This is a genomic window from Mycobacterium sp. Root265 (assembly GCF_001428895.1).
Lineage (GTDB): Bacteria > Actinomycetota > Actinomycetes > Mycobacteriales > Mycobacteriaceae > Mycobacterium.
Map to the genome: position 1 here is coordinate 1 of NZ_LMJA01000032.1, position 57671 is coordinate 57671.

The 57671-nt window shown below is 68.9% G+C and carries 52 protein-coding genes and 1 tRNA gene (1 of these 53 running past the window's edge); 31 read left to right on the forward strand and 22 right to left on the reverse strand.

Going from position 1 to position 57671, the window contains the following annotated elements; genetic code table 11:
• Positions 1-131: 131 nt before the first annotated feature.
• Positions 132-806, reverse strand: coding sequence for a cAMP-activated global transcriptional regulator CRP (crp, locus tag ASE48_RS29430; protein WP_019510750.1), 675 nt, complete (start codon positions 804-806; stop codon positions 132-134).
• A 117-nt stretch (positions 807-923) separates the two neighbouring features.
• Entirely contained in the window at positions 924-1175 is a 252-nt protein-coding gene (locus ASE48_RS29435) for a hypothetical protein (protein WP_082614522.1), read from the reverse strand.
• Between the two features lie 210 nt (positions 1176-1385).
• Between ASE48_RS29435 and nth the strand changes: the two genes are divergently transcribed.
• Genes nth through marP form a run of 4 tightly spaced genes read left to right on the forward strand, consistent with a single transcriptional unit; the run spans position 1386 to position 4696 of the window.
• Entirely contained in the window at positions 1386-2066 is a 681-nt protein-coding gene (gene nth / locus ASE48_RS29440; protein ID WP_057170757.1) for an endonuclease III, read from the forward strand.
• Positions 2063-2713 (forward strand): TlpA family protein disulfide reductase, encoded by a 651-nt coding sequence (locus ASE48_RS29445; RefSeq protein ID WP_057170758.1) that lies wholly within the window; start codon positions 2063-2065, stop codon positions 2711-2713. The genes nth and ASE48_RS29445 overlap by 4 nt, the downstream gene beginning before the upstream one ends.
• On the forward strand, positions 2706-3509 hold the full coding sequence (locus tag ASE48_RS29450) for an NUDIX hydrolase (protein WP_057170759.1): 804 nt from the start codon (positions 2706-2708) through the stop codon (positions 3507-3509). The genes ASE48_RS29445 and ASE48_RS29450 overlap by 8 nt, the downstream gene beginning before the upstream one ends.
• On the forward strand, positions 3506-4696 hold the full coding sequence (marP, locus tag ASE48_RS29455) for an acid resistance serine protease MarP (RefSeq protein ID WP_057170760.1): 1191 nt from the start codon (positions 3506-3508) through the stop codon (positions 4694-4696). The genes ASE48_RS29450 and marP overlap by 4 nt, the downstream gene beginning before the upstream one ends.
• Here the strand turns inward: marP and ASE48_RS29460 are convergent.
• Positions 4684-5628, reverse strand: coding sequence for an alpha/beta fold hydrolase (locus tag ASE48_RS29460; protein ID WP_057170761.1), 945 nt, complete (start codon positions 5626-5628; stop codon positions 4684-4686). The genes marP and ASE48_RS29460 overlap by 13 nt on opposite strands.
• 11 nt (positions 5629-5639) lie before the next feature.
• Positions 5640-6146, reverse strand: a complete 507-nt coding sequence (locus tag ASE48_RS29465) for a phage holin family protein (protein WP_057170762.1) — start codon at positions 6144-6146, stop codon at positions 5640-5642.
• 161 nt (positions 6147-6307) lie between these two features.
• Here ASE48_RS29465 and ASE48_RS29470 point away from each other — a divergent pair, with 161 nt between their 5' ends.
• Complete coding sequence (locus ASE48_RS29470; protein WP_235571708.1) at positions 6308-6961, forward strand: S1 family peptidase; 654 nt, start codon at positions 6308-6310, stop codon at positions 6959-6961.
• Between the two features lie 14 nt (positions 6962-6975).
• Here ASE48_RS29470 and acs read toward each other — a convergent pair whose 3' ends face one another.
• The gene (gene acs, locus ASE48_RS29475) at positions 6976-8949 is read right to left on the reverse strand and encodes an acetate--CoA ligase (RefSeq protein ID WP_057170763.1); all 1974 of its coding nucleotides are present in this window, start codon (positions 8947-8949) and stop codon (positions 6976-6978) included.
• A gap of 124 nt (positions 8950-9073) precedes the next feature.
• On the opposite strand from acs, the gene ASE48_RS29480 reads away from it, so the two are divergent.
• Positions 9074-9814, forward strand: a complete 741-nt coding sequence (locus tag ASE48_RS29480) for a hypothetical protein (protein WP_057170764.1) — start codon at positions 9074-9076, stop codon at positions 9812-9814.
• Between the two features lie 402 nt (positions 9815-10216).
• Here ASE48_RS29480 and ASE48_RS29485 read toward each other — a convergent pair whose 3' ends face one another.
• Positions 10217-11092 (reverse strand): HAD-IB family hydrolase, encoded by an 876-nt coding sequence (locus ASE48_RS29485; RefSeq protein WP_442928783.1) that lies wholly within the window; start codon positions 11090-11092, stop codon positions 10217-10219.
• 424 nt (positions 11093-11516) lie between these two features.
• Here ASE48_RS29485 and ssd point away from each other — a divergent pair, with 424 nt between their 5' ends.
• Genes ssd through ASE48_RS32940 form a run of 7 tightly spaced genes read left to right on the forward strand, consistent with a single transcriptional unit; the run spans position 11517 to position 15923 of the window.
• Positions 11517-12557: a septum site-determining protein Ssd gene (gene ssd / locus ASE48_RS29490; RefSeq protein ID WP_057170766.1), complete on the forward strand. Its 1041-nt coding sequence runs from the start codon at positions 11517-11519 to the stop codon at positions 12555-12557.
• Positions 12554-13714 carry a TadA family conjugal transfer-associated ATPase gene (locus ASE48_RS29495; protein WP_057170767.1) on the forward strand — a complete coding sequence of 387 codons (1161 nt, stop codon included), beginning with the start codon at positions 12554-12556 and terminating at the stop codon, positions 13712-13714. Before ssd ends, ASE48_RS29495 begins: the two co-directional genes overlap by 4 nt.
• Positions 13711-14493 carry a type II secretion system F family protein gene (locus ASE48_RS32930; RefSeq protein ID WP_057170768.1) on the forward strand — a complete coding sequence of 261 codons (783 nt, stop codon included), beginning with the start codon at positions 13711-13713 and terminating at the stop codon, positions 14491-14493. The genes ASE48_RS29495 and ASE48_RS32930 overlap by 4 nt, the downstream gene beginning before the upstream one ends.
• Positions 14490-15050, forward strand: a complete 561-nt coding sequence (locus tag ASE48_RS29505; RefSeq protein ID WP_057170769.1) for a type II secretion system F family protein — start codon at positions 14490-14492, stop codon at positions 15048-15050. Before ASE48_RS32930 ends, ASE48_RS29505 begins: the two co-directional genes overlap by 4 nt.
• Positions 15051-15065: 15 nt before the next feature.
• Entirely contained in the window at positions 15066-15266 is a 201-nt protein-coding gene (locus ASE48_RS29510) for a DUF4244 domain-containing protein (RefSeq protein ID WP_057170770.1), read from the forward strand.
• Positions 15263-15586, forward strand: coding sequence for a TadE family type IV pilus minor pilin (locus ASE48_RS32935; RefSeq protein WP_156409446.1), 324 nt, complete (start codon positions 15263-15265; stop codon positions 15584-15586). Before ASE48_RS29510 ends, ASE48_RS32935 begins: the two co-directional genes overlap by 4 nt.
• Before the next feature lie 19 nt (positions 15587-15605).
• Positions 15606-15923, forward strand: coding sequence for an Rv3654c family TadE-like protein (locus ASE48_RS32940; protein WP_156409447.1), 318 nt, complete (start codon positions 15606-15608; stop codon positions 15921-15923).
• Here ASE48_RS32940 and ASE48_RS29525 read toward each other — a convergent pair.
• Complete coding sequence (locus ASE48_RS29525; protein ID WP_057170773.1) at positions 15920-17023, reverse strand: PAS domain-containing protein; 1104 nt, start codon at positions 17021-17023, stop codon at positions 15920-15922. The two genes, ASE48_RS32940 and ASE48_RS29525, sit on opposite strands and share 4 nt — an antisense overlap.
• Before the next feature lie 295 nt (positions 17024-17318).
• Positions 17319-19667 carry a DEAD/DEAH box helicase gene (locus ASE48_RS29530; protein ID WP_057170774.1) on the reverse strand — a complete coding sequence of 783 codons (2349 nt, stop codon included), beginning with the start codon at positions 19665-19667 and terminating at the stop codon, positions 17319-17321.
• Between the two features lie 285 nt (positions 19668-19952).
• Here ASE48_RS29530 and ASE48_RS29535 point away from each other — a divergent pair, with 285 nt between their 5' ends.
• From ASE48_RS29535 to topA, 3 genes are all read left to right on the forward strand, one after another.
• Positions 19953-20156: a cold-shock protein gene (locus ASE48_RS29535; protein ID WP_006243848.1), complete on the forward strand. Its 204-nt coding sequence runs from the start codon at positions 19953-19955 to the stop codon at positions 20154-20156.
• 73 nt (positions 20157-20229) lie between these two features.
• Positions 20230-20811 carry a hypothetical protein gene (locus tag ASE48_RS29540; protein WP_057170775.1) on the forward strand — a complete coding sequence of 194 codons (582 nt, stop codon included), beginning with the start codon at positions 20230-20232 and terminating at the stop codon, positions 20809-20811.
• Between the two features lie 111 nt (positions 20812-20922).
• Positions 20923-23745, forward strand: a complete 2823-nt coding sequence (gene topA / locus ASE48_RS29545) for a type I DNA topoisomerase (protein ID WP_057170776.1) — start codon at positions 20923-20925, stop codon at positions 23743-23745.
• On the opposite strand, the gene ASE48_RS29550 is transcribed toward topA, so the two are convergent.
• Positions 23742-25316 carry an adenylate/guanylate cyclase domain-containing protein gene (locus tag ASE48_RS29550; protein WP_057170777.1) on the reverse strand — a complete coding sequence of 525 codons (1575 nt, stop codon included), beginning with the start codon at positions 25314-25316 and terminating at the stop codon, positions 23742-23744. The two genes, topA and ASE48_RS29550, sit on opposite strands and share 4 nt — an antisense overlap.
• Before the next feature lie 80 nt (positions 25317-25396).
• Between ASE48_RS29550 and ASE48_RS29555 the strand changes: the two genes are divergently transcribed.
• Together ASE48_RS29555 and ASE48_RS29560 are read left to right on the forward strand one after the other, a co-directional pair.
• Positions 25397-26608, forward strand: coding sequence for a DNA polymerase III subunit delta' (locus ASE48_RS29555; RefSeq protein WP_057170778.1), 1212 nt, complete (start codon positions 25397-25399; stop codon positions 26606-26608).
• Positions 26609-26661: 53 nt separating this feature from the next.
• Positions 26662-26737: transfer RNA gene (locus ASE48_RS29560), tRNA-Thr, on the forward strand.
• A gap of 9 nt (positions 26738-26746) precedes the next feature.
• Here ASE48_RS29560 and ASE48_RS29565 read toward each other — a convergent pair.
• From ASE48_RS29565 to ASE48_RS29575, 3 genes are read right to left on the reverse strand one after another with little or no spacing between them, the layout of a single operon-like run.
• The gene (locus tag ASE48_RS29565) at positions 26747-27601 is read right to left on the reverse strand and encodes a lysophospholipid acyltransferase family protein (protein ID WP_057170779.1); all 855 of its coding nucleotides are present in this window, start codon (positions 27599-27601) and stop codon (positions 26747-26749) included.
• A gap of 42 nt (positions 27602-27643) precedes the next feature.
• A complete protein-coding gene (locus ASE48_RS29570; RefSeq protein WP_057170780.1) occupies positions 27644-28012 on the reverse strand; it encodes a hypothetical protein in 369 nt (122 codons plus the stop codon).
• 59 nt (positions 28013-28071) lie between these two features.
• Positions 28072-29832: a hypothetical protein gene (locus ASE48_RS29575; protein WP_057170781.1), complete on the reverse strand. Its 1761-nt coding sequence runs from the start codon at positions 29830-29832 to the stop codon at positions 28072-28074.
• Positions 29833-29887: 55 nt separating this feature from the next.
• Here ASE48_RS29575 and ASE48_RS29580 point away from each other — a divergent pair, with 55 nt between their 5' ends.
• From ASE48_RS29580 to ASE48_RS29590, 3 genes are all read left to right on the forward strand, one after another.
• Positions 29888-30826 carry an NAD-dependent epimerase/dehydratase family protein gene (locus tag ASE48_RS29580; protein WP_057170942.1) on the forward strand — a complete coding sequence of 313 codons (939 nt, stop codon included), beginning with the start codon at positions 29888-29890 and terminating at the stop codon, positions 30824-30826.
• A 62-nt stretch (positions 30827-30888) separates the two neighbouring features.
• The gene (locus tag ASE48_RS29585; protein WP_057170782.1) at positions 30889-32664 is read left to right on the forward strand and encodes an N-acyl-D-amino-acid deacylase family protein; all 1776 of its coding nucleotides are present in this window, start codon (positions 30889-30891) and stop codon (positions 32662-32664) included.
• Between the two features lie 2 nt (positions 32665-32666).
• Positions 32667-33251 (forward strand): TetR/AcrR family transcriptional regulator, encoded by a 585-nt coding sequence (locus ASE48_RS29590; protein WP_057170783.1) that lies wholly within the window; start codon positions 32667-32669, stop codon positions 33249-33251.
• Here the strand turns inward: ASE48_RS29590 and ASE48_RS29595 are convergent.
• From ASE48_RS29595 to ASE48_RS29615, 5 genes are read right to left on the reverse strand one after another with little or no spacing between them, the layout of a single operon-like run.
• Positions 33245-33589 carry a DUF2304 domain-containing protein gene (locus tag ASE48_RS29595; protein ID WP_057170784.1) on the reverse strand — a complete coding sequence of 115 codons (345 nt, stop codon included), beginning with the start codon at positions 33587-33589 and terminating at the stop codon, positions 33245-33247. The two genes, ASE48_RS29590 and ASE48_RS29595, sit on opposite strands and share 7 nt — an antisense overlap.
• Complete coding sequence (locus ASE48_RS29600; RefSeq protein WP_442928789.1) at positions 33586-34281, reverse strand: glycosyltransferase family 2 protein; 696 nt, start codon at positions 34279-34281, stop codon at positions 33586-33588. The genes ASE48_RS29595 and ASE48_RS29600 overlap by 4 nt, the downstream gene beginning before the upstream one ends.
• 10 nt (positions 34282-34291) lie before the next feature.
• Positions 34292-35545: a hypothetical protein gene (locus ASE48_RS29605; protein WP_057170786.1), complete on the reverse strand. Its 1254-nt coding sequence runs from the start codon at positions 35543-35545 to the stop codon at positions 34292-34294.
• On the reverse strand, positions 35542-36915 hold the full coding sequence (locus tag ASE48_RS29610) for a M1 family metallopeptidase (protein ID WP_057170787.1): 1374 nt from the start codon (positions 36913-36915) through the stop codon (positions 35542-35544). Before ASE48_RS29610 ends, ASE48_RS29605 begins: the two co-directional genes overlap by 4 nt.
• Positions 36879-40763, reverse strand: a complete 3885-nt coding sequence (locus tag ASE48_RS29615; protein WP_057170788.1) for a Pls/PosA family non-ribosomal peptide synthetase — start codon at positions 40761-40763, stop codon at positions 36879-36881. Before ASE48_RS29615 ends, ASE48_RS29610 begins: the two co-directional genes overlap by 37 nt.
• A 121-nt stretch (positions 40764-40884) precedes the next feature.
• Here ASE48_RS29615 and ASE48_RS29620 point away from each other — a divergent pair, with 121 nt between their 5' ends.
• Positions 40885-41274: a hypothetical protein gene (locus ASE48_RS29620; RefSeq protein WP_200962298.1), complete on the forward strand. Its 390-nt coding sequence runs from the start codon at positions 40885-40887 to the stop codon at positions 41272-41274.
• Here the strand turns inward: ASE48_RS29620 and ASE48_RS29625 are convergent.
• Entirely contained in the window at positions 41271-44264 is a 2994-nt protein-coding gene (locus ASE48_RS29625) for an ATP-binding protein (protein ID WP_057170789.1), read from the reverse strand. The two genes, ASE48_RS29620 and ASE48_RS29625, sit on opposite strands and share 4 nt — an antisense overlap.
• A gap of 189 nt (positions 44265-44453) precedes the next feature.
• Here ASE48_RS29625 and ASE48_RS29630 point away from each other — a divergent pair, with 189 nt between their 5' ends.
• Genes ASE48_RS29630 through ASE48_RS29645 form a run of 4 tightly spaced genes read left to right on the forward strand, consistent with a single transcriptional unit; the run spans position 44454 to position 48800 of the window.
• The gene (locus tag ASE48_RS29630; RefSeq protein ID WP_057170790.1) at positions 44454-46043 is read left to right on the forward strand and encodes an aldehyde dehydrogenase (NADP(+)); all 1590 of its coding nucleotides are present in this window, start codon (positions 44454-44456) and stop codon (positions 46041-46043) included.
• A 33-nt stretch (positions 46044-46076) separates the two neighbouring features.
• A complete protein-coding gene (locus ASE48_RS29635; protein WP_057170791.1) occupies positions 46077-47018 on the forward strand; it encodes a 5-dehydro-4-deoxyglucarate dehydratase in 942 nt (313 codons plus the stop codon).
• Positions 47019-47021: 3 nt separating this feature from the next.
• Positions 47022-48281 (forward strand): glucarate dehydratase family protein, encoded by a 1260-nt coding sequence (locus ASE48_RS29640; RefSeq protein ID WP_057170792.1) that lies wholly within the window; start codon positions 47022-47024, stop codon positions 48279-48281.
• Positions 48282-48329: 48 nt separating this feature from the next.
• Positions 48330-48800, forward strand: a complete 471-nt coding sequence (locus tag ASE48_RS29645) for a hypothetical protein (RefSeq protein WP_057170793.1) — start codon at positions 48330-48332, stop codon at positions 48798-48800.
• Here ASE48_RS29645 and ASE48_RS29650 read toward each other — a convergent pair.
• On the reverse strand, positions 48793-50295 hold the full coding sequence (locus ASE48_RS29650; protein ID WP_057170794.1) for an alkaline phosphatase D family protein: 1503 nt from the start codon (positions 50293-50295) through the stop codon (positions 48793-48795). The two genes, ASE48_RS29645 and ASE48_RS29650, sit on opposite strands and share 8 nt — an antisense overlap.
• 61 nt (positions 50296-50356) lie before the next feature.
• Positions 50357-51001, reverse strand: a complete 645-nt coding sequence (locus tag ASE48_RS29655) for a TetR/AcrR family transcriptional regulator (RefSeq protein ID WP_057170795.1) — start codon at positions 50999-51001, stop codon at positions 50357-50359.
• A gap of 82 nt (positions 51002-51083) precedes the next feature.
• Here ASE48_RS29655 and ASE48_RS29660 point away from each other — a divergent pair, with 82 nt between their 5' ends.
• Positions 51084-52013, forward strand: coding sequence for an oxygenase MpaB family protein (locus tag ASE48_RS29660; RefSeq protein WP_235571710.1), 930 nt, complete (start codon positions 51084-51086; stop codon positions 52011-52013).
• A gap of 53 nt (positions 52014-52066) precedes the next feature.
• Positions 52067-52993, forward strand: a complete 927-nt coding sequence (locus ASE48_RS29665) for a LysR substrate-binding domain-containing protein (protein WP_057170797.1) — start codon at positions 52067-52069, stop codon at positions 52991-52993.
• A 6-nt stretch (positions 52994-52999) separates the two neighbouring features.
• Here the strand turns inward: ASE48_RS29665 and ASE48_RS29670 are convergent, their stop codons facing one another.
• Together ASE48_RS29670 and ASE48_RS29675 are read right to left on the reverse strand one after the other, a co-directional pair.
• On the reverse strand, positions 53000-53413 hold the full coding sequence (locus ASE48_RS29670; RefSeq protein ID WP_156409435.1) for a hypothetical protein: 414 nt from the start codon (positions 53411-53413) through the stop codon (positions 53000-53002).
• A 104-nt stretch (positions 53414-53517) separates the two neighbouring features.
• Positions 53518-54504 carry a 2-hydroxyacid dehydrogenase gene (locus ASE48_RS29675; RefSeq protein WP_057170799.1) on the reverse strand — a complete coding sequence of 329 codons (987 nt, stop codon included), beginning with the start codon at positions 54502-54504 and terminating at the stop codon, positions 53518-53520.
• A 355-nt stretch (positions 54505-54859) separates the two neighbouring features.
• Between ASE48_RS29675 and ASE48_RS29680 the strand changes: the two genes are divergently transcribed.
• The 3 genes in view from ASE48_RS29680 to ASE48_RS29690 are tightly spaced (at most 35 nt apart) and all read left to right on the forward strand, a layout consistent with a single transcriptional unit that may run on beyond the window.
• Entirely contained in the window at positions 54860-56428 is a 1569-nt protein-coding gene (locus ASE48_RS29680; RefSeq protein WP_057170800.1) for an ABC transporter substrate-binding protein, read from the forward strand.
• Positions 56429-56463: 35 nt separating this feature from the next.
• Positions 56464-57393 carry an ABC transporter permease gene (locus ASE48_RS29685; RefSeq protein WP_057170801.1) on the forward strand — a complete coding sequence of 310 codons (930 nt, stop codon included), beginning with the start codon at positions 56464-56466 and terminating at the stop codon, positions 57391-57393.
• A 10-nt stretch (positions 57394-57403) separates the two neighbouring features.
• Positions 57404-57671 carry the beginning of an ABC transporter permease gene (locus ASE48_RS29690; RefSeq protein WP_057170802.1) on the forward strand. It continues 713 nt past the right edge of the window, so 268 of the gene's 981 nt are visible here — the first part of the coding sequence; it begins with the start codon at positions 57404-57406; its stop codon lies off the right edge, out of view.

Below are 57671 nucleotides of genomic sequence, written 5' to 3' on the forward strand. Positions count from 1 at the left end.
CAACCTGACCAGGCTCCACCACGCCACCGGATAGCCCCGAGTCAGCAGCCACAGACGGCCAGCACCAAGAAACCGCCCAACCAATTCGCAACAGCCACTCATTCCGACTCAGACTCCACAAATCGCAACGTTTAGCGAGCTCGGCGGGCCAGACGCTCGGAGTCGCTGATCAGCACGCTCTTGCCCTCGAGCCGGATCCAGCCGCGGTGCGCGAAGTCGGCCAGCGCCTTGTTCACGGTCTCGCGGGAGGCGCCGACGAGCTGGGCGATCTCTTCCTGCGTCAGGTCGTGGGTGACGCGCAGCGCGCCGCCCTCCTGCGTGCCGAAACGCTGGGCCAGCTGCAGCAGCTGCTTGGCGACCCGGCCGGGCACGTCGGTGAAGATCAGGTCGGCCAGGTTGTTGTTGGTGCGGCGCAGACGACGGGCCAGCACGCGCAGCAACTGCTCGGCGATCTCCGGCCGGTCCGCGATCCAGGCGCGCAGCGCCTCACGGTCCATGGAGACCGCACGCACCTCGGTGATCGTGGTGGCGCTGGAGGTACGCGGGCCGGGATCGAAGATCGACAGCTCGCCGAACATGTCCGACGGGCCCATGATCGTCAGCAGGTTCTCCCGACCGTCAGGGGAACGCCGGCCGATCTTCACCTTGCCGGACGTGATGATGTAGAGCCGGTCACCGGGCTCGCCTTCGGCGAACACCGTGTGTCCGCGCGGAAAGTCGACGGGCTGCAGCTGTTTGGTCAGTGCAGCGACCGCAGTGGGTTCTACCCCTTGGAAGATTCCGGCCCTGGCCAGGATCTCGTCCACGTTGCCCCTCTTAAGCTCATCGGGTGATATGTCATGCGTATCAAACCTGCGGTGGCTGACCGCCTAGCTTGTTAGCGAATTCAGTCTAGAGGTTGGCCCGCCGACGACGAGCCAACGCTACACACGATTGGGCTGGCGAGTCGCCGGAAACTGCGGATTGCTCTCGCCGGACGGCGCCAACCGGGTCGGCAGACCGGTGAACGCCTGCGGTTCGCGCGGGGCCGGGCGCTTGCGTTCCAGCAAATCCGTCCCGACATTGCGGCGCAGGGTGGTGGTGTCATCGGTCTCCAAGCTGGCTTCCAGGCGCTCGAGCCCGAAGGTCGCCAGCATCAGCAACCCGGGGATGAAAGCGACCAGCAACCAAGACACACAGGGAAGTAAACACGGCGAAGGTCTCAGCAGGATCACGGTTTGTCACCGGTCGGAACCGGTCTGGCCGGCATTCTTCCCCGTCGCTTCGCTCGCCCATGTCCGCATGTCAGTACGCTGATCCGGGTGAGCGCGAGCACTGTCCGGAGCAAGTCGTCTGCGGCATGGGACCGGGAGACCCATCTCGGTCTGGTCCGCCGGGCCCGGCGGATGAACCGGTCGCTCGCGGTGGCCTTTCCACACGTGTACTGCGAGCTGGATTTCACCACCCCGCTGGAGCTCACGGTCGCGACCATCCTGTCGGCCCAGTGCACCGACAAACGGGTCAACCTGACCACCCCGGCGCTGTTCAAGCGGTACCGCACCGCGCTGGATTACGCCCAGGCCGACCGGACCGAACTCGAAGAGCTGATCCGGCCCACCGGCTTCTACCGCAACAAGACCAACTCATTGATCAACTTGGGCCAGGAGTTGGAGGCCCGGTTCGACGGTGAGGTGCCGAACACCCTGGCCGACCTCGTCACGCTGCCCGGCATCGGCCGCAAGACCGCCAACGTGGTGCTCGGCAATGCCTTCGACATCCCCGGCATCACCGTCGACACCCACTTCGGCCGGCTGGTCCGGCGCTGGCGCTGGACCGCCGAAGAGGACCCGGTGAAGGTCGAGCACATCGTCGGTGAGCTGATCGAACGCCGCGAATGGACGCTGCTGAGCCATCGCGTGATCTTCCACGGCCGCCGCGTCTGCCATGCCCGCCGCCCGGCGTGCGGGGTGTGCGTACTGGCCAAGGACTGCCCGTCCTTCGGCGCCGGCCCCACCGACCCGGTCACCGCGGCAGCGCTGGTGAAAGGTCCCGAGACCGAGCATCTGCTGGCGCTGGCCGGACTGTGAGCCGCTCGGCCCGCTGGACCGCGGCAGTACTGATCATCCTGGTGGCGTTGGGCTACGCGCTGTGGCGTGAACTCGGCACCGACACCTCCGGTCCGGTCGACGCCGACCGACCCGCCGCGCGCGATCATCGCGATGCCGACACCCCGGAAGCGTTGGCGCAACCCCGGGCGCGTGCCGACCTGGCACCCTGCCCGAGCGCACGTGCCGGCGCCGGGCCGCAGTCGTTGCGCGGGATCACCCTGGAATGTGCGGGGGACGGTTCCATGATGGACCTCGCACCGGGGCTGGCGGGCCGGCCGGTGCTGCTCAATCTGTGGGCCTACTGGTGCGGGCCGTGCGCGGACGAACTGCCCGCGCTGGCCGAGTACCAGCAGCGGATGGGTGATCGGGTGACGGTCCTGACGGTGCACCAGGACGAGAACGAGACCGCCGGTCTGCTGCGGCTCGCCGAGCTGGGCGTCCGGCTGCCGACGGTGCAGGACGGGCGGCGCCTCGTCGCGGCCGCCCTCAAGGTTCCCAACGTGATGCCTGCGTCCGTCGTCCTGCGGGCGGACGGTAGCGTGGCCGAAATCCTGCCGCGACCGTTCACCGACGCCGACGAGATCGCCGCGGCGGTGAATCCGTCGATAGGAGTTCCGGTTGAGTAGCACCCGCGGCGGGCAGGAGCGCAGCGACCCGAGGAGTGTTCTGGCGCCGGATGCTGCGCCGCACTGGCTCCGGCCCCTGGTCGGCAATGTCGCCGCGGTGCCCGATGCCTACCGGAGCCGTGTCCCCGCCGATGTGCTGGCCGCCATCACCGCCGCCAACGAAACCGCCACCCGCGCCGGCACCAAACGCGATGCCGCGGTGCTGGTGCTGTTCTCCGGCCCGGCCGAGGCGCCGGCAGACGTACCGCCGCCCGACACCGACCTGCTGGTCACCGTGCGCGCCTCGACGCTGCGCAACCACTCCGGGCAGGCCGCTTTTCCCGGCGGGGTGTCCGACCCGGAGGATGACGGCCCGGTGTCCACCGCGCTGCGCGAGGCCCGCGAGGAGACCGGCGTCGACACGGACCGGCTGATCCCGCTGGCCGTCCTGGACCGGATGTTCATCCCGCCGACCGGTTTTCACGTGGTTCCGGTGCTGGCCTATTCGCCGGACCCGGGTCCCGTGCGGGTGGTGGATACGAAGGAGGCGGCCATCGTCGCGCGGGTTCCGCTGCGCGCGTTCATCAATCCGGAGAATCGGTTGATGGTTTATCGCGAGGCCAACACCAGCCGTTTCGCCGGCCCGGCCTTCCTGCTGAACCAGATGCTGGTGTGGGGTTTCACCGGTCAGGTGATCTCGGCGATTCTCGACGTCGCCGGATGGGCGCAACCCTGGGACACCGACGACGTGCGTGAGTTGGACGAGGCAATGGCACTTGTCGGACGCGTCAGCCAGTACCGTGAGGCCCAACAATGACACCGTCACAGTGGCTCGACCTCGCCATCCTCGCCGTCGCCTTTGTGGCCGCGGTGTCCGGCTGGCGCTCCGGTGCGCTCGGCTCGCTGCTGTCGTTCATCGGCGTGGTGCTCGGCGCCGTCGCCGGGGTGCTGCTGGCACCGCATCTGGTCGGCAACATCGACGGGCCCCGCACCAAGCTGTTCGCGACGCTGTTCCTCATCCTGGCCCTGGTGGTCATCGGTGAGATCGCCGGTGTGGTGCTGGGGCGCGCGGTGCGTAGCGCCATGCGCAACCGCGGTCTGCGCACCATCGACTCGATCATCGGCGCGGCCCTGCAGCTGCTCACGGTGTTGGTGGCGGCCTGGCTGCTGGCCACCCCGCTGACCAGCCAGCCCACTCTTGCCGGGGCCGTCCGCGGTTCCAAGGTGCTCAGCGAGGTCGACGCCCTGGCGCCCGAGTGGCTCAAGAAGGTGCCGGCCCGGCTGGCCGGTCTGCTCGACACCTCCGGGCTGCCTGCGGTGCTCGAACCTTTCAGCCGCACCCCGATCGTCGCCGTCGACGCCCCGGACGCCGCACTGACCGCATCGCCGGCCGTCGAGGCCACCAGGAACAGCGTGGTGAAGATCCGAGGGGTCGCACCCAGCTGCCAGAAGGTGTTGGAGGGCAGCGGATTCGTCATCGCGCCGAACCGGGTGATGTCCAACGCGCACGTGGTCGCCGGCGCGGAGACCGTCACCGTGGAGGTCGGCGGCCAGTCCTATGACGCCAGCGTGGTCTCCTATGACCCGAACCAGGACATCTCCATCCTGGCCGTCCCCGAATTGCCCTCGGTCCCGCTGATCTTCGACGATTCCGAGGCCGAGCCGACCACCGATGCCATCGTGATGGGCTACCCGGGCGGTGGGGACTTCACCGCGACCCCGGCCCGCGTCCGCGAGACGATCGAGCTCAACGGTCCCGACATCTACAACTCGACCACGGTGAACCGCAACGTCTACACCATCAGGGGCACTGTCCGGCAAGGCAATTCCGGCGGCCCGATGATCGACAAGGACGGCAGGGTGCTCGGTGTGGTGTTCGGGGCCGCCGTCGACGACCCGGACACCGGGTTCGTGCTGACCGCGCAGGAAGTGCTGCCGCAGCGGCTCAAGGTCGGCAGCACCGCGCCGGTGCCCACCGGCACCTGCATCGGTCAGCCGGGATAAACCTCATCCAGGAACTGCTGTAGCGCGGCGTTGATCTGCACCGGCGTCTCCTCGTGTGCGAAATGCCCGGCGCCGGGCACGGATACGAACTGGCCGCGGGGTACGAAGGGTTCCGTGCGGCGCACCGAATCGGCGAGCACATACGGATCGGCCGCGCCGCGCAGATGCAGCAGCGGAATGTCCAGGGGCCGTTTCATCGACTGCATGAAGCGTCGTCCCTCGGTGCGGAGCTGACTGCGCACCGCCCAGCGCTGGTACTCCAGTGTCGAATGAGCCGCACCCGGAATCTGAATCGCCTGGCGCAGGTGCCGGACCGTCTCGGCGAAATCCTCGGTCGCCAGCCAGGCGTCGCCGGCCCGGGTGCGCACCACCCGCTCGACTTCGATGGCGTTGTGGCGCATCAATTTGCGCTCCGGCCAGATGGGCAGCTGGTAGCGCAGCAGCCACGGCAGCAGCGCCCGGCGTTGCGCGGAGTTGGTGAGCACCGATTCGCGCAGCGCCACGGGGTGCGGTGAGCTGACCAGAGCGACGGCATCGACGGCACGGGGATGCAGGATCGAGGTGGCCCAGCAGACCAGCCCGCCGTCGGCGTGGCCGACCAGGGTCGCCGAGCTGTGGCCGAGCGCGCGGATCAGGCCCGCGGTGTCGCCGGCCAGCGTCCAGCCGTCATACCCGCGGGGCGGTTTGTCGCTGCCGCCGTACCCGCGCAGATCGACCGCGACCACCCGGGCGCCCGTCAGGGAGCGCAGCTGATGACGCCAGGACCACCAGAAGGAACCGAAGCCGTGCAGCAGGATCACCAGCGGGCGGTCGGCCTGCTCGGAATCGGCAAGTCCTTCCACGACATGGAAACGGATGCCGTTGGCATGGATCTGCAGGTGTCGCCATGGTCCGTCAATGCGTACAACCGACGGATCCGGCCGGGGTGCCATGAGGCGGTGGGCTACCAGCCCGACGGGTCGGTGGTCAGCGCGGGACGTGGCGCCTCGGGCTTGTCGTGGCCCGGCGTCAGCGCCTCCTTGGTTTCCCGCACCGACTCGATGGTCTGCTGCGGGCCCCGGATGCGGCGCACCTTGAGATAGCCGAACAAGGCCAGGGCAACCGTCGTCAGCACCATGACCCCGAACACGATCAGGAACGCGGCCCAGCGCCACAGCCAGGTGTCCAGCAGCTCGGCGATGAAGAAGAACAGGAAGAAGGTCGAGTAGAACAGCACGACCAGCGCCGCGATGAAGAAGACGCTGCCGGTGAGGCCCTTCTTCACATCGCGGGTGATCTCGGCCTTGGCCAACTCCACCTCGGCGCGCACCAACGTCGAAACCTGTGCGGTCGCGTCCTTGACCAGGTCGCCGATCGACGGATCGACCTTCGGTGCGTGCGGGTCGACGAGCGGAATCGATGTGACGGTGGCAGGCACGCCGTTCTTGCGGTCCCCGTTGCTCGAGCTCATGGGGGCTATGTTGCCATGGTCCGGGGGCGAGCGAAGCGACGGGCAAGCCTCCGAGCAGCTGAGGTCGCCCTTCTGGCCCGACATAGAATGGCGAGCACCGATTGAACGGGGAGATCTTGAGACACCGCTGGCGGTACCTGGCGCGTTTCGTTTCACTCGCGGTGCTGGCCCCCCTCGCAGTGTTGGCGGGACCGGTGGCCCACGCCGACGGACCGGTCGATCTCGGTGGCGGATCGGGCATCGTCATCGACGGTCACGCGTTCTGCACGCTGACCGCGATCGGTCACGACGCCGCAGGAAAGCTCATCGGGTTCACCTCGGCACACTGCGGCGGTCCGGGCGCGGTGGTTGCCTCCGAGGCGGCGCCGACCGCGGGAACGCTGGGGGTGATGGTCGCCGGCAACGACGGCCTGGACTACGCCGTCATCGAGTTCGACCAGCAGAAGGTGCGCCCGGTGAACACCGTCAACGGATTCTCGATCTTCGGGCTCGGTCCAGATCCGGCGTTCGGCGAGGTGGCGTGCAAACTCGGCCGCACCACCGGCTATTCGTGCGGCGTGACGTGGGGCCCGGGACAGGATCCGGGCACCATCCTCAACCAGGTGTGCGGGCAGCCCGGCGACTCGGGCGCACCGGTCACCGTGAACAACCGGCTCGTCGGGATGATCCACGGCGCGTTCACCGAGGATCTTCCGACGTGCGTGGTCAAGTTCGTGCCGCTGCACACGCCCGCCGTCACCGTGTCGATCAACTCGGTACTGGCGGACATCACCACCAAGAACCGGCCGGGCACCGGGTTCGTCCCGGTCTCCTGACCGATTCCCGCAGGCTACTTGCTGGCGCGGATCGCCTCGAACACGCTGGGGTCCACCAGCGTCGAGGTGTCACCGAGCTCGCGGCCCTCGGCCACATCGCGCAGCAACCGGCGCATGATCTTGCCGCTGCGGGTCTTCGGCAGCTCCGGAACCACATGAATCTCCCGGGGTTTCGCGATCGGGGAGATCTCCTTGGCCACTTCGGCGCGCAATTCGTCGACCATCCCCTCGGCGCCACCCTGGGCGCTGGCCTTGAGGATGACGAAGGCGCAGATGGCCTGCCCGGTCTGCTCGTCGGTGGCGCCGACGACGGCGGCCTCGGCGACCCCGGCGTGCCCGACCAATGCGGACTCGACCTCGGCGGTCGAGATGCGGTGCCCGGAGATGTTCATGACATCGTCGACGCGTCCGAGGACCCAGATCTCGCCGTCGCTGCCGTACCGCGCGCCGTCACCGGCGAAATACCAGCCCTGCTCGGCGAATCGCGACCAGTAGGTCTCCTTGAATCGCTCCGGGTCGCCCCAGATACCGCGCAGCATCGACGGCCACGGCTTGTCGAGCACCAGGTAACCGTTGGCCTGCTCACCGTGATCGGTGCCCGGCTTGAGTTCGTTGCCCTCGTCGTCGACGATCTTGGCCGAGATGCCCGGCAGTGGCCGCATCGCCGAACCCGGTTTGGTGGATGTCACGCCGGGCAGCGGGGAGATCATGATGGAGCCGGTCTCGGTCTGCCACCAGGTGTCGACGATCGGGGTTTTGTCATCGCCGAAAACGGTGCGGTACCAGCGCCACGCCTCGGGGTTGATCGGCTCGCCGACCGAACCCAGCAGCCGCAGGCTGGACAGGTCGTGCTCGGCGGGGATCTGACGTCCCAGCTTCATGAACGTGCGGACCAGCGTCGGTGCGGTGTAATAGATGGTGACACCGTACTTTTCGATGATCTCGAAGTGGCGGTGCTCGGTGGGCGAGGTGGGGGTGCCCTCGTAGACCACCTGGGTGACGCCGTTGGACAGCGGCCCGTAGACGATGTAGGTGTGCCCGGTCACCCAGCCGATATCGGCTGTGCACCAGTACACGTCGGACTCGGGCTTGACGTCGAAGACGTTGTGGTGGGTGTAGGAGCTCTGGGTCAGGTAGCCGCCGGTGGTGTGCACGATGCCCTTGGGCTTGCCGGTGGTGCCCGAGGTGTAAAGCAGGAACAGCGGCTGCTCGGCATCGAAGGCCTCGGGGGTGTGTTCGGTGGATGCCTTGGGCACGGTCTCGTCCCACCAGAGGTCGCGGCCCTCGGTCCACGCGACGTCGATACCCGTGCGGCGCACCACGAGTACGTGTTCCACGGTGCTCTTTTGCGTCGAACTGTCTCCTACCGCTTCGTCGACGGCTTCCTTGAGCGAGGCCGCCTTGCCGCGTCGGTACTGGCCGTCGGTGGTGATGACGAGCTTGGCCTCGGCATCGTCGATGCGGGCCCGCAGTGCGGAGGCTGAGTAGCCGGCGAACACCACCGAGTGCATGATGCCCAGCCGCGCGCAGGCCAGCATCGAGATGATGGCCTCGGGCACCATCGGCATGTAGATGGCCGCCCTATCGCCGGCCCGCAGGCCCAGCTCGGTGAACGTGTTCGCAGCCTGGTTCACCTCGTCCTGCAATTGGGCGTAGGTGATGTCGCGGGCGTCGCCGACGGGCTCGCCCTCCCAGTGGATGGCGACCCGGTCGCCGTTACCGGCTTCTACGTGACGGTCCACGCAGTTGTAGGCGACGTTGAGCTTTCCGCCGACGAACCATTTCGCGAACGGAGCTTCCGACCAGTCCAGCACCTCTTCGAACGGGGTCTCCCAGGCCAACCGGTTCGCCTGCTCGGCCCAGAAGGCAAGCCGGTCGGCCTCGGCCGCGTCGTAGAGGTCACTGGTGGCATTGGCGCTGGCCGCGAAGTCCGCCGGCGGCGGGTAAGCGGACGGGACGCCGGTCTGCGTGGCGGTGGTGTTGCTCATGGATGTGAGCCTAGTCACCAAACGTTCACCGTCGTTGGTGCCTCACAAGATGCGCTGCGGGCGGTCCGCCTACTGCGCCGAACGTCGAAGATTGCGAGCCCAGCGGTCGGCTAGCGTTACCGCAATGACCGATCCACTCGCCCCGCTGATGGCGCTCGAAGGGGTAACGGCAGCCGGTGAAGAGGCCCGCGAGGAGCTGGGCCGGGCCCACCGTCACCGCACCAACCTACGCGGATGGCCGGCCACCGCAGCCGAAGCGGCCCTGCGGGCGGCGCGGGCATCCTCGGTGCTCGACGGCGGCTCGCTGAGTCTGTCCGAGAACGGCGAGCCCGACGCGGTGCTGGCCGGTTCGCTGCGGGTGTCCGAGGCGCTGGAGGGCGGGGCGAACGCGCTGACCGGGGTCTGGCAGCGTGCGCCGCTGCAGGCGCTGGCCAAATTGCATGCGCTGGCAGCCGCGGACCTGGTCGACGACGAGCATCTGGGCCGTCCGCGGCCGGCACCGGAGGTGGGGCCGCGACTGGAGATGCTGGCCGAGCTGGTGACCGGTGGGACCAATGTGCCCGCCTTCGTCCTGGCTGCCGTCGCGCACGGGGAACTGCTGACGCTGGCGCCGTTCGGCACCGCCGACGGTGTGGTGGCGCGGGCGGTGTCCCGGCTCATCACGATGTCGAGTGGTCTGGATCCGCACGGGCTCGGGGTGCCGGAGATGTTCTGGATGAAGCAGTCCGGCAACTACCGGGCGGCCGCCCGTGGGTTCGCGTCGGGAACGCCGAACGGGCTGGGTGCGTGGTTGGTGCTCAGCAGCCAGGGGTTGCATGCCGGTGCGCGCGAAGCGCTTTCGATCGCGCAGGCCGCGAAGGGCTGACCCAGCAAATAAAAGCGGGCGACGATCCGTGATCGGACTCTCGTCCGACTCGGCTCGCCGCCCGCTAGCACGGACTCCGGTTACCAAGCGTGCTCTGGTGGGTTGTGTGGGTGGCCTCGGCGTTCTCCCGATGCGCTACGACTGCAACCCCACCCAAGGGGTCGTCGCGCCGTTCGCTTTTCGGAATTCCGCAGGCCCACAACGCTTCTGCCTGTATGGCGGCATGTGCTCCGCGTGGGTTCCGGTGATCCGTGCTAGGACGCTCGACTCGGGAGATCACACCTTCTCTTCTGGTGTGGCCTTGGCCTTGCCAAGCTTCCGTGCCTCCTTTGTACTCCGTGACCGCGGTCACAGCAAGTACCAAACGGGTGCGAATCCGGATCGTTACGGGCCGGCTTGCAGCTACCGACGGGTAACGGTGCGCGGCAGCACCTTCCGGAGCAGCGAATAGGTGAGTGCTCCGCCGGCCAGCGCGCTCAGTCCGACGGCGACGGTCGTGGCGACGGCAGCGCCCGACGGTGCGGGCAGCCGGTCCCGCAGCGGCACCGGGCGGCTGAAGGTCAGCACCGGCCAGTCGCGGGTGGCGGCCTCCTTGCGCAGGCCGCGGTCGGGATTGACCACCGACGGATGACCCACGGTCTCGAGCATCGGCAGGTCGGTGATCGAGTCGGAGTAGGCGTAGCAATGCTCCAGCGAGTAACCCTCGCGGGCGGCGAGTTCGCGGATCGCTTCGGCCTTGCCTTCGCCGAAACAATAAAAGGCAACCTCGCCGGTGTACTTGCCGCCTTCCACGACCATCCGGGTGGCCATCGCATGGGTGGCGCCGAGGGCGGCGGCGATCGGCGCGACGATCTCTTCGCCGGAGGCCGACACGACCACCACGTCGCGCCCGCACAATTTGTGGTCGGCGATCAGGTTGGCGGCCTCCGCGAAGACCAGCGGATCGACGATCTCGTGCAGGGTCTCGCCGACCACCGAACGCACCTGTTCGACGTCCCAGCCGGTGCACATGTCGGTCAGGTAGGTACGCATCCGGTCCATCTGATCGTGATCGGCTCCGGACATCAGGAAGAGGAACTGGGCGTAGGAGGACTTGAGCACGGCGCGGCGGTTCAGCAGCCCCTGATCGAAAAACGGTTTGCTGAACGCGAGAGTGCTGGACTTTGCTATGACGGTCTTGTCGAGGTCGAAAAACGCCGCCGTCCGGACCGGTGGAGGGGTGTGCGCTGCGGGTTCCGGCACACCGTATTCGTCGGCGGGCCCCTCGGATGCCGTCACGGGATCCAGCATAGGGGGAGGTGCAGGGAGTACTTTCCCAACGCTGGGAAAGTGGCAGCTCAAGACACCTGTCGCAACCTGCACAAATTTTCGCAAATCGGGTAAACGTCCTGCATCGCTACTTGCGCCGGCGGCCAATCCCGTGTGTATAGTGGGCCTTACTCGGCTATGTCCGAGTGTGGATCAGCCCGACCCCCCGGGGCTGATACACGACGACCTCCGCCTCCTCCCCCCCTGGCGGGGGTCGTCCCTTTTTCTGGGTAAGTCCACCCCCGCACCGAAGATTCCAGCACAGCTGAGAATCGTTGCGGAACGGGATTTTCACAAGATCAGACGCCCGTCGAGTTGTGCACAATTGCCGATCCATCCACAGATCGTCCGCACCCTCTGGCGCTGTCCACACACCCCTGGGCACGGTGGACGAATGACGCCTGCGACCGCAGTACTCGCCCTGGTCGATGACCGCGCGCTGCGCGAGGACCTCGACCGGGTGGCGGCCGCTGCGGAGGTCCGGGTGGTTCACGTACAGCGCCCGTCCAGCCGCACCGTGTGGGTGAGCGCGCAGGTGGTGGTGCTCGACGCAGCGGCGGCCCGCCGGTGCGCGGATGAGGACCTGCCGCGGCGCGACCGTGTCTACCTGGTGGGGTCGGCCGAACCCGACGGCGGCGACTGGGAGGCGGCGGTATCCGTTGGAGCGCAACGGGTTATCCGGCTACCCGATCAGGACGGCGAGTTGGTGGATGCGTTTGGCACGGCAGCGCAGAGCACCGGGTCGAGTACCCGCCGGGGGGCGGTCATCGCGACCGTCGGCGGGTGCGGAGGCGCGGGCGCCTCCCTGTTCGCCGCGGCATTGGCGCAGGCCGCACCACAATCCCTGCTCGTCGACACGGACCCGTGGGGCGGCGGCCTGGACCTGGCGATGGGCACCGAGGGCCTACCCGGTCTGCGGTGGCAGGACCTCACCTTGCGCGACGGCCGGCTCGGATACGACGCGCTACGAGCCGCGCTGCCTGCGCGGGGCGGCGTCTCGGTGCTCTCGGGTGGCCGGCAGGGCATCGAGATCGAGGCCGGGCCGCTGAGCGCGGTGATCGATGCGGGTCGCACCGCCGGGGTGACGGTGGTGTGCGACGTTCCGAGGCGGGTCACCTCCGCGGTCGAGGTGGCGCTGGAGTCGGCGGATCTGGTGGTCATGGTCGTGCCGGCCGATGTCCGCGCGGCGGCGGCCGCCGGTGCGCTCGCCGGGTGGGCCCGGACGGTGAATCCGAATGTCGGACTGGTGGTGCGTGGCCCGGCGCCCGGCGGGCTGCGTGCCGTCGACATCGCCGAGACCGTGGGGCTGCCGCTGATCGCGGCGATGCGGCCGCAGCCCGGGCTGGCCGACACCATGGAGCGCGGCGGCCTTCGGATGCGGGCCCGGTCCCCGCTGGCGCGGGCGGCGGCGGGTGTCCTGGGGCTGCTGTCGTGACCGGGTCGCTGATCGACCGGGTCCGGGAGCGGCTCGCCGTCGAGCAGGCACCGCTCCACCCCACCGTCGTCGCCGACGCCATCCGTGCCGAATCCGGCGGTCTGCTCGGTGACACCGAGGTGCTCGCCGGCATGCGGATCCTGCAGACCGAGCTGACCGGCGCAGGGGTGCTCGACCCGCTGCTGCGCGCCGACGGCACCACCGACGTGCTGGTCACCGGTCCCGACGCGGTGTGGGTGGATGACGGAAACGGTCTGCGCCGCAGCCAGATCCGATTCCCTGACGAGGATGCGGTGCGCAGGCTGGCCCAGCGGTTGGCGCTGGCGGCGGGCCGCCGACTGGACGACAGCCAGCCCTGGGTGGACGGGCAGCTCAGCTGCCTCGGCGAGGACCTGGTCCGGTTGCACGCCGTGCTGCCCCCGATCGCGGCCGCCGGGACCTGTATCTCACTGCGCGTGCTGCGGCCGGCCCGACAGGATCTGGCGGCGCTGATCGCCACCGGCGCGATCCCCGGTACCGCCGCCGAACTGCTCCGGCGGATCATCGCCGCCCGGCTGGCCTTCCTGATCTGCGGCGGAACCGGGTCTGGGAAAACTACCCTGTTGTCGGCGGCCCTGGGTGCTGTCGTCGCGGCAGAACGCATCGTGTGCGTCGAGGACGCACCCGAACTCGCGCCGCGGCATCCGCACGTGGTGAACCTGGTGGCCAGGGGCGCCAATATCGAAGGTATAGGCCAGGTTACGGTACGTGACCTGGTGCGTCAGGCGTTGCGGATGCGCCCCGACCGCATCGTGGTGGGCGAGGTGCGCGGCGCCGAGGTGGTCGACCTGCTCACCGCGCTGAACACCGGCCACGACGGCGGCGCCGGCACCGTGCACGCCAACAGCCCCGCCGAGGTCCCCGCCCGCCTGGAGGCACTGGCCGCTCTGGGTGGTCTGGACCGCGCGGCGCTGCACAGCCAGCTGGCCGCCGCGGTGCAGGTGGTGCTTCACGTGGGGCGTGACTCGGCCGGACGCCGGCGACTCACCGAGATCGCGGTGCTGAGCCGCGGCCCTGACGGCTGGGTGGCCGCGCGCACCGCGTGGCACGCAGATCACGGGTTCGGCTCCGGTGCACAGACATTGAACGATCTGCTCGATGTGCGGAGTCGACGGTGACGGCCGCGGCGGCCCTGTTGGCGGCGGCGCTGCTGGTGGCGCCGGCACCGGCGCGGGTCAGACTGACAGGACCGGGCAGTCCGCGCACACTGCCGCCCTGGGCACCGTGGTGCGCAGCCGTGCCGCCTGTCCTCGTGGCGATCATCGCGCTGGAACCGACCGTGATGCTCGCGGCGGCCATCGTGGCCGGCACGGTCCTCGCCCGCCGGCGCGGCTCATCGGCACGGCGGCGACGGGTTGCCGAAGCGGCCGCGTTACGGGACGGACTGGACATCCTGGCCGGTGAGTTGCGGGCCGGCGCCCACCCGGTGGCGGCCTTCGACGCGGCTGGCACCGAGGTGGGCGACGACGTGGGCGAGCGGTTGCGGGTGGTGGCCGCGCGGGGTCGTCTCGGGGCCGACGTCGGTGCCGGGATCCGTGCGGTGGCAGCGATATCCGCGCAGCCGGACTGCTGGGAGCGGCTCGCGGTGTGCTGGGAGTTGGCGCAGTCGCACGGTCTGGCGATCGCCACGCTGATGAGGGCCGCACACCATGACATCGTCGAGCGGGAAAGATTCCGGGTCCGGGTCGATGCCGGGCTGGCGGGGGCACGGACGACGGCTGCCGTGCTGGCCGGGATGCCGGTGCTGGGCATCGCGCTGGGTCAGGCGATCGGTGCGGATCCGGTGTCCTTCCTGCTCTCCGGCGGCGCCGGCGGTGTTCTGCTGGTCATCGGGATCACGCTGTCCTGCCTGGGCCTGCTCTGGTCCGACCGCATCGTCACGGGATTACCCACATGAGTTGGGCCGCACTGCTGCTGGCCGCCGCATTACTGGTGGGCGCCGGTCCGCGAAGGATCCGGGGCAGCGCCGGCACTGCCGCCGCGTCGCCCGGACTGCGGGCCGACCCGCTGGCGGCTGCCTCCTGTTTCGATGTGCTGGCAGCCTGCCTGTCCGCGGGGATGGCGACGGCGGCGGCCGCCGCTGCGGCAGCGGACCTGGCGCCACCGGCACTGGCGGACCAGCTGACCCGGGCCGCGCATCTGCTCGCACTGGGTGCCGAATCCGAACGGGCCTGGGCCGATCCGGGGGCCTCGGGCGACCGGCACGGCGCGGTGCTGGCCCGGCTGGCGCGGCGGTCGGCGAGCTCGGGTGCCGCGCTGGCAGGCAGTGTGGCCGAACTGGCCGACCAGGTTCGCGTCGATGCCGGGTCCGCGGCCGACGCCGCCGCCGAACGGGCGTCGGTGCTCATCGCCGGTCCGCTCGGACTCTGCTACCTGCCGGCGTTCATATGCCTGGGAATCGTCCCGGTGGTCGCCGGACTAGCCGGTGACCTGATGTGGTCAGGACTGTGGTGAAAGGGAAAACAGAACATGCTCAACATAATTCGGGAGCTGCAGGTGCGGCTGATGGTGGCGGCCGGGGACGAGTCCGGGATGAGCACCGTGGAGTACGCCATCGGCACAATCGCCGCGGCAGCCTTCGGCGCGATCCTGTACACGGTGGTGACGGGGGACTCCATCGTCAGTGCCCTGTCCAACATCATCACCCGCGCGCTGAACACCAGCGTCTGACCGATGACACCGGGGCCGTCACCGTCGAGGCCGCGTTCGCGATCGCGGCGCTGGTATCGGTCCTGGTGGTCTGCCTGGCCGGGCTCAACGCCGCGGTGCTGCAGATCCGGTGTGTCGACGCCGCGCGGGAGGCGGCGCGGCTGGCCGCCCGCGGGGATGACGGTATCGCCGCCGCACGGCGGGTCGGTCCGGTCGGGGCTGTGGTGTCGGTGCACCGCGAGGGGGAGCTGCTGGTCGCCAGGATCAGCACGACATCGGCTCTGCTGCCGGGGATCACCATCGCCGCGGAAGCCGTGTCGGTGGCCGAGCCGGGCCGCTGAGGACGCCGGATCCGCGAGCCTGGCCGCGCTGGCCATGGTCGTGGTGCTACTGGCTGTGACCGCCGGCGTGACGGTGCTGGGCTCGGTGGTGATCGCGCGGCACCGGGCCCAGTCCGCGGCCGACCTGGCGGCGCTCTCGGCGGCCGCCGCGCTCACCTCCGGGCATCAGATCGCCTGCGCACGTGCGATATCGGTGGCCACCGCCATGCGCACCACGGTGACAGACTGTGCGGTGCACGGCCTGGACATCGTCATCGCGGTGGCGGCCGACGCGGGTGTGCCGGGCTGGCGGGCATCGGCGCGAGCCCGGGCCGGGCCCGGCGAACCGGGTGGCTAACCGGCCGAGTCCGCCGATTTGGCCTTGCGCAGTATCGATTTGAGACCGGTACGGGCGACCGGCTCGGCGCCGTCGACCACGGTGGCACCGTGCTGCGATGCGGCGAGCTCCTCGTCGGTGGGCAGCCGCATCGACAGCAGGGCGGCGTAGGTGTCGTCGTCGAGTTCGACCTTGTTGGCGGTGATGTGGATCGGGGTGAAGCCACCGCCGACGGCCGGCAGCCGCAGCACCCGCGCAGTCGGGCCGTGCATGAATTCCTGCATCATCGAGGCGACCAGAGGTTCGTCGGCGGGATCCAGGGCGGGTTCGCCCCGCTCGCGGGCGCGCCAGTCGTAGTGCGGACTCGGCCGGTCCAGCCATTTGAGCAACCGCCAGTGGTTCATGTCGACCAGTGCCCGGTGCACGCCGGGCGCGGCCAGTCCGTTGAGGATCCGCTGCGCCAGATCGTCGGGGCGCACCACTGGGCCCTCACGCACGCTGCGCCAGTTCATCGCCCGGCAGATCAGCCGCTCGCCGCCGTCCTCCTGCTGTTCCTGGACCGCCCGGGCGACGAAGCCCACGGTGATCGGCTGCCCCTGGTAGTCGGTGACATTCCAGGTGCTGCACAACGTCATGCCCGGTTTGGCCTTGATGACCATGGACAACACCTTGGACTCATGGGGGTTGAGCTCACGGGCGGGCAGGTCCTCGGCGAATGCCCGGCCATGGGTGGCCTCGGTGGCGATGTCGCGGCCCGCGTTGGTCAGCGATTCCGGGGTGTCGGTGGCCACCCCGGAGGTCAGATCCCATTTGAGCGGCCCCGGGATCGGGCGCTGCGGGGGTTCGGCATCGGGTGGTCCGATCCACAGATGCACGCCGTGGATCACCCCGTCGGACATGTGCACCACCTCGGTGCGGATCACGCGGTCGTGTTTCGGCGTGATGATGCTCAGCGCGTGACCGGCCCGCACGGTCTCGCCGATGGCCGACTGGATGGCCATCAGATGCGGGTTGCGTCGCAGGAAGCTGCTGGTCGGTACCAGGTTCTTGGTGCGGGAGCCCTGCGCGACGACGGCGGGCTCGTCCCCGAGTGTCTCCACGAGCAACCAGTCGTGGTCCATGGGGGCAGTTTAGCTGGCAGGTGGCGCACCACCCGCAATTCTGCGGCCTTCGGAATCAGTCGAACCACACGGCCGGCGGGCGATTGTAGACGCCATTTCGGCGTCCGTGTGCAGCGATTATGAGTTGCAGATGGCCGAGTTCAGAAGGTACTTTGCCCTCTGCGCCCGGATCTCCGGGGTTGAAAACGGATCGCGTTGTCCGACCGTTTTGTCGCGAAGCCTGTGTGCTCGGCGTCGCTGGTGTCGGCACATTGCTGGACGAGGCGGTCGACGAGGGGTGGACCGCTGTGCGGTATCAGTGCCGCGCCAGCGCGTCGAGCACCAGGCGCAGCACCCGCACCGCACCGGCCTTGTCCAGCGGATCGTTTCCGTTGCCGCACTTGGGGGACTGCACGCACGACGGGCAGCCGGCCGGGCAGTCGCAGGCCTCGATGGCCGCGGCGGTCGCCGCCCACCAGGTTTCGATCTGCCGGTAACCGCGGTCGGCGAACCCAGCCCCGCCGGGATAGCCGTCGTAGACGAAAATCGTCGGCAGGCCTGCCAGCTCACCCGGCCCGGGCCCGACCGCCGTGGACACACCGCCGATGTCGCCGCGGTCGCAACTGGCTACCAGCGGCAGCAGACCGATCGCGGCATGCTCGGCGGCGTGTAGTGCGCCGGGCACCGACAGCGCCTCGACACCGTTGTCGGCCAATGCTTCCGGTGTGATCGTGCACATCACCGCGACGGTGTCGAGAGTGCGGGTCGGCATCTCCAGCTCGATGAAGTCGATGACCTCGCCGTCGAGAGCACGCCGCAGATAGCCCGTCACGGTGTTGGACACCGACACCGGCACCACGCCGACCGTCACCGGGCCGTGGCGGTGCAGCTCACCGTCACCGGTGACCGCGATGTCGGTCAATTCCCGAGCCGAGGTGGTGTACCCCGGGTCCCCGGCGTGCACCAGGGCGATGCCGTCCTCGAAGTCCAGTGCGTCGACGACGTAGGTCTCGCCCTGGTGCAGGTAGACCGCCCCGGGATGCACCGACGCCGGGGCCTGCCCGGTCCCGGTGGTGCCCAGCACCCGGCCGGTTCCGTTCTCCAGGATGGCGATCTGGCCGCCCGAGGAACCGCGGATGTCGACGGCCGGGTGCGGGTCGACACCCGGTGCCGGAAAGTAGCCGCCCGGCCTGCGGCGCAGCAGCCCATCGTCGATCAGCGTCGCCGCCACCGCCTCGGCGTCCCAGATACGCACCTCGGCATCAGTGAGCGGCAGTTCGGTGGCCGCACACAGCAGTTGCGGCCCGAGCACATACGGATTCCGTGGGTCGATCACGACGCGTTCGATCGGCTTGTTCAACAACGCCTGCGGGTGATGGACCAGATAGGTGTCCAGCGGGTCGTCGCGGGCGATCAACACGATCAGAGCGCTCTGCCCGCGCCGCCCCGACCGGCCGGCCTGCTGCCAGAACGAGGTGACGGTGCCCGGGAAGCCGGCCAGCACCACCGCGTCGAGGCCGGCGATGTCCACCCCGAGTTCCAGGGCGTTGGTGGTGGCCAGGCCGCGCAGCTCACCGTCGGACAGCGCCCGCTCCAGGGTCCGGCGATCCTCGGCGAGATAGCCGGCGCGGTAGGAGGCGACGGTGTCGACCAGATCCGGGGCCACCTGTTCGAGGCGGGTCCGCGCCCCGAGTGCGGCCAGCTCGGCGCCGCGGCGGGACCGCACGAAGGTCAGGGTGCGCGCCCCCTCGGCCATCAGGTCGGCCATCACCCGGGAGGCCTCCGCGCCGGCCGAGCGCCGCACCGGTGCACCGTTCTCCCCGACCAGGTCCGCCAGCAGGGCGGGCTCCCACAACGCCACCGTCCGGCCACCCTGCGGCGAGCCGTCCTCGGTGACCGCAATGACGGTCTGCCCGATCAGCTCGGATGCGGTCTCGGCGGGCGCGGCGGTGGTGGCGCTGGCGAAGAACACCGTCGGCGATCCCGAGTAGCGCTCGCACAGGCGCAGCAGACGGCGCAGCACCATCGCCACGTTGGAACCGAAAATGCCCCGGTAGTAATGGCATTCGTCGACGACGATGAACTGCAGATTGCGCAGGAACACCGCCCACTTGGCGTGGTTGCGTAGCAGCGACAGGTGGATCATGTCCGGGTTGGAGAAGATCCACCGCGACCGTTCGCGGGCGAACCGGCGCAGATCGGTGGTCGCGTCGCCGTCATAGGCGCTGGGTGCGACATCGCGCAGGCTCGGTACCGCATCGGTCAGCGCCTGCGCGGCGCGCAGCTGATCGTGCCCGAGAGCCTTGGTGGGGGACAGGTACAGCGCCCGGGCCCGCGGGTCGGCGGCCAGCGCGGTGAGGATGGGTAGCTGATATCCCAGGGACTTGCCCGACGCCGTGCCCGTGGACAGCACCACATGCCGTCCGGCATGGGCCAGATCTGCCGCGGCCGCCTGGTGTGACCAGGGTGTGCTGACGCCGCGGTCGGCGAATGCCGCGACGATGTCGGGATCGGCCCAGTGCGGCCAGTCCCGGCTGTCGCTGCGCCGCGGCGGCAGGTCCTCGACGTGGCGCACCGGATGTTCGTCGGGGGCGGTGCCCTCGATGGCGCGCGAGAGCAGGTCCCGGCCGAAATCGGACCCGGAATCTGCCGCGGAACCAGACAACTGTCGCCTCTCAAGATCTTTTTGATGTGTACCCAGCTGAATTGTTAACTACATGATCATTTTCGAGACTGTCGCAGACGCGTTGAACGTGGTTGACTGATCGTGGTCGCAGCTTCTGTGTTCGTGTTTCAGCACCCGCAGGATCGAACGTTGCGATCGCGGTTCCTGCGAGGTTGTAGGTCGGGTCGAGTTCCGGCGACACACGCGTTGGTATGGCGGTCGGAACGGGCCCGGTACACCGGAAGTCGGTGAACCGCACCCGGTAAGAGAAGGAATGTACGAGAGATGCCACAGGGAACTGTGAAGTGGTTCAACGCGGAGAAGGGCTTCGGCTTCATCGCCCCCGAGGACGGCTCCGCTGACGTGTTTGTCCACTACACGGAGATCCAGGGGTCGGGCTTCCGCACCCTTGAGGAAAACCAGAAGGTTGAGTTCGAGGTCGGCCAGAGCCCCAAGGGGCCGCAGGCCACCGGCGTTCGCGCCGTCTGAGCCATCGCAATAGGGAGACACCCCCGGCCCAGCCGGGGGTGTTTTCGTATCGGACGCCGATAGTGTCGAGCGTGTGAGCCAGCTGTCGTTCTTCTCGGCAGAGTCGGTACCGCCGGCCGTCGAGGACCTGACCGGGCTGCTGGCTGCCCATGGTCAGGTGGTCATCACCGGTGGTGAGGCCCGCCTGTCCATCGTGGTCGATCAGCTCTGGCGCGCCCGAGAACTGGCCGCGATGATCACCGAGGTCGGCCTGGAGCCCGAAATCCTGCGGACCGACGAGAGCACACCGCTGGTGCGTACCGGCATGGACAGTCGGCTGGCGGGTATCGCCGCCGAGTGGACCCGCGGCGCGGTGAAGACCGTTCCCGGCCATTGGCTGCCAGGTGCGCGGGAATTACGTGCGTGGACGCTCGCCGCGGGGACCCCCGAAGCGTCCGACCGGTACTTGCTGGGATTGGATCCGCACGCACCCGACACCCATCCGGTACTGGCATCGGCGCTGATGCGGGTGGGTATCGCCCCGACATTGATCGGCACCAGGGGTTCGCGCCCGGCGTTGCGGATCAGTGGTAGGCGACGACTATCACGGCTGGTAGAGAACGTCGGGGAACCACCCGGCGACACCGACGCGTTTGCACAATGGCCGAGAATATAAGGAATGCTGACGGGCGAGCCAGTTTGCGTTGGTTCGCCCAGGATGCGAAATTGTCAGTTGCCAGCGTGCCGTACGGCGGCTTGGCAACAGAGAAGTGGAGTGTAAGAGCAGGTGGCTGACGACGACCGGAGCCGGGCAGGCGCCGGTAACGTTCGGCGGCTCGTAATAGTCGAGTCGCCGACCAAAGCGCGCAAGATTGCGGGCTACCTCGGCTCCAACTACGTCGTCGAGTCCTCGCGCGGCCACATCCGTGACCTGCCGCGAGCGGCCGCCGACGTGCCCGCGAAGTACAAATCCGAGCCGTGGGCGCGCCTCGGCGTCAACGTCGATGCGGATTTCGAACCGCTCTACATCGTCAGCCCCGATAAGAAGAGCACGGTCACCGAGCTCAAGGCCCTGCTCAAGGACGTCGACGAGCTCTACCTCGCCACAGACGGTGACCGCGAGGGCGAGGCCATCGCCTGGCATCTGCTCGAAACCCTCAAGCCGCGCATCCCGGTCAAGCGGATGGTGTTCCACGAGATCACCGAGCCGGCCATCCGCGCGGCCGCCGAAAACCCCCGCGACCTCGACATCGACCTGGTCGACGCGCAGGAGACCCGCCGCATCCTGGACCGGCTCTACGGCTACGAGGTTTCCCCCGTGCTGTGGAAGAAGGTCGCGCCCAAGCTGTCGGCCGGCCGCGTGCAGTCGGTGGCGACCCGCATCATCGTCCAGCGCGAGCGCGAGCGGATGGCCTTCCGCAGCGCCGGGTACTGGGATGTCACCGCCGAACTCGATGCCAGCGTGTCCGACCCGCAGGCCACCCCGCCGCGGTTCACCGCGAAACTCAACACCGTCGACGGGCGTCGGGTCGCGGCAGGCCGCGACTTCGACTCCCTGGGTGGGGTCAAGAAGCCCGACGAGGTCCTGGTGCTCGACGAGGCCGCCGCAGGGGCGCTGGCCAGTGGCCTGCGTGGGGCCCAGCTGGCCGTCTCGTCGGTGGAACAGAAGCCCTACACCCGCAAGCCCTATCCGCCGTTCATGACGTCCACGCTGCAGCAGGAGGCCGGCCGCAAGCTGCGGTTCTCCTCCGAGCGCACCATGAGCATCGCGCAGCGGCTGTACGAGAACGGCTACATCACCTACATGCGTACCGACTCGACGACACTGTCGGAGTCGGCGATCACAGCGGCGCGCAACCAGGCCGGCCAGCTTTACGGCCAGGAGTACGTGCACCCGACCCCGCGCCAGTACACCCGCAAGGTGAAGAACGCGCAGGAGGCCCACGAGGCGATCCGGCCCTCCGGTGACGTGTTCCAGACCCCGGGCCAGCTGCACAGCGCGCTGGACAACGACGAGTTCCGGCTCTACGAGCTGATCTGGCAGCGCACCGTGGCCTCGCAGATGGCCGACGCGCGCGGCACCACTCTGAGCCTGCGGATCGCCGGGCAGGCGTCCTCGGGTGAGCAGGTGGTCTTCAACGCCTCCGGTCGCACGCTGACCTTCCCGGGCTTCCTCAAGGCCTACGTCGAGAGCCTCGACGAGCAGGCCGGCGGCGAGGCCGACGACGCCGAGAGTCGGCTGCCCAACCTGACCCAGGGCCAGCGGGTGGATGCCGCCGACCTGACCGCCGACGGCCACACCACCTCACCCCCGGCGCGCTACACCGAGGCCTCGCTGATCAAGGCGCTGGAAGAACTCGGCATCGGGCGCCCGTCGACGTACAGCTCGATCATCAAGACGATCCAGGACCGCGGCTACGTGCACAAGAAGGGCAGCGCCCTGGTGCCGTCCTGGGTGGCGTTCGCGGTGATCGGCTTGCTGGAACAGCATTTCGGGCGCCTGGTGGACTACGACTTCACCGCTGCCATGGAGGACGAGCTCGACGCGATCGCCTCGGGCAATGAGCGACGTACCAACTGGCTCAACAACTTCTACTTCGGTGGCGAGCACGGCGTCGAAGGATCGATCGCCCGTGCGGGCGGCCTCAAGCAGCTCGTGGGCGGCAATCTGGAGGAGATCGACGCGCGACTGGTCAACTCCATCAAGCTGTTCGACGACGAAGAGGGTCGCGCCGTCAACGTCCGGGTCGGCCGCAACGGGCCGTACCTGGAGCGGATGATCGCCGATCCGGACAATCCCGGCGAGCTGAAGCCGCAGCGCGCCAACCTCAAGGACGAGCTGACGCCCGATGAGCTGACTCTCGAGTTGGCCGAAAAGGCTTTCGCCACACCGCAAGAGGGTCGTTCGCTGGGTGTCGATCCAGAGTCCGGGCACGAGATCGTGGCCAAGGACGGCCGTTACGGTCCGTACGTCACCGAGGTGCTGCCCGAGCCGCCGGAGGATCCCGAAGACGGTGTGGCGGCGAAGAAGGGCAAGAAGCCGACCGGCCCGAAACCGCGCACCGGTTCGCTGTTGCGCACGATGGACCTGGAGACGGTGACGCTGGAGGACGCCCTCAAGCTGCTGTCGCTGCCGCGCGTCGTCGGTGTGGACCCCGCCAACAACGAGGAGATCACCGCCCAGAACGGCCGCTACGGCCCGTATCTGAAGCGCGGCACCGATTCCCGTTCGCTGGCCACCGAAGAGCAGATGTTCACCATCACTCTGGACGAGGCGCTGAAGATCTACGCCGAGCCCAAGCGGCGCGGCCGTCAGGGTGCGGCCACCCCGCCCCTGCGTGAACTCGGCAACGATCCGGTGTCCGAGAAGCCGATGGTGATCAAGGACGGCCGGTTCGGTCCCTACGTCACCGACGGCGAGACCAACGCCAGCCTGCGCAAGGGCGATGACGTGCTGTCGATCACCGATGCCCGCGCCTCCGAACTGCTCGCCGACCGGCGCGCCCGTGGCCCGGTGAAGAAGGCGGCCAAGAAGGCGCCGGCGAAGAAGGCCGTCAAGAAGGCCGCCGCGAAGAAGGCGCCCGCCAAGAAGGCCGTCAAGAAGGCTTAGCTCGACAACGCGCGGTGGTACGACCGCGCGGGCCGGGCCAGCTGAGTGGGGGCCTTGCGGCCGCGCAGCTCGACGATCTCGCCGACATCCCAGCACAGGGCTTCGGCGTCGAGCGCACCGCTGACCGCGATGGCCGAGGCGAGCACATGGCCCACCTCCAGCTTCGCCAGCTCGGTGAGCCGGGCGGCCTCGTTCACCGGATCGCCGATCACGGTGTACTCGAAGCGGGCCTGCGCGCCGATATGGCCGGCGATCGCCCGTCCGGCCGACACGCCGATACCGAACTCGGTCTGCCCCAACACGTTCACCAGTTCGTCGTGCAGCTCGCGGGAGGCCGCCAGCGCGGCCCCGGAGGCGTCGGGGTGTTCGATCGGGGCGCCGAAGATGGCCAGCGCGGCGTCACCCTGGAACTTGTTGACGAACCCGCCGTGCTTGTTCACGGTGTCGACGATGACGCGGAAGAACTCGTTGAGCAGGTTGACGACCTCGGAGGCGGGGATCGTGGAGGCCAGCTGCGTCGAGCCGACCAGGTCGACGAACAGCACCGCAACATCGCGTTCCTGGCCGCCCAGTTCGGTCCCGCGTTCCAGCGCGCGGCGGGCCACATCCTCGCCGACGTACCGGCCGAACAGATCCCGCAGGCGCTGCCGTTCGGCCAGATCGCGCACCATGTCGTTGAAGCCGGCCTGCAGCAGGCCCAGCTCGCTGGCGTCGTAGATCTGCATGTGGGCGTTGTAGTTTCCGCGCTGCACCTCGCCGAGGGCCCAGCGCAGCTGGCGCAGCGGGTCGGCGATAGACATCGAGACCAGCACGGTGCCGACCAGGCCGATGAGCAGCGCAGCGATGGCCAGCAGCAGGATCGGGGTGGTCAGCTTCTCGGCGGGCGCATTGAGGACACCGAACTTGCTCGCCACCACCGCCAGCACGATCGCCAGGATGGGCACCCCGGTGGACAGCACCCAGGTGAGCACCTGGCGCAGGATGACCCCGGGTGCCCGGAAGTTCTCCGGGACGCCGGTGCGCAGCGCGGCGACCGCCACCGGGCGCAGCACCCGCTCGGACTGCAGATAGCCGATGATGGCGACCGCGGTGGCGCCCAGCGCGGTCGCGACCGCGACGACGGGGGCCGACTTACTGGCCACCGGCCAGCTCGCCACGATGAAGACGATGGAGCCCAGGCACCAGTTGGTGACGTTGATGACCGACCGGTAGAAGGGCATTTTCAGCGCCCGGACCCGGGCCACCTCGGTGATGGTGGTGGAGGTGTCACCCAGCAGCGTGTCGCGGCGTTGCCAGCGGATCACCGGGATGAGCATCCGCAGGGTGATGTACGCGGCGATGGTGAACGAGACGAAGAGGTAGGCCAGGAAGACCGCCAGGTTGAACGCCGGAAGCTCCTGGAGCTGGATGCGGTCCTCGGGCGGCAGACCGTAACGCAGGAAGCCCAGGACCAGCAGTGCGCCGATGATATCGGCCTGCACCATGCCCAGCCCGAACACCGGCCATGGCGTGCGGGCCACCCAACGGACGAACGCGCTGACGCGTCCTACCAGTGTCACCTCCGCACTCACCCGTTCACCGTATCGGTCAAGGGGGACGTGTTGCGCCGGTGAGCCCGTGTCGTGTCGGCCGGTGCCACTACTGTTGACCGGTGCATAGCGGTGTTTTTTCGCGTCTGGTGGGCCAACACCTCGTCGAGGAGGAGCTGCTCGCAGCCGCCAGATCCGCTCGTGGTGAAAAGTCTCACAGCGGACTCACAGCCGGCGGTATGACGCATGCCTGGCTGATCACCGGTCCGCCCGGTTCGGGCCGTTCGATCGCCGCGCTGTGCTTTGCCGCCGCGCTGCAGTGCACATCGGAGGGTCAGCCGGGCTGCGGTGAGTGCCGCCCGTGCACCACGACCATGGCGGGCACCCACGCCGATGTGCGCCGGATCATTCCGGAGGGGCTGTCCATCGGGGTGAAGGAAATGCGCGAGATCGTGCAGATCGCCTCGCGGCGGCCCGGAACCGGACGATGGCAGATCGTCGTGGTCGAAGATGCCGACCGGCTTACCGAGGGCGCAGCGAACGCACTGCTCAAGGTGGTGGAGGAGCCACCGCCGTCGACGGTGTTCCTGTTGTGCGCGCCGTCGGTGGATCCCGAGGACATCGCGGTCACCCTGCGGTCGCGGTGCCGGCACGTCCCGCTGGTGACACCGCCGACCGCGTCGATCGCCGAGGTGCTGACCGAGCGCGACGGGATCGGCGCCGAGATGGCGACCTGGGCGGCGTCGGTCAGCGGGGGACATGTGGGCCGCGCCCGGCGGCTGGCGACCGATCCGGAGTCCCGGGTGCGCCGCGAGCGCGCGTTGAGCCTGGCGCGGGACGCCGCGACGCCGTCGCGCGCGTTCGGCGCCGCGGAGGAACTGGTGGCCACCGCCGAGGCGGAGGCCAAGGCGTTGACCGTCGACCGCAACGAGAGCGAGGCCGAGGAACTGCGGACCGCGCTGGGCGCCGGCGGCACCGGTAAGGGCACCGCGGGCACGATGCGCGGTGCCAGTGGCGCGATGAAACAGCTCGAGGCGCGGCAGAAATCCCGGCAGACGCGGGCCGGCCGGGATGCGCTGGATCGGGCGCTGATGGACCTGGCCACCTACTTCCGCGACGCGCTGGTGGTGTCGGCGGGCGCCGGCGGCGTTGCGGCGAACCACCCGGACATGGCCGAGAAGGTGGGCGCGATGGCCGCGCACGTGGCGCCGGACAAGCTGCTGCGCTGTATCGAGGCCGTGCTGGACTGCCGGGAGGCGCTCGCGATCAATGTGAAGCCGAAGTTCGCCGTCGACGCGATGGTCGCGACGGTCGGGCAGGCCCTGAAAACCTGAATTGGGCCACGGGTGGGCGCTGCCGTAGACTCATGCCGCTCTGAAAAGAGCGCGCCACCCTAGCTCAGTCGGTAGAGCAATTCACTCGTAATGAATAGGTCAGGGGTTCGATTCCCCTGGGTGGCTCCACCTTGTTCGTCATGGCCTTGAGGCCTCGCGCCAGGCCAACGGATTCAACTCCCGGTACGGGTCGTCTTCGCGAATCTCCTGTAACTCGGCAAGCACGGTCTCCAGCGACGTCTGGGTCCGTTGTTTGACGGTGTCCGCCCACTCCGACGCGGACACTCCGGCCGGCCCGGTGGTATCGATCGGTTCGGCGAAGCGCAGGTACATCCGCTGTGGGCGGGGAATCATGGTGGGGCCGACACCGTGCAGCAGTGGCATCGCCATATCGCTGGGCGCACCGAGCACTGTGGCGAGGCCCTGGCTGAACCGTCCCCACAGCCCGTCGCGGGTGGTGAGGCTGCGATACACGTCGTCGCCGCCGAGGAGCCCGGCCGGCACGATGGGGTAGTCGTGCTCGGCGGAGATGCGGGCGAATCCGGACCGCCCCTGCCAGCGCAGGGTGTTCTCCTCGCCTTTGAACTTCGCGATCTCGCGTCCGCCGCCGGGGAACACCAGGATCGTCTGGTCGTGGGCCATCAGCGCACCCGCGGATTCCGGTGAACCGACCGTCGCGCCGCAGGCAGCCAGCAGATCCGCCGCCGGGCCGGGCATCCTGCCGAAACCCCGGTCGGTCAACGGCCTTACCAGCGTGCCGATTTCGCGGCGCACCACATACGGGATCAGGAATCCCTCGGTGCCGGACTGGGTGTGGTTGCCCACCAGGAGGAATCGTCCGTCCCGGGGCAGATGCTCGAGTCCGTCGACATAGGGCCGCCAGAGGTCGATGAGCGGGGCGGCGTTGTCGGCGACCGTCTCGACCACCCGGCGAATCGCCTGGATGCGGCCGGGCTGGTCCATCAGCCTCTGGGAGTCGGTCATGACGGTCATGACTCCACGGTATCGACCAGCGGGATTACCGCCGGTCAGAGCCTATCCGGCCCTGCGCTGCGACTCCTTGCGCTCGGCGAGCCGCCGCCACAGGTCTTCGAGGTCGATATCGTTGGGCTGTCGCGGCCGGCGTTGATGGAACAACGTGTCGTCGTGGCTGGCCGGGCAGTGAAACCGGTGCAGCTGCAGGCATTTCGCCGGCCACCGTGCCTCGTGCTCGTCGTCCAGGTCGATCACCTGACGCGACGAGCGCCGGATGGCGAACCGGTTGCCGGCCGCGCTCTCCTCGGTGGCGAACATCTCGGCGTCGAACAGTCGCCAGCCGCCGTAAGCCATTTGCAGCCAGACCGTGTCGGTGCTGCAGTGCTTGCACGGCGCGACCACCGACGGTCGCGAGTCTGCCCGGTCCATGTGTTCAGGCTAGGGACAGCCACCGACAAGTCGGGTCCGCACACGCCGTGGCGGGCGAACTATCGGGGCGCCACGAATCCGATCGGGCCGGAGGCGATGCACACCGACAGCGCGGCGGTGTTCGCGCTCACCCTGACGGCGTCACCTGCTCCGGACAATCGCACGAACACCCGGTTCAGCCCGGGGTGCACCGGAACCTTGACCGGCACGCCCTCGGTCAGTGACATGGTCAGCGACCCCTCGCTGTTGGCCAGATAGTTGATCTCCGCGGTCCAATCCGCGGGCAACAGCGGTCCGTCCAGCGGCATCACCACCTCGGAGTCCTCGGTCTGCACCAGGTAGCCGCAGTGCGGCGCGGGCCCGGGGACGATGGTGCGCACCCAGGTCACCAGCGCGTCGCGCAGCCGCCCGGTGCTGTCGAGGACCCGTAGTTCGGTTGTGGCGCTGCTGAATTCGGGTCGATCGGGCAGCAACGCGAACATGTGACTGGCCAGATTCTCCGGGGCGGCCACCCGCTGCATGATCATCGGGTCGACCTCCTGGTCCAGCAGGGGCGCACCGAGGGGGTCCACCGCGGCCAGCCCGGAGCGCGCATTGTCCAGGTAGCCCGGCACCGGGCTGTCCTGCCAGACCCGCAGGAAGGTCATCGTCGAGTACAGGCTGCTGCCGACGAACGCGGCCGCCACCACCAGGACCACCACGGACCGGGAGGCCGAGGCATCGAGGCGTCGCGAGGACGCGCGGTTCGGGGCGCAGAAGGCCACCGCGCTGAGCAAGGCCAGCACCACCACCAGATCGGGCAGATACCGTAGCGTCTGGGCCAGTTCCAGTGCGGTGAACTGCGATGAGCGCATCAGGTAGATCGGCACCTGGCAGGCCACGGCGTAGCCGACCGCGGCCAGCCACACCGGGCCGATGCGCTCCTTGCGGGCCAGCGAGACCGCCACCACGGCCGCCAACACCAGCCAGCCCAGCACCATCGCCGTCGCCGATGGCGTCGCCCACGGGGACGCCGGCGCCCAGCGCTGCCAGTCCCACGGCCCACCGGCCAGCCCGGGCACGATGCCGTGGGTGACCGAACGCAGGAGCAGATCCCAAGTCATGCCGAGGTCCAGCGACCACCGCTGCTGGTCGACCACGACGAGGTAGACCCCGATCCAGGCGGCGGTCACTGCGAGCAGCCCGATCCAGAGCCGTAAGCCGCGCCGCCAGACCTGCGCGACGGAGGCACCGGTCACCCAGGCCAGCAGTGCGGCCACCGCGAAGGCCACGAACGGAATGACCGCAGACTTCTCGAAGAACAGCAGCCCGCCGGCATACACCAGGACACCGGTCACGGCGTAGCGCCGATTCCCGGTGCGCACCAACAGGATCGCGTCGGCGCACACCCAGGCCAGCGCGGCCAGCATGGGCAGCGAATTCAGTCCGGCCGCCCACCAGGCGAACCCGGGCACGGTCAGCGGGGTGAACAGCGCGAAGGTCAGCGGTATCAGCAGCACCGGGCGCCAGCCCAGGATGACCTGCAGCGCCCGCAGCAGCGCCGCCGAAGCCAGCAGCTGCAGCACCACCAGGCTGATCGCCGGCCCGACCCACTGCAGCGGGGCCAGCCGGGTGATGGCGCCGGCCACCAGGAAGGCTCCCGGCATCACGTGCCCGTCGTGATCGTCGAACAGGTACTGCGCGGACAGCAGGCTCTGGGTTCCCGCGCGCCCGACCAGGATGAGGTCGTCCCAGTAGAAGTCGCCACCGAAGGCCAGCACGGACCGGATCAGCAGCTGCACCGCGATCAGCGCGACGGCACTCCGAGCGACCCAGTTCATCGGTTGCGACTGTACGGAGGGCGTGCAGAACCGCTCGCGCGGCTACAGTGGGCCGGTGCGCACACTGGTCACCGGAGCTGCCGGATTCATCGGATCGACCCTGGTCGATCGCCTGCTCGCGGACGGGCACACCGTCGCCGGAGTGGACGATCTGAGCACCGGACGCCGCTCCAACCTGGCCGCTGCCGAGCAGAACCCCCACTTCACTTTCGTCGAGGCCGATATCGTCGACGCCGATCTGGCGGCCATCCTGGCCGACGCCGATCCCGAGGTGATCTTCCATCTCGCCGCGCAGATCTCGGTCCGGCATTCGGTGGACAACCCGCAGTTCGATGCCACGGTCAACGTGGTCGGCACCATCCGGCTGGCCGAGGCGGCCCGCGCCCAGGGCGTCCGCAAGATCGTGCACACCTCCTCGGGTGGCTCGGTCTACGGCACTCCGCCGGTCTTTCCGACCAGCGAAGAGGTTCCCACCGACCCGGCGTCGCCGTACGCGGCCAGCAAGGTCGCCGGCGAGGTCTACCTCAACATGTTCCGCAATCTGTACAACCTGGACTGCTCGCACATCGCGCCCGGCAATGTCTACGGCCCGCGCCAGGACCCGCACGGCGAGGCCGGCGTGGTGGCGATCTTCGCCAAGGCGCTGCTGGCCGGGTCCACCACCAAGATCTTCGGTGACGGCACCGACGGCCGCGACTACGTCTACGTCGACGATGTGGTGGACGCCTTCGTGCGGGCCTCCGGGGACGTCGGCGGCGGTCTGCGGTTCAACGTCGGTACCGGTGTCACCACCAGTGTCGCCGACCTGCACAGCGCGATCGCCAAGGCCGTCGGGACCTCCGATGAACCGGAGTACCACCCGGCCCGCCTGGGCGACCTGCGCAAGTCCCAGCTCGACATCAGCCGCGGTGAGCAGCTGCTGGGCTGGGTGCCCCAGGTCGGCATCGACGAGGGCATCGAGCGGACCGTGGACTACTTCCGCAACGAGTCCTGAGTTTTCCCGGCCGTATTTCAGAAAAGATAGCGACCGCTCGCTATCTAACCTAGGCTGCGGTCATGTCCTATGACGTGATCATCCGCAACGGCCTGTGGTTCGACGGCACCGGACGCCCGCCGCTCACCCGCACCCTGGGGATCCGCGACGGCCTGGTCGCCGAGGTGTCCGCCGCCCCGCTGGACGAGACCGGCTGCCCCGAGGTCATCGACGCGACCGGCAAGTGGGTGATCCCCGGCTTCATCGACGTGCACACCCACTACGACGCCGAGGTGCTGCTCGACCCCGGGCTGCGGGAATCGGTGCGCCACGGCGTGACCACCGTGCTGCTCGGCATGTGCTCGCTGTCCACCGTGTACGCCGACACCGAGGACGCCGCCGACCTGTTCAGCCGGGTGGAGGCCGTGCCCCGCCAGTTCGTGCTCGGCGCGCTGGCCGAACACAAGACCTGGACCAACCCCGCGGACTACGTGGCCGCCATCGACGCGTTACAGCTCGGCCCGAACATCGCCTCGCTGCTGGGGCACTCCGATCTGCGCGCCTCGGTGCTCGGACTGGACCGCGCCACCACCCGCGATGTGATTCCCACCGATGCCGAACTGGAGACGATGGCGCAGCGCCTCGACGCCGCACTGGACGCCGGGATGCTCGGCATGTCCGGGATGGACGCCGCCATCGACAAACTCGACGGCGACCGGTTCCGCTCTCGCGCGCTGCCCTCGACGTTCGCCACCTGGCGGGAACGCCGGCGGCTGATCAAGGTGCTGCGCAGGCACGGCCGCATCCTGCAGAGCGCACCGAATGTCGCGAAAGTGGCCGAGGCGCTGAACTTCTTCCTGGAGAGCAGCGGTCTGTTCGGGCGCAGGCGCCCCGTGCGGATGAGCCTGCTGGTCTCCGCCGACGCCAAGTCCTCGCCCGGCGCCGTCCACATCCTGGGGCCGGGCGTCCGGCTGTTGAACCGGATCCTGGGCGCGAAGGTGCGTTTTCAGCATCTCCCGGTGCCGTTCGAATTGTATTCCGACGGCATCGATCTGCCGGTGTTCGAGGAGTTCGGCGCAGGCACAGCTGCTCTGCATCTGCGCGATCAGCTGGACCGCAACAAGCTGCTCGCCGACCCCGAGTACCGGCACCGGTTCCGCAGGTCCTTCGACCGGCGCAAGCTCGGACCCGCGTTGTGGCACCGCGACTTCCACGACGCCAAGATCGTCGAATGTCCCGACGCATCGCTGATCGGCAAGAGCTTCGGCCAGATCGCCGATGAGCGCGGTATCCATCCGCTGGACGCCTTCCTGGATGTGCTCGTGGAGAACGGTGAACGCAACGTGCGCTGGACCACCATCGTGGCCAACCACCGCCCCAAGCAACTCGACAAGCTCGCCAATGAGCCGTCGGTGCACATGGGTTTCTCGGATGCCGGTGCGCACCTTCGCAATATGGCGTTCTACAACTACGCGCTGCGCCTGCTCAAGCGGGTGCGCGACGCCGATGTGGCGGGCCGGCCGTTCATGACGCCGCAGCGTGCGGTGCACCGGCTGACCGCCGAGGTGGCTGACTGGTTCGGGCTGGACGCAGGCACCCTGCGCTGCGGTGACCGGGCCGACTTCGTGGTGATCGACCCTGCCGCGCTGGATGATTCGGTGAACGCCTACCACGAGGCGACGGTGCCCTTCTACGGTGACCTGAGTCGGATGGTGAACCGCAACGATGAGACCGTCATCGCCACCGGCGTCAACGGTCAGGTGGTGTTCACCCGCGGCGAGTTCCGCGAGGGCTATGGCACCACAATCAGATCCGGCCGCTATCTGCGGGCCGGGATGACCGCACCGGCTGCGGTCTAGGGATGGCCCGGACCCAACAGCAGCGCCGTGCGGACACCATCGCGCGGCTGCTCGACGCCAGCATCGAGACCATCGTCGAGATGGGTTACGCCCGGGCGTCGGCGGCGATCATCGCCAGACGGGCCGGTCTGTCGGTCGGTGCGCTGTTCCGGCATTACCCGACCATGGGTGACTTCATGGCCGCCACCGGTCATGAGGTGCTGCGCCGTCAGCTCGAGCGGTTCAGCAAGCAGGTCGCCCAGATACCGCCAGGTGAACCCGCACTTCCCGCAGTGCTTCTGGTGCTGCGCGACGTCACCGCCAGCGACACCAATGCGGTGCTCTACGAGCTGATGGTGGCCGCCCGTACCGACGAGAAGTTACGGGCCACGCTGCACGACGTGCTCACCGAGTACAGCGCGAAGATCTTCGAGACCGCCGGCGCCGTCACGCCGACCGATCAACTCTCCGATGACACCCGGGCCGCGGTCACGGCGATCCTGACGAACACCTTCGACGGTGCGGCGATCCTGCGACCGGTGCTGCCGGACCCGGATTTCGAGGCCCGCAAGCTCGCGGTACTCGCCGATATGCTCAGTCGCTACTGAGACTGCTCGGGTGCGCGGGCACCCTCGAGTGCCACGGCCCTGGCCAGTTGGGCGTAGCGCAGTTCGAGATCCTTGAACCGCAGATAGGTGCTCAGCGTGGTGAACAGGAACGCGATGACCAGTGCGTACTCCAGCAGATCCGCGCCGCGGGCCACGCCGAGCTTGTTCGCCAGCAGGGTGGTGTCGTCGGGCCGCAGGATCGCGTACACCGCCGCCACCGCGAACAGCAGATATCCGACCTTCACCCAGGCCTTGGCGCGGGCGCTGCGGCGTGAGCGCAGCAGATACACCAGCAGTGTGATGACCGCCGCGATCAGCAGCAGCTGAATCCAGTTCATCGCGGCATCCTTCCTCGCAGCAGGCCGTCGAAGACGATGTTGACGCCGTTGATCAGCGGTTGTCCCTTGGACTTCGAGTAGTCCGTGTACAGGATCTCCACAGGTTCTTCGGCCACCCGCCAATGCTTTTCGCCGGCGAGCGTGATGATCTCCGACGCGTGGCTCATCCCGTTCATGGTGATGTCCAGCTCCTCGGCGACCTTCCGGTTGAACACCCGTAGACCGTTGTGCGCATCGGTCAGGCCCAGCGCCCGGCTCCGCGGGCTCAACCACGCCGCCGCGCGCAGCACGAACCGCTTGACGGGCGGGGTGTGGCTGACGGCGCCGCCACCGAACCGGGTCCCGATGATGAGATCGACGTCCTCGGTGGCCAACCGGTCGATCATGGCGACGACATCCTTGATGCGGTGCTGGCCGTCGGCGTCGAACGTCACGAAGACCGTGGCGTCCGGCCGGCTGCGGGCGTATTCGACGCCGGTCTGAATGGCCGCTCCCTGACCGAGATTCACCGGATGCCGCACCAGATGTGCGCCGGCTCTCGCTGCCGCGTCACCGGTGCCGTCCTGGCTGCCGTCATCCACGCACACCACGTTGGGCAGGACCGCGCGGATATCGGCGAGCACGTCGGTGATGACGCTCGCTTCGTTGAAGGCGGGGACGATGACCCAGACGTCCGGGTACGGCGTGTCGATGCGGACCAAACTACACGCGATCGGCGGTGGCCAGCGCGTACAGGTGTACGGCGATTCCCACGATCGGCCCGCACAGCAGCGCCACGATGGTCCGGGTTTCCAGGCCCAGCGGAAGCAGCAGCAGCGCGATCGCGGCCAGCGTGGCGCCGACCCACCCCGCCGCGTACGCACGGTGCAGCGCCGCCGCCACGGCGGCCGCACCGGTCAGGGTCAGCAGCGCGATGGCCACCGCACCGGCAGTGAACCAGGCCAGCAACCCGCCCGCGGCCTGATAGTCGGGGCCGAAGGCGTTGCGCAACAGCCAGGGCCCGGCCCACCAGGCGGCCAGCACGCCGAGGCCGCCGATCGCGGTCACCGCGGCGGCCGGAACCACCAGGGCGTGCAGACGCCGGTGACTCTGGTCCACGAAATGCGCGATCAGGTTGCCCTGCATGGCGGTCAGCGGCACCAGCAGCGGTGCCCGGGTGAGTGTGACCGCCAGGATGACGACGCCGCCGGCCGCGCCCAATTCGGGGGTGGTGGCCTTGAGCAGCACCGGGAAACCCATGATGAGGACGGCGCTGGCGCCGGCCGCGGCCACCGAGTGGAAGGCCCCGGTGAGAAAGGTGCGTGCGCTGCCCGCGGCCGTCAGCCGGGCCGCCTCACGGGTGGCAGGCGACAGCGCCAGCAGGATCAGCCAGGCCACCGAACCGGCCACGGTGGCCCACAGGAATCCGGCCAGCCCCCACCCCAGCACGAAGGCGGCCGCGGCGACCGCCACCCGGATGGCGGCATCGGTGACCATCAAAGACCCGTACTGCGTCCAGCGGTCCACCCCGGCGAGCATCCCGAGCAGCGTTGCGTGCAGGCAGAATCCGGCCAGCCCGATGCTCAGCAGGACCACGCTCAGCAGCTGGTCGGCGGTGAACACCTGGGCCGACCACAGCGGCGCGGTGGCGGCGATGAGCAGCGCGGCGCCGATGCCGACGACGGCCGCGATCCGCATCGGCCTGGTGGTCTCGGCCGGGGGGACGTGCTGGCCGCGCATCGCGCGGACCTCGCGGGTGGATTCCTGCAGCAGCCCATTGGCGGCGCCGCTGACCAGACCGAACGCCCCCCAGAACACCCCGAACAGGGAGAACCCGGCGGGTTCCAGATCGCGGGCGGCCAGATAGAGCACGGCGTACCCACACAGCGCGGACAGTGCGGTGGCGAGTCCCACGCGGGCGACGCTTCCCCGCGTCACCGGGCCCCTCGCCGGCACTGCCGCGCTGGCGTCGGTCACAGGTCCGGTACGTCCTTGGAGTACAGCCAGCGGTCCCACAGTGGGCGCAGTGACACGTCGGCGTGGTTGGCCGCCAGTCCGGTGAAGTCATCGGTGACGGCCGTGCTGTGCCGGTAGCGGGTGGTCCAATCGCGAAGCAGCGCAAAGAAGTTGTCATCGCCGATCACGCCGCGCAGGGCGTGCAGGGTGAGCGCGCCGCGCTTGTACACCCGGTCGTCGAACATGTCGGCCGGGCCGGGGTCGGTCAGCAGCAGATTCTGCGGTGAGTCCTTGAGCCTGCGGTGGTAGGACCGCGCCCGCTCGTCGGCGCTGGGGCCGCCGGACTCCTCGGACCACAGCCATTCCGCGTAGCAGGCGAAGCCCTCGTGCAGCCAGATATCGCGCCAGCGCCGTACCGTCACCGAGTTGCCGAACCACTGGTGGGCCAGTTCGTGGGCGATCAGCCGTTCCGCGGTGCGCCTGCCGTCGCAGTGGTTGGCACCGAAGATCGAAAGTCCCTGCGCCTCAAGCGGTATCTCCAGATCGTCGTCGGTGACGACGACGGTGTAGCCGCCCTCCAGAGGGTAGGGCCCGAACTGGCGGGTGAACAGTTTCATCATCTGTGGCTGGCGGCCGAAATCGTGTTCGAAGTTGCGCCGCAACCGATCCGGGAGCACCGCGTGCATCGGCACCGGGCTCTTCTGCAGCCGGTGGCGGCTGTACTCACCGATCTGCAGGGTGATGAGGTACGTCGAGGTCGGTTCGGCCTGCTCGTACACCCAGGTGGTGTGGCTGGCCCGCGTCTGCTTGGACAGCAGTTCACCGTTGGCCAGCGCGTAGTACGGGCTGTCGGTGCTGATCCGGATGTGGAAGCTGGCCTTGGCGGCCGGGTGGTCGTCGCACGGGAACCACGATGCGGCGCCGTTGGGCTGTCCGGCCACCAGGGCGCCGTTGGACAGCTCCTCGAAACCGACGTCGCCCCACAGGGTTCGCAGCGGCCGGGGAGTTCCGCCGTAGCGGACCGCGATGGTCATCGCCGCACCGGCGGGCAACGTGGACCCGAGTGTGACGTGCAGCTTGCCACCCGTACATCGGAACTGTCCGGGCCGGCGTCCGTTGACGGTAACCTTCGACACCGACAGCGCGTCGGACAGATCGAGGGTGAAGGTGCGCAGCGCGGCCAGCGTGACGGCCGTGATCGTCACCGTCCCGGCGAGCCGGTTGATCGCCACCTTGTATTCGAGATCCAGTTCGTAGCGCGACACCCGGTAGCCGAAGTTGCCGTTACGGGGCAGATACGGGTCGATCACCGGGGGCTGGTGTGCCGCCTTGCGTGCGGCTTTCTTGGCGGGTCTCACCGGTCGTGCTTCTTCGGCCGTTTGATCGTCCATGGCGCAATCGGGTTGCCCTGCCACCTGGTCCACGGCGGCACCTCGTCACCCCGCATCACCAGCGACGCCGGGCCGACGGTGGCTCCTTCGCCGATACGCGATGCCGGCAGCGCCACGCAGTGCGGGCCTAGGGTTGCACCCTCGTCGAGGATGACGGTGTCCATCCGCATGATCCGGTCGTGGAACAGGTGGGTCTGTACCACGCAGCCCCGGTTGACGGTGCTGGCGCTGCCGAGGGTGATCAGATCCGCCTCGGGCAGCCAGTAGGTCTCGCACCAGACTCCGCGGCCGATCTTCGCGCCGAGTCCGCGCAGCCAGATGTTCATCACCGGGGTACCGGTCGCGGCCCGGGCGAACCACGGCGCGGCCACCGTCTCCACGAAGGTGTCCGATACCTCGTTGCGCCACACGAACGACGACCACAGCGGGTGTTCGATGGCGTCGATACGACCCACCACAAGCCATTTCGCGGCCACCGCGATGGCACCGGCCACCGCGCCGGCGATCAGCAGCACCAGGCCGCCGGCCAGGGCGGTCCAGCCGTAGCCGATCGCGTCGGCCAGGTGGTGCAGCGACGCCAGCACACCGACGCCGATCGCGAAGGTCACGATGACCGGGATGATGCGGCAGGTCTCCACCACCGAGCGCATCACCCGCAGCTTGACCGACGGGTTGAAGGTGCGGATCGCGTCGGCGGCAGTGGGTTTGCGGCGCAACCGGATCGGCGGGCTGCCCAGCCACGACGAGCCGGCCTTGGCCTTGTGCGGTGCCGCGGACAGCACCGCCACCAGGCCGTCGTCGGGGACCCGCCGTCCCGGCTGGGTGATACCGGAGTTGCCGAGGAACGCGCGCTTGCCGATGGTGGCCTTCGCGACGTGGATCCATCCGCCGCCGAGTTCGTAGGAGGCGACCATGGTGTCGTCGGCCAGGAACGCGCCGTCCTGCACCTCGGTGAATTTGGGCGTCAGCAGTGCGGTCGAGATCTCGGTGCCCTTACCGATTTTCGCGCCCAGCAGGCGCAGCCACCACGGTGTCAGCAGGCTGGCGTAGATGGGGAACAGGTAGTTGCGCGCGGCGTCCATCAGCCGCTCGGTGGCCCACAACTGCCAGCCGACCCGGCTGCGCACCGGGTGATAGCCCTCGGTGAGCCCGGCCGCGAGCAGCCGCACCCCGATCACGGTCAGCACCGCGTACACCACCATCGCCACCAGGGCGGCGATCGGCGTCCAGGCCAGGGCCGGGACCAGCGCGTCGGCCGGGGTGGCGGTGCCGCGGACGGCCCAGCCCAGCACCGCGAGCCCAGCGGCCAGCGCCGCCAGCGGCAGCGCACCCAGCAGCATCGACGTCACGCTGTAGAAGGCCACCCACACCGGGGCGCGGCCGGGCCGCTCCAGCGGCCAGGGATGGCGTGCCTTACCGGATTTCGCCGCGGGTGAACCCTTCCAGTACTGCCCGTTCTTCACCTTGCCGACCACACCGGAACCCGCGGCGACATCGGCGTTCTTGCCGACCACCGCCCCCGGGAACAGGGTGGTGCGCGCGCCGATGGTGGAGTCGTTGCCCACGGTGATCGGCCCGACGTGGAATACGTCGCCGTCGATCCAGTGCCCGGTCAGGTCCACCTCGGGTTCGATGGAGCAGCGGTGGCCGAGGGTGAGCATGCCGGTGACCGGCGGCGCGGAGTGCAGGTCGACACCCTTGCCGACCGTATTACCAAGGGCGCGTGCGTAATACACCAGCCACGGGGCGCCGGCCTGATTCTCCGCACCGCTGGCCTCGGCCAGCCGCTCGGCGAACCAGACGCGCAGATGCTCCGAACCGCCGCGGCGGTAGCTGCCCGGTTGCAGTCCGGACAGCAGGGTGCGAGCCCCCAGCGCGGCGATTCCCATCCGGCCCGGCGGGGTGATGAAGATCAGGAACCCGGCGATGATCCACCACCAGTTCGCCGGTGCCGCCCAGGGCACCAGCTCGGTGGCGGCCGCGATGTTGTTGAGGATCGCCAGCCAGATCACCCATTGCAGGCCGGTCAGCGTCGCCAGCGGCACCGACAGCGCCACCTGCGTCAGCTGGGTGAGAACCGGTGTCGGTGCCACATCGCGGCGCACCACCTCCGGCGGCGGGGCCAGCTCGTCGAGGTAGCCGGCCAGCGATCCGAGCCGGGGATGGTCGTACAGGTCGGCGACGGTCACCTGGGGATAACGGCTTCGGACCGCGGTGACCAGCTGGGCCGCCGACAGCGAGCCGCCGCCCAGGGCGAAGAAATCGGCTTCCGGGCCGTCCACCGACGCGGCCAGCACATCGCGCCACAGGCCGGCCAACCAGCCCATGGTGCCACCGAGGTCGGGCTCCTCCTCCGCGGCGGCGCCGGGCGGCGGCCACGGCAGTGCGTTGCGGTCGACCTTGCCGGAGGTCCGGGTGGGCAGTTCGTCGAGCAGGACCAGCCGGGGAACCAGCGCCGCGGGCAGCGCGTCCGACAGCGCGGTGCGGGCCGCGGCAAGGTCGAACGCCGGGTCGGCGCTGGCGATGTAACCGACCAGCAGGGGAGTGCCGCTGGTGGTGCGGCGTACCGCGGCCGCCCCGCCGCTGACACCGGGCAGGTTCACCAGCGCGGCGTCCACCTCGCCCAGTTCGATGCGGCGTCCGCCGACCTTGACCTGGTCATCGGCGCGGCCCTGGAAGTACAGGCCGTCGGCCTCCAACCGCACCAGGTCCCCGCTGCGGTAGGCGCGCTCCCAGCCCAGCGAAGGCATGGCGGCGTACTTCTCGGCGTCCTTCTCGGGGTCCAGGTATCGGGCCAGGCCGACGCCACCGATGACGAGTTCGCCGGTCTCGCCCAGTCCGACCGGCAGCCCTTCCTTGTCGACGACGACGAGGTCCCAGCCGGGCAGCGGCAACCCGATGCTCACCGCGGACTTCCCGTCCAGCGGTGCCGCGCACGCCACCACGGTCGCCTCGGTGGGGCCGTAGGTGTTCCACACCTCGCGGCCGTCCACGGCGAGTCGTTCGGCCAGTTCGGGTGGGCAGGCCTCGCCGCCGAAGATCAGCAGCCGGACCGCTTCCAGCGCTTCGGCGGGCCACAGCGCGGCCAGGGTGGGCACGGTCGAGACGACGGTGATGTCGCGGGTCACCAGCCACGGCCCGAGGTCCATACCGCTGCGCACCAGCGACCGCGGAGCGGGCACCAGGCACGCACCGTGGCGCCAGGCCAGCCACATCTCCTCGCAGGACGCGTCGAAGGCCACCGACAGTCCGGCGAGCACCCGGTCACCGGGGCCCAAGGGGGCCTCCGTGAGGAACATCCGGGCCTCGGCGTCGACGAAGGCGGCGGCGTTGCGATGGGTGACCGCCACGCCCTTGGGTGTGCCGGTGGATCCGGAGGTGAAGATGATCCAGGCGTCGTCGCGGGTGAGCGGTGCCGCGGCACGCCAGCCCCGCGAGGAACCCGGGCCGCGCACCAGGCCCGCGTCGGTGATGATCGCGACCACCTGTGCCTCACCGAAGACGAGCGCGGCGCGTTCCTCGGGATCGTCGGCGTCGACCGGGACGTAGGCGGCGCCGGTGGCCAGGGTGGCCAGGATCGCGGTGTAGAGCGCGTAGCTGCCCGAGGCCATCCGGATACCGATGCGGTCACCGCGGCCGATGCCGCGCGCCGCGAGCCACTGCACGCTCTCTTCGATATCGCTGACCAGCTCGGAATAGGTCAGCTGAACGTCGCCGTCGTCGATCGCGGGGGCATCCGGGAAACGGTTCGCGGTGTCGTAGAGGACGTCGATCAGGGTCCGCGGTGGAGCTGCCGCCGGGGAAAGAAGGTATTGGGTAGGGATGGCCTGCCCGGGCTCCGCTGTCACTGTTACAAACTACTAAGCCGCCCGACAGGCCCGCGCGCGGCGCGCTGCCCGAGCCTGTTCCCTTGAAGTCGTACTGATCGCAACCATTGGCCGCTCGCGGGCATGTTCCTACCGTGGGGGTGTGCGGTTATTCGTGGCAGATGAAGCGTGGAGTGAATTGACCTCCGGTCCCGAGCCGGTGGTCCGGGTGGCCGCCGACGACCTGCAGCAGGCGCGCCGGGCCCGCGACCGGCTCCGCGGCGACGACGGACAGGTCGCCGTGATCCTGGACGTCAGGGTCGCCGTGGCCGGGGACGTCCGTGCCGCCTATGCCTCGCTGGGTCCCGACGAGTACACCCGTGGCGTCCGCTATGCCGGCACCGTGAGTGGGCTGGCCGGGCTGATCGCCGATATCGAGACCGCCGGGGTGGCCGACGGCGTCACGCTGGTGGGCGGGACCTCGCCGGCGGACCTGGCCGAGATCGGCCGCAGCGTGCTGACGCTTCTCGAACAGCGCCACCGCGCCGCCTAGGTTTTCAGCAGCTGCTCCAACGACATCGCCGCACCGTCGGCGACGGCCGTGTCGTAAGCGTCGTCACCGAGGGCCGCCCGGGCGGACCGCGCGGATTCGGCATGGTCGCCGTCGTAGACCGCGAAACGCACCGCCCCCTGTTGCCTGCGGAGCGCGTCGGCGGCCCCGAGCAGGCGGGCCGTTTCCCGAGCGTTGTCCGCGGCCAGCGACAGACAGTCCAGGACATCGGGCAGGGCTCCGTGGGCGTCGGCCTCGGCGGCCACCGAGAGTGCCCGGCGGGCGTCGAGTGCGGCGCCGTCCCGGTCGCCGGCGCGCAGCCGGCGTCGGGCACTGGTGGCGAGCACCGTGGCCAGATGCCAGCCCTGCATCGCCGGTGACACCTCGTCGATCCATTTCTCGGCCGCCCGCAGATCGCCGCGCGCGATGGCGATGTCACCGACCGGGTGCAGGTTCATCGAGGCCAGATGGTGGTGTTCGGCGAGCAGCTCGGTGGCCAGGCGGCTTGCCTCGTCGGCCGCCTCGACATTGCCGTCGGCCAGGTGCGCGGCCGCCACCGCCGCCCGTGCCTGACCCACCCACATGTCGCCGAGCCCCGCGGCCGCGGTCATTGCCGTGTTCGCCGACCGGCGGGCCGCATCGGTGTCGCCGCGGCGGGCCAGCACGTGGGCGCCGGTGATCAGTGCCTGCGCCCGGTGCAGCGGGTCCTTGCCCGCGGCCGAATCCATGGCGGTGGCCTCGCATTCGGCGGTGGCCCGCACCAGTTCGCCGGCCAGCATGGACGCCGCGCCGTAGCCCCAGCAGCGGCAGGCCCTCGCCACGTAACCCGCACCGATCGCGGTGGCGACCGCCAGGCCCTCCCCGCCGGCGATCCGCGCCGTCACCGGGTTCCCGGCGCCGGCGATCGCCGCATAGGCGCGCCAGCTCAGCAACTCGGCGAGATGCCAATCGTCGCCCAGTTGCCGGGCCAGCCCGATCGCCTCGTCGAAGTAGCGGTCCGCGGTGGCCCTGGTGAAGACCGAATTGCTGCAGCACGCGATCAGAGCGCGCAACAACAGCTCCGGATCGTCGAACTCCCGGGCCAGCAGCAGCGCGCTCTCGGCTTGTTCGAGGCCTTCGGCGGCGCGCACCGAGGCGTCCAGGAACATCTTGTCGGCGATGGCCCGGGCACGCGACGGAGTGCGTGCCGAGTCGCCGTCGCTCAGCGCCGCGGTGAACCATGCCAGTCCTTCGTGCACCAGCCCCCGCGCCAGCCACAGCGGCGGCAGCGAGGACGCCAGTTGCAGCGCGAGTGCATTGTCGCCGTTGCTCATGCTCCAGTCGAAAGCCGCACGGAGGTTGTCGATCTCGGTGTCCGCCTGGTCGATCCGCTGCGTCCGGTCCGGGGTTCCCGGGGCGCTGATGGTGGCGGCCATGGCGGTGTAGTGATCGCGGTGCTTGCCGCGCAACCCGGAGGTCTCCCCGGAGTCGGCGAGCTTCTCCAGGGCGTACTGGCGAACGGTCTCCAGCATCCGGTAGCGCGTCGGGCCGCCGGTGGTGTCGGCGCTGACCAGTGACTTGTCGACGAGCATCGTCAGCAGGTCCCGGATCTCGTACCCGGGTACCGACTCGTCCACGCACACCGCTTGTGCGGCCAGCAGATCGAAACCGCCCATGAAGACCGGGCAGCGACGGAACAGGATGCGCTCGGGTTCGGTGAGCAGATTGTGCGACCAGTCCACCGAGGCGTGCAGGGTCTGCTGTCGGTGGGCGGCCGACCGGGTGCCCCCCACCAACAGCCGGAACCGGTGTTGCAGGCCGTCGAGGATGTCGGCCAGGGACAGTGAGCGGACCCGGGCGGCGGCCAGCTCGATGGCCAGCGGTACGCCGTCGAGGCGCCGGCAGATCTCGGTGATGGTCGTCGCCGCGTCGGTGGTCACGATGAAGTCGGGATTGGCGGTGGTGGCGCGCTCGATGAACAGCTCGATGGCTTCGTCGTCGAGGGACAGTGACGGGACCCGCCACACCACCTCGCCGGGGACGCCCATCGGTTCCCGGCTGGTGACCAGGAATGTCAGGCCCGGGCAGGCGCGCAGCAGGTCCATGACGACGGCGGCACTGGCGTCGAGCAGGTGTTCGCAGTTGTCCAGCAGCACCACCAGATCCCGGTCGCCGACGGATTCGATCAGGGTGTCGATCGTCGATCTGCCGGGGCGGTCGGGCGCTCCCAGGACACGTGCGACGGTGCTCGTCACGAGTGCCGGGTCGGTGATCGAGGACAGGTCCACGAACTTCGCGTCGTCGAAGCCGTCGACCACCTGCAGGGCCAGCCGGGTCTTGCCGGTCCCGCCCGCGCCGGTGAGGGTCACCAGCCTGCTCTGCTTGAGCAGGCGCGCCACCTCTTCGATCTGGTTCTGGCGTCCGACGAAGCTGCTGAGCTGCAGCGGCAGGGTCCGGCTGGCCGGCTGCTTGGCGGTCCGCAGTGCGGGGAAGCTGTTGCGCAGGTCCGGGTGGCACAGCTGGCTGACCCGCTCCGGCCGGTGCAGGTCACGCAGCGGGTAGGTGCCGAGGTCGGTGAACCAGGCCTCCGCGGGCAGGGCGTCCGCGACGAGTGCCTCGGTGGCTCCGGACACCACTGTCTGACCGCCGTGGGCGAGATCGCGCAGCCGGGCGGTGCGGTTGACGGTGGGGCCGGCGTAATTGGCGGCGTCGCGCATCTGCACCTCCCCGGTGTGGACACCGATGCGCAGGGTGATCGGCGCCAACTGGGCGAACTGGAAGTCCAGCGCGCATGCCACCGCGTCGGCGGGCCGCCGGAACGCGATCACGAAACTGTCGCCTTCGCCTTGTTCGAGGGGGCGGGCACCGCCGTGTACGGCGGTGAGTTGGGTGATCACGGTTTCCATCGTCGCGACGGCGGCGGCCATCTCGTCGGGCCGGGTCTCCCACAGCCGGGTGGAGCCTTGGACATCGGCGAGGAGCAGTGTCACGATGCCGGTGGGCAATTCGGTCATGGGCCGGCACCTCCCGCGTCGGAGTCTGGTTTCGACCATGGTGACACGCTTAAGTTGCACGCGCGTCAGAGCGGCTGGCGTCGCCCCGATCTGCACGCATCGCCGCGACGATGACTAATCCAATCCGTGCATTAGTTGGCACTGAATCGGTCTTGGACATGAATGGATCGGCGTCTTAGCGTTGGTGTCATGACTGCCACCCTCGCCAATCAGCTGACCGGCCAGATGATCATCGCGGGATCGCCCGTCAGCGGAACCGGTGCCGAGATTCGCGGATTCGATCCCACCGCCGGTCAACCACTGGAACCTGCGTACCGGCACGGCGACAGCGCCGATGTGGAGGCCGCCGCCGCCGCGGCCGCCGCGGCATTCCCCGTCTACCGGGCCACCACGTCTGAGCAACGCGCCCAGTTCCTGGAGGCCATCGCCGCCCGCATCGAAGCGGTCAGTGAAACCTTGATCGCGCGGGCCGTCGCCGAGAGCGGTCTGCCCCAGGCCCGCATCACCGGCGAGGTCGGCCGCACCACCGGTCAGCTGCGGCTGTTCGCCGGTGTGCTGCGCGAGGGCAGCTGGAACGGTGCCCGCATCGACACCGCACTGCCCGACCGTGCCCCGCTGCCCCGCCCCGACATCCGTCAGCGCTTCATCCCGCTCGGCCCGGTCGCCGTGTTCAGCGCCTCGAACTTTCCGCTGGCCTTCTCCGTCGCCGGCGGTGACACCGCATCGGCACTGGCCGCCGGCTGCCCCGTGATCGTCAAGGGTCACGACGCGCATCCCGGCACCTCCGAGATCGTCGCCCGCGCCATCACCGAGGCCGTCGCCGAGAGCGGCCTGCCCGCCGGGACCTTCTCGCTGCTGTTCGGCACCGGTCAGAAACTGGGCATCGAACTGGTCACCGATCCGCGGATCAAGGCCGTCGGCTTCACCGGGTCCCGCACCGGCGGAACGGCTCTGGTCGCGGCGGCCGCCGCCCGCCCCGAACCCATCCCGGTCTACGCCGAGATGAGCTCCATCAACCCGGTGTTTCTGCTCGACGGGGCGCTGAGCACCCGTGGCGCCGAACTCGGCAAGGCGTTCATCGGCTCGCTCACCATGGGCTCCGGCCAGTTCTGCACCAACCCGGGCCTCGTCATCGCCGTCGACGGCCCCGGGCTGGACGCGTTCGTCGACGCCGCCAAGGAGGCCATCTCGGCCGCGCCGGCCACCCCGATGCTCACCCCGAACATCGCCCGCAGCTACGCATCCGGCGTCGAGTCACTCGCCGGGGCCGCCGAACTGGTCGCCCGCGGCACCGAGGGCAGCGAGACCTGCGGTCAGGCAGCTCTTTTCAGCACCGATGCGAACAGCTTCCTGGCATCCGAGGACCTGCAGGCCGAGGTGTTCGGTTCGTCGAGCCTGATCGTGCGCTGCGCCGATGCCGCGGAGGTGGCCGTCGTCGCCCAGGGCATCGAGGGCCAGCTCACCGCCACCGTGCACGCCGATGACTCCGATGTCGATGCCGCAGGCGAGTTGCTGCCGCTGCTCGAACTCAAGGCGGGCCGGATCCTGTTCAACGGCTGGCCCACCGGCGTCGAGGTGTGCCACGCCATGGTGCACGGCGGCCCGTTCCCGGCCACCTCGGACTCCCGGACCACCTCGGTCGGTGCCCGCGCCATCGAGCGCTTCCTGCGCCCGGTCGCCTACCAGGACGTTCCGAAAGCACTGCTGCCCAGCGCCATTGCCGACGGAAACCCCGATCGTCTGTGGCGCCGCATCGACGGCCAGCTTTCCCAATCCTGAACCACACCCACACCCGATCCGAAAGGCCCGCCCATGCGTCCCACCCTGCGCCCCGATTTCCAAGGCGTTCTGTTCTTCCCCGTCACCCCGTTCACCGAGTCCGGTGACGTCGATGTCGACGCCCTGACCGCGCACCTGACCAAGGGGCTTGAGGCCGGTCCCGGCGGGATCTTCATTGCCTGCGGCACCGGGGAATTCCACGCCATCGACGAGGACGAGTTCCGCGTCATCGTCGCCACCGCCGTCAAGGTGGTCGCAGGCCGCGTCCCGGTGTACGCCGGTGCGGGTGGGTCGGTGGCCCAGTCCAAGCGCTTCGCCGTCGCCGCTCAAGAAGCGGGCGCCGACGGTCTGCTGCTGCTGCCGCCCTACCTCGTCGAGGTACCGCAGCCCGGTCTGGTCGACTTCGTCGCCGCCGTGGCCGGGGCCACCGAGCTTCCGGTCATCGTCTACAACCGCAACAACGCGAAGTTCACCGAGGCCTCCGCCGTCGCCGTCGCCAAGATCCCCAACGTGATCGGATTCAAGGACGGCACCGGCAATTTCGATCAGGTCGCCCGTATCGTCGCCGCCGTCACCACTCAGGTGGACCCCGACTTCCTGTTCTTCAACGGGCTGCCCACCGCCGAGACCACGCAGCTGGCGTTCCGTGCCATCGGCGTCCCGCTGTACTCGTCGGCGACCTTCGCCTTCGCGCCCGACCTGGCGCTGGCCTTCTACAACTCGCTGGAATCCGGTAACACCGAGCTGACCAACGCGCTGCTCAACGCCTTCTTCATCCCGCTGGTGCAGTTGCGCGACACCGTCCCCGGCTATGCCGTCTCGCTGGTCAAGGCCGGCGTGACCATGGAAGGTGTGCCCGCCGGACCGGTGCGTCCGCCGCTGGTGATGCCGCACGCCGATGACCTGGCCCAGCTGAGCTCCATCATCGCCGCGGGCCGCGCGGTGCTGGCCGCATCGTTGAGCGAGGCCGTCTAGACCATGGCGCCGATCAGGATCACCGGAGCCCGCATCACCCCGGTCGCGTTCGTCGACCCGCCGTTGCTGAACACGGTCGGGGTGCACCAGCCCTACGCGCTGCGCGCGATCATCCAGCTGGACACCGATGCGGGCCTGGTGGGCCTTGGTGAAACCTACGCAGACACCCGCCACCTGGCCCGGCTGCATGCCGCCGCCGAGGCGATCACGGGTCTGGATGTATTCGCGCTCAACGAAATCCGCGCGGCAATCGCGGTTCGGCTGGCCGGTGATGACGCCGCCGTCGGCACCGCGGGCATGATCACCACCGCCAGCGCGGTGGATCAGGTGCTCTCGCCCTTCGAGGTGGCCTGCCTGGATGTGCAGGGCCACACGCTGGGCCGGCCGGTATCGGATCTGCTGGGCGGCAAGGTCCGTGACGCGGTGCCCTTCAGCGCCTACCTGTTCTACAAGTGGGCCGCGCACCCCGGCCAGGAGCTCGATCGCTTCGGCGAGGCACTGGACCCCGCGGGTCTGGTCGCCCAGGCCCAGCGCATCATTGGCGAATATGGTTTCACCGCAATCAAACTCAAGGGCGGGGTGTTCCCTCCCGAGGAGGAGATGGCGGCCATCGAGGCGCTGGCCGAAGCCTTCCCCGGCATGCCGTTGCGGCTGGACCCCAACGCCGCCTGGACTCCGCAGACCTCGGTCAAGGTGGCCTCCGGGCTGGCCGGCATCCTGCAGTACCTGGAGGATCCGACGCCGGGCCTGGACGGGATGGCCTCCGTGGCCAGTGAGTCGCCGCTTCCACTTGCCACCAACATGTGTGTCGTCGCGTTCGATCAGTTGGCCCCCGCCGTCGCCAAGGGATCGGTGAAAGTCGTTCTCTCCGATCACCATTACTGGGGCGGACTGCAGCGTTCCCGGCTGCTCGCCGGGATCTGCGAGACGTTCGGGCTGGGCCTGTCCATGCACTCCAACTCGCACCTGGGCATCAGCCTGGCCGCGATGGTGCACCTGGCCGGCGCGACACCGAACCTCACCTACGCGTGTGACACGCATTGGCCGTGGAAGACCGAAGAGGTCGTCAAGGACGGTGTGCTGCGCTTCGTGGACGGTTCCGTCCCGGTGCCCACCACGTCGGGCCTCGGCGTCGAGATCGACGAGGACTCGCTGGCCGCACTGCACGAGCAGTACCTGCGCTGCGGTATCCGCGATCGCGATGACACCGGCTACATGAAGACCGTCGACCCGAACTTCGAGCTGGTCAGCCCGCGCTGGTAGGCCCTGGCTTTTTTCCCGTCGCTTCGCTCGCCCCGTTACGGTGGGTGGATGGCAGACCCATCGGCCGTCGAAGCCGCCCACCCGCCGGAGTTACTGCTCAGCGTCGTCAACCGGGTGCTGAAGGTCGCCCTCAAGACCCCGCTCGGCGGCTACATCGGCGATTTCATGTTGGTGGCCTTCACCGGCCGCAAGACCGGGAAGCGCTATGCGACGCCGGTGAGCGCGCATGCACTCGACGGTGCCCTCTACGTCGTGCTGGAGGCGCAGTGGAAGTACAACTTCCGCGGCGGTGCCGACGCGCAGGTGTCCCACCGCGGCAAGACCCGCACCATGCACGGTGAGCTCATCACCGAACCCGCCACGGTCGCCGGCATCGCCGACCGGATCGCCAAGTCCTACAGCCCGAAAAAGGCGCAACGGCAGCTGGGGATGATGTTCCGCGACGGGGTGTATCCCACCCTGGCCGAGTGGGAGGAATCCGTGCGCCGGGTGAAGATCGCGGCCATCAAACTCACGTGAGCACCGGGGCGCGGTCGGCGATGACGAACGTCGCGTCGGTGCGTGCCGGCGCACCGGGACGGGTCACGAACGGCAATGTCCGGAAGTCGGCCCGCAGTCCGTCGGCCGTGATGCGGGTGCGGACGTAGCCCCGGCGATTGCTGAAGTATTTGAGGTGCGGATTCTCCGGGAGAATCGCATCCACATCCGGGCGGGAGTCCGAGCCGTCCCCGCCCGAGGTGATCGATGATGTCACCAATTCCGTTGCCACCGGCCCCGATCGGGGGTCGCTGATCTCGGCGGCCCAGTGTGAGTGCACATCGCCGGTGAGCACGACGGGATTGCGTACGCCGCCCAGCCCCGCGGTGATCCGGTCGCGGCAGGCGCCGTACCCGTCCCAGGCGTCGGCGTTGACACCGCGGCGCGGTCCCGCCACCACATCGAGCGGCGCAAAGAACACCTGCTGGCCCAGGATGTCCCAGCGGGACCGCGAATCCCGCAGGCCGGCGAGCAGCCAGCGTTCCTGATCGGGTCCGATCAGCGTGCGCCCCGGGGAATTCAGCTCCGGGCAGTCGGCGCCATAGGCGTCGCCGCAGGCCTGATCGGTCCGGTACTGGCGGGTGTCGAGCAGGTGGAATGTCGCCAGGGCTCCCCACTGCACGCGCCGGTACAGCCGCATCCCGGTGCCCTGCGGTCGCGCCGACGGCCGCAGCGGCATGTTCTCGTAGTAGGCCTGCAGCGCCGCGGCGCGCCGGGCCGGGAAGTCCGGTTGCGGCTCCTCGGGCACATCGGCGGCCCAGTTGTTGTCCAGTTCGTGGTCGTCGAACACCACCAGCCACGGTGCGGCGGCATGCGCGGCCTGTAGGTCGGGATCGGTTTTGTACTGCGCGAGGCGCTGCCGGTAGTGGGCCAGCGTGACGGTCTCCGGTCCCACATGCCTGCGCACACCGCCGTCCTTGCCGGCGTACTCGTACTGATAATCACCAAGGTGCACAACAAGTTCCGGGTGGTCCTCGGCCAGTCTGCGGTAGCCGGTGAACCACCCCTGCTCGTAGTTCGAGCACGAGGCGAAACACATTGTCAGGGGCGCGAGTGCACCGGGTTGCGGTGCCGTGCGGGTCCGCCCGGTGGCCGAGATGTAGCCACCGGCGCGAAACCGGTAGAAATACTCGGTGCCCGGTCGCAGGCCGGCGAGTTCGATATGCACGGCGTGCGCCGATTCCGGTGTCGCCACGGTCATCCCGCGCCGTTCGACTCCGCGGAAGCGTTCATCGGTGGCGACCTCCCACTCGACATCGACCATCCGCCAAGGCATTCCGCCGAGGCCGTCGTCGGCCAACGGTACCGGTGCCAGCCGCGTCCAGATCACCACGCCGTCGGGGACCGGTTCCCCGGAAGCCACCCCGAGGGTGAACGGGTCGGAGGTCAGCTCGGCCCGGCCGAAGCCGACCAGCGGGATCGCCGCGACGGCCAGGGCCCCACCGAGCAGCGCACGGCGGGACAGATTCGTCGACACGGCGCAGTGTCAGATGCCGACCTTGCCCGCAGGTGACGCGCAGCTGTCCGGTGTCTCTCCGTCAGCCGTCATCTCGTGGTTGCCATGCCGTCGGCGCACGCACCGCGTCGAAAAGCCGCACCAGCACATCCACCAGGTGCTCGCGGTCGACCTCGACATCGCCGAGCAGCACCGCGCCGATCGTGCTGATGACACCGCCGACCAGGAATTGGGAGACCAGCCGCAGATCGGTCGGTAGATCATCGGTCGGCAGGCCGGGATCACCGCTGGATGCCGTCGATGCCAGCATGCCGGCGAACCGGCTGGATTCCTGCAGACTGCGCCGGCCCAACGCCGGTGATGCGGTCGCCTCCAGCACCAGGATCCTGCCCTTGCGTGGGTCGGCGAGAATTAGATCCACCAATTCGGCCAGCACCGCGCGCGTTCTCGCCAGGTCGTCATCGGGCGCCTCGGCCAGCGCGGTGACCGAGCGGCGCGCGCTCTCCTCGATGACGGTGTCGTAGACGGCCAGATGCAGCGCCTCGATATCGGGGAAACTCTCGTAGAAGTAGCGCGCCGCGACCCCGGAGGCCTCGGTGACGCCCCGCACCGTGGTGCCCGCGATGCCGCGGGTGCCCATCAGTTCCAATCCCGCGGCGAGCAGCCGGGCCCGCCGTTCGGCCACCCGGTCGTCGGCGGTCTGCCCTCCGTACCGCCGGGTGACCATCGAACCATCTTGACACAGGGCATATGGGGCTGATTTCCTCAATCTGCACACAGGTGTTTCCTGTTTCGCGATGGGAGCTGAGATGGATCCGAAGCCGTGGGAACCCGGCCAACCACATCACGAGTTGGCCGCCGATGTGCGGTGGTGGATGGGGATGCCGTTGGCGTTCGGTCTGTTCGGACGGCTGGCGCTCGACCAGGTGGCCTACCGCAAGGTTGCCGCGGCCGTCGACGCCAGTGGGCGCTTCGCCGCCAATTTCACCGACCGTGGGCTGAACAGCTACCTGTGGAACGGCCCGCTGGCCTTCGGTGACGAGGCCGATCGCCACGCCGCCCAGGACCGGCTGAAGTCCAAACACGGTGCGGTGCACGGAGTCGGCACGGGGGATTTCGAGGGCGAACGTTTCAGCGCGCTCGATCCCGCGCTGTGGAAATGGGTCGGCACCACGTCGCTGAACATCTTCTACGCCGGCTACGTCGCGGTCTACGGCAAGGACCTGACCACCGAACAGCGCGAGATCGTCTACCGAACGGTGTGTGCGATGGCCGATGTCGGGCTGCCCAGCACGGCATCGGAAGTGCCGCCGACGGTGGCCGAGATGCAGGCCTACTACGACGAGGTCGCGGCCACCGAATTGGCGGCAAACCCGTTCCTGCTGTGGGCCGCCGACCAGTTCGGCGCACCGCCGGTGCCGACGTTGTTCGGCCCGCACTGGCTGCACCAGATCATCGCGCCGGTCTGGCGGTTGGCGGCCCCGGCGATGGCGCGGCCCGCCCGCATCTGCGCCGAGTCGACCACGCACCCGACGATGATGGAACTGCTGGGCAGCAGCTGGAACTCGCGCAAACAGCTCGAGTTCGCCTGCTACCGGGCCTCCATCCGGGCCGCGCGGCGCTGGCTGCCGAAGTGGGCGCTGCTGGAGCCGATGGCCTATAACCGGTACCGCTACGAACAGCTGCGCGCCTTCCACCACAAATACGAGTTGGAGTCCTTCGCGCCCGCCGCGAGCTAGACTGATGCACTGCTGACGTCCCGCATCGGTGCGGTGATACGAGGAGTGCATGGATGTTCTCACTGGCCCGGCTGTCCTGCTTCATCGCCGTCGCCGAGGAACTACATTTCGGCCGCGCCGCCGAACGCCTGCACATGACCCAGCCGCCGCTGAGCCGTCAGATCCAGCAGCTGGAAACCGAACTCGGGGTGCAGCTCATCGACCGCACCACCCGGTCGGTCACCCTGACCCCGGCCGGGGTGGCCTTCCTGCCCGACGCACGCCGCATCCTGCAGCTGGCCGAGAGCGCCGCGCTCACCGTGCGGCGGGTACCGGCGGGGGACCTGGGCACGGTGGTGGTCGGATTCACCGCGGCCTCCGCGCACGCGGTGCTGCCGCGCCTGCTCGAACAGACGCGCAGCATCCTTCCCGATGTGAAACTCGAACTGCGCGAGATGGTTTCATCGGTACAAGTCGAGGCGCTGATGAGCGGCGAGATCGACCTCGGGATGGCGCGGCCGCCCCTGAAGCGGCCGGGGATCGTGTCCCGTCCGTTGCTGCACGAGCAGTTGGTGGCCGCACTGCCCGCCGGGCACCCGCTCACCGAACAGGGCCGCCAGCTCACCCTCAACGATCTCGACGGCCAGGACTTCGTGATGTATTCACCGGTGCAGGCCCGCTATTTCAACGAACTGCTGATCAGCACGTTCACCATCGCCGGTGCGACGCCGCGCTTCGTGCAGTTCGTCACCCAGGTGCACACCATGCTGGTGCTGGTGCGTTCCGGAATCGGGATTGCCCTGGTGCCCGCGTCGGCGGCGACCCTGCACCCCGAGGGGGTGGTGTTCCGGACCATCGGGGCGTTCCGGGAGCGCCCGGTCGAACTCGACGCCGCCTGGCGCGGGGACAGCACCAACCCGGCGCTGCTGCGGCTGTTACGGGATGTGCTGCCTGCCCGCGAGTGGACCACCGATGACCTGGTCGAACAGGTCATCGGCTGACCGCGGCTAGCGCCGCAGTGAGCCGGGGGGCATGTCCAGGCCGATCTCGTCGCAGATCGGGCCGATGATGATCAGCGAGCCACGAGGACTGCAGAACGGGGTACCCGGCGGCAGCGGCTGCGGGGCGGACGGGGTGAGTTCCGGGGGAGTGATGTCCGCGGAGATGAAGCTGTCGGCGGCCGACCCGTCGGGGTAGACCATCCGCACGTTGCCCTGCCCGAACGGGACCGTGAAGTAGGTGTGGCACACACTCATGTCCCAGCGGATCTCCTGGAACGGCAGGGCTTGGCCCGGGCACCACTGGGTGGTCGGTGCGGTGTACGGCCCGGCGGCCGCGATGCCGGCGCCCACGCCGAGCCCGGCTGCACCCACGGCGGCAGCCACCACGGCCACCTTCGTCAATCGCCTGATCTCGCTCATCTGGATCATTCCCTTCGCTGGGCCGTGCCCAGGCGGGCTTGCCGATGAAAGGAAGTACAGCGCAGCGGGACGGCTACCGATCCCAAAAATGCAAAGAGAGCTGCCTAGACGCGGGCCCCGGGCTGCAGCACCGGGGTGACCAGCCGGCCGGTGGCCAGGAACTCGTCGAGGTTGCGCAGCGTGAGGTCCTCCATCGCCGCGCGGGTCTGCACGGTGCCGCTGCCGACATGGGGGAGCAGCACCACGTTGTCCATCTCGAGCAACTCGGCCGGGACGTTGGGCTCGTCGGCGAACACGTCGAGCCCGGCGCCGGCCAGCCGGCCGTCGCGCAGCGCGGCAACCAGGGCGACCTCGTCGACGACGCTGCCGCGGGCGATGTTGATCAGGTAGCCGTCTGCACCGAGCGCGTCGAGGACCGCGCCGTCGACCAGCTTGCTCGTGGAACTGCCGCCGGCGGCGGCGATCACCAGCACGTCGACCTGCTGCGCGAGTTCCACCGGTGACCCCACGTAGGTGTACGGCGATTCGGTGACCTCACGGCGGTTGTGATAACTGATGGCGCATCCGAAGGCGCTGAGCCGCTTGGCAATTGCGCCACCGATGCGGCCCAGTCCGATGATCCCGACCCGGGTGTTGCTCACCTGCCGGGTCAGCGGGTAGTTGCCGTTGACGGGCCACTGCCCGGCCCGCACATAGCGGTCGGATGCGGAGAACTGCCGCATGGTGTCGATCAACAGGCCCACCGCGGTGTCGGCGACGCAGTCTGTCAGGACGTCGGGGGTATTACTCACCCCGACGCCCCGAAGTGCAGCGGCATCCACATCGGTGGTGTCGTAGCCGACGCCGAAGTTCACCACCGCGCCGAGGCGGGGCAACTCGGCCATCAGCGCGGCATCGACGCCGGTGCGGCCGGACGTGACGACGGCGGTGATATCGGCGCCGGGGCCGGCGAGGAACTCGGCGCGCGCGGCCGCATCGTCGGGGAGGGTCTGCGCTCCGTAACGGGTGCGCAGGGTCTCGGCCAGAGACGGCTTCAGAGGGCCGACCTGCAGGACCCTGGTGTCGGAAGAAGATGAAGAGGTGTCGGGCATGTGGGCTGCTCCTTCGCTGCTCACTACGTACGGTATTGAGACCTGCGGATACCTGTCCAACACGGAAATAGCATGGGTTAATGCAGAACCCGCATGACTAGGCAATCGTGAGCCGTTCCCGGGTATCAAAGGCCTGTGCGGCCCCCTAAAGTACCTGATCACCGGCCATTTCGGGTGGGTACGTCCAGCCCCGGGCGGATGCGCAGAACCGCTCAGCGGCCCATTTCGGGCGGTTGACGGTGTCCGAGAGCCGCTCTTACGGTGTGTCTACCGTCACAAGTGATGTCCACATACGTAGACGTCACTGCCGATGATCGCAGGTAGTACAGCCCACACCCTTGATCTGGAGGTCCCGATGGCCGCGACAGTTGCCCGAGCCTCGCTGCGCCGGCTCGCACTTCTCACCAGCGCAGCGGTGCTGGCCGCCGGATGCAGCGTCGCCAACACCGGTAGCGGTGGTTATGACCCCGAGACCTTGCGCATCGTGCTTCCCCAGGAGCCGCCCACGCTGGAACCGTGCGAGGGCTCGCTGACATCCACCGGCATCGTGACCCGCTCCAACATCACCGAGCCGCTGGCCGAGCGCGATTCCACCACCGGCGATCTGCTGCCGCTGCTGGCCACCGGATGGGAGCAGACGTCTGCCAACGAGTGGACCTTCACGCTGCGCGACGGTGTGACCTTCTCCAACGGCGCACCGTTCACCTCCGCCGACGCCGCGTTCTCGATCGACCGCGCGGTCAACTCCGACCTGCAGTGCAACGTCGACGGTTACGTCTTCGGCGATGAGGTGCTGGCCCTGCAGACGCCCGACGAGCACACCGTCGTGGTCGGCACCACCGAGCCCGATCCGATTCTGCCGCTGCGCATCTCGTTCGTCGAGATGGTTCCGGTGACCACCAGCATGACCGAGAAGGTCCGTGAGCCCATCGGCACCGGACCGTACGCGATCGAGCGCTGGGATTACGGCCAGAAGCTCACCTTGGCGCGCAACCCCACCTACTGGGGCACGCCGCCCGCCTTCGCGCGCGCCGAATACAAGTGGCGCAGTGAGGGAAGTGTGCGCGCAGCGATGCTCACCAACGACGAGGTGGACATCGCGACCGGGCTCGGACCCGAGGACGGGGCCGGAGATCTCGGTGTGCCCTTCCAGAACAACGAGACCACCGCGCTACGTATCACCGGCGCCGAGGCACCGCTGAACGACATGCGGGTGCGCCAGGCCATCAATTACTCGGTCAATCGCACCGGCATCGTGAAGGCGTTGTTCCGTGGGCTCGGCGAGCCCGCGGCGCAGCTGATCCCCGAAGGTGTCGTGGGTTTCAACTCCGATCTCCAGCTGTGGCCGCACGACCCCGAAAAGGCCCGCCAACTCGTCGACGAGGCGCGGGCCGACGGGGTCCCGGTGGACCGCCAGATCCGCTTGATCGGCCGCAACAGCCAGTTCCCCGGCGTCACCGAGACCGTCGAGGTGATCCAGAGCGAGCTGGCCGACGCCGGCCTCAACGTCAAGATCGAGATGATGGACACCGCAGCCCAGCTGGAATACCAGCTGCAGCCGTTCCCGGCCAATGCCGGACCGTTCCTCGCACTCATCCAGCACGGCAACCAGGCCGGTGACGCCGCCTTCTCCGTCGACCAGTACATGCGCTCGGACGGAGCCCAGAGCGCTTTCGGTACACCAGCTTTCGATGAGCAGATTGCTGCGGCCGGCAGGCTCACCGGAGAAGCGCGCCAACAGGCCTACGCCCAGATCTTCGCCGACGAACCGGAGAAGATCATGCAGTTCGCCTATATCGCCCACATGCGGGGCATCCTCGGCAAGTCTCCCCGCGTGGACTATGAACCGAACCCGGCGACCGGCGACGAAATGTTGCTGGCCACGATGACGCACGCCTCATCCGACCGCACCGACCAGTCCTGACAGTCAGCATCCTCTTCTGAAGGGTCACACCCGTTATGTTCTCCTTCGTTCGACGCCGGATGTACACCAGCGCACTACCGTTGGTGATCGTGCTCCTCGGAGTGTTCCTGCTTGCCAGGCTCACCGGCGACCCCACCAACCTGTACCTGCCCGAGTCCGCGACACCCGATCAGCGCCAGGCCTTCGCCGACGCCAACGGATTCAACGACCCGCTGATCGTCCAGCTCTTCGACTACTTCAAGGGCATCATCCACCTCGATTTCGGAACCTCGCTGCGCACCGGCGAATCCGCCTCCGAGATGGCGCTGCGCGCCTTCCCCGCCACCCTGCAGCTGGCCTTCGTCACCATGCTGCTCGCGATCATCGGCGCCGTCGTCATCGGCTGCTGGGCCGCCTACCGGCCCAACTCGCTGGCCGACCGGTTCTCCAGCCTGCTGTCCATGACCGCGGCATCGATCCCCGACTTCTGGTTCGCCATCACCGGCGTCTGGTTGTTCTCGGTGCTGATGGGATGGCTGCCCACCTCGGGTACCGACGCAGGGATGCTGTCCTGGATCCTGCCGATCGCCACCTTGATGATCCGGCCGCTCGGCGTGTTGACGCAGGTGGTGCGCGGAGCCATGGTGTCAGCTCTGTCGGCTCCCTATGTCCGGTTGGCACGGAGCAAGGGCGCCAGCGACTTCCGCGTCGTCACCCACCACGCGCTGCGCAACGCCGCCGCCCCCGCCCTCACCGTCGCCGGTGACCTCGCCGTCGGCCTGATCAACGGCGCCGTGGTGGTGGAGGCCATATTCGGCTGGCCCGGTATCGGCAAGCTGATGATCGACGCCATCCTGCAACGCGACTTCGCGGTGCTGCAGGCAGCAGTACTGCTCACCGCTGTCAGCATCTTCATCCTCAACATCGCCATCGACGCCTGCTACGCGCTGCTCGACGCACGCGTCCGGGAACCGGCCAAGGTTTAAGGAAAAACAGATGACTCAAATCGATCTGGTACCGGTCAAGCCCACCACCGCCATCGTCGGAGAGCCGGCATCGCGCAAGGCATCCGGCCGCTCGGTGTGGTTCCGGATGCTGGTCAACGACCGGGTGGCGGCCGTCGCGGCCACCGTCCTCGGCCTCGTTGCGCTGACCGCGCTGTTCGGTCCGATGCTGGTCGGCGATCTCGCCACCGACATCGACCTGGACAACTCCAACCAGGCGCCCTTCACCCTCGCCCACGGCTGGGCCAACGTGCTGGGCA

Excerpts from the sequence above, each read along its gene's own strand:
- ASE48_RS29685 (WP_057170801.1), top strand. The coding sequence starts at position 56,464 with ATGTTCTCCTTCGTTCGACGCCGGATGTACACCAGCGCACTACCGTTG.
- ASE48_RS29525 (WP_057170773.1), bottom strand. The coding sequence starts at position 17,023 with ATGGACCACGACTGGTTGCTCGTGGAGACACTCGGGGACGAGCCCGCC.
- nth (WP_057170757.1), top strand. The coding sequence starts at position 1,386 with ATGAACCGGTCGCTCGCGGTGGCCTTTCCACACGTGTACTGCGAGCTG.
- ASE48_RS29640 (WP_057170792.1), top strand. The coding sequence starts at position 47,022 with ATGGCGCCGATCAGGATCACCGGAGCCCGCATCACCCCGGTCGCGTTC.
- ASE48_RS29585 (WP_057170782.1), top strand. The coding sequence starts at position 30,889 with ATGTCCTATGACGTGATCATCCGCAACGGCCTGTGGTTCGACGGCACC.
- ASE48_RS29645 (WP_057170793.1), top strand. The coding sequence starts at position 48,330 with ATGGCAGACCCATCGGCCGTCGAAGCCGCCCACCCGCCGGAGTTACTG.
- ssd (WP_057170766.1), top strand. The coding sequence starts at position 11,517 with ATGACGCCTGCGACCGCAGTACTCGCCCTGGTCGATGACCGCGCGCTG.
- ASE48_RS29465 (WP_057170762.1), bottom strand. The coding sequence starts at position 6,146 with ATGAGCTCGAGCAACGGGGACCGCAAGAACGGCGTGCCTGCCACCGTC.
- ASE48_RS29610 (WP_057170787.1), bottom strand. The coding sequence starts at position 36,915 with ATGGACGATCAAACGGCCGAAGAAGCACGACCGGTGAGACCCGCCAAG.
- ASE48_RS29535 (WP_006243848.1), top strand. The coding sequence starts at position 19,953 with ATGCCACAGGGAACTGTGAAGTGGTTCAACGCGGAGAAGGGCTTCGGC.
- ASE48_RS29660 (WP_235571710.1), top strand. The coding sequence starts at position 51,084 with ATGGATCCGAAGCCGTGGGAACCCGGCCAACCACATCACGAGTTGGCC.
- acs (WP_057170763.1), bottom strand. The coding sequence starts at position 8,949 with ATGAGCAACACCACCGCCACGCAGACCGGCGTCCCGTCCGCTTACCCG.
- ASE48_RS29595 (WP_057170784.1), bottom strand. The coding sequence starts at position 33,589 with ATGAACTGGATTCAGCTGCTGCTGATCGCGGCGGTCATCACACTGCTG.
- ASE48_RS29565 (WP_057170779.1), bottom strand. The coding sequence starts at position 27,601 with ATGACCGTCATGACCGACTCCCAGAGGCTGATGGACCAGCCCGGCCGC.
- ASE48_RS29665 (WP_057170797.1), top strand. The coding sequence starts at position 52,067 with ATGTTCTCACTGGCCCGGCTGTCCTGCTTCATCGCCGTCGCCGAGGAA.
- ASE48_RS29460 (WP_057170761.1), bottom strand. The coding sequence starts at position 5,628 with ATGGCACCCCGGCCGGATCCGTCGGTTGTACGCATTGACGGACCATGG.
- ASE48_RS29630 (WP_057170790.1), top strand. The coding sequence starts at position 44,454 with ATGACTGCCACCCTCGCCAATCAGCTGACCGGCCAGATGATCATCGCG.
- marP (WP_057170760.1), top strand. The coding sequence starts at position 3,506 with ATGACACCGTCACAGTGGCTCGACCTCGCCATCCTCGCCGTCGCCTTT.
- ASE48_RS29655 (WP_057170795.1), bottom strand. The coding sequence starts at position 51,001 with ATGGTCACCCGGCGGTACGGAGGGCAGACCGCCGACGACCGGGTGGCC.
- ASE48_RS29675 (WP_057170799.1), bottom strand. The coding sequence starts at position 54,504 with ATGCCCGACACCTCTTCATCTTCTTCCGACACCAGGGTCCTGCAGGTC.
- ASE48_RS29575 (WP_057170781.1), bottom strand. The coding sequence starts at position 29,832 with ATGAACTGGGTCGCTCGGAGTGCCGTCGCGCTGATCGCGGTGCAGCTG.
- ASE48_RS29505 (WP_057170769.1), top strand. The coding sequence starts at position 14,490 with ATGAGTTGGGCCGCACTGCTGCTGGCCGCCGCATTACTGGTGGGCGCC.
- ASE48_RS29670 (WP_156409435.1), bottom strand. The coding sequence starts at position 53,413 with ATGAGCGAGATCAGGCGATTGACGAAGGTGGCCGTGGTGGCTGCCGCC.
- ASE48_RS29590 (WP_057170783.1), top strand. The coding sequence starts at position 32,667 with ATGGCCCGGACCCAACAGCAGCGCCGTGCGGACACCATCGCGCGGCTG.
- ASE48_RS29625 (WP_057170789.1), bottom strand. The coding sequence starts at position 44,264 with ATGACCGAATTGCCCACCGGCATCGTGACACTGCTCCTCGCCGATGTC.
- ASE48_RS29680 (WP_057170800.1), top strand. The coding sequence starts at position 54,860 with ATGGCCGCGACAGTTGCCCGAGCCTCGCTGCGCCGGCTCGCACTTCTC.
- ASE48_RS29570 (WP_057170780.1), bottom strand. The coding sequence starts at position 28,012 with ATGGACCGGGCAGACTCGCGACCGTCGGTGGTCGCGCCGTGCAAGCAC.
- ASE48_RS29635 (WP_057170791.1), top strand. The coding sequence starts at position 46,077 with ATGCGTCCCACCCTGCGCCCCGATTTCCAAGGCGTTCTGTTCTTCCCC.
- ASE48_RS29480 (WP_057170764.1), top strand. The coding sequence starts at position 9,074 with ATGACCGATCCACTCGCCCCGCTGATGGCGCTCGAAGGGGTAACGGCA.
- ASE48_RS29510 (WP_057170770.1), top strand. The coding sequence starts at position 15,066 with ATGCTCAACATAATTCGGGAGCTGCAGGTGCGGCTGATGGTGGCGGCC.